This is a genomic window from Salinisphaera orenii subsp. halophila YIM 95161 (genome assembly GCF_003732545.1).
Lineage (GTDB): Bacteria > Pseudomonadota > Gammaproteobacteria > Nevskiales > Salinisphaeraceae > Salinisphaera > Salinisphaera orenii_A.
Genome location: NZ_AYKF01000143.1, coordinates 1 through 57,030, shown reverse-complemented (window position 1 = coordinate 57,030; position 57,030 = coordinate 1). Strand labels below are relative to the sequence as shown.

Genomic DNA, 57,030 nt, shown 5'->3' with positions numbered 1-57,030 from the left:
CGGGGGGCTGTACGCCATGATCAGCGTGGGGCTCACGCTGATATTCGGCATCACCCGCGTCATCAACTTCGCGCACGGCGAGTTCCTGATGGTGGGGATGTACATCGTCTATCTCATCACGACCCAGCTTGGCGTGCATCCGTATGCAAGCCTGCTGCTAGTGGTACCGGCGCTGTTCGTCATGGGCGCGCTGACACAGAAGCTCGTGATCGAGCGGCTTCGCAATTCGGACGAACATGTCCAGATCTTCGCGACCGTCGGTCTGTCGATCGCGCTGATCAATCTGGCGCTGCTAATTTTCGGCGCGGATATCGCCAACACGCCGTCGTCAGGGCTGCGCCACAGCGTCGGGGTCGGCACGGTCGGCGTGCTCACCGGGCAGCTGGTGATCTTCTTCAGCTCCATCGTGCTCGTGGTCGGGCTGCATCTGCTGCTGACGCGCACCCGTCCGGGGCGGGCGATTCGTGCGACCGCCCAGAACCGTGCCGCGGCCCGGCTCATGGGCATCAACGTCTCGCGGGTCTATGTGCTGACCTTCGGTCTCGGCGCGGCCTGCGTGGGCGTGGCGGCGACGCTGGTGGCGCCCCTGTACCCGGCTTCGCCGACCATCGGGACCTACTTCGTGCTGATCGCCTTCGTGGTGGTCGTCATGGGCGGCCTCGGCAGCATCACCGGCGCGTTCATCGCGGCGCTGGTGATCGGGCTGGTCGACGCCTTCGCCGGCTACTACCTCGGCTCGGATCTCAAGGAAGTCGCGGTCTTCGGCATCTTTTTGCTGGTACTGATCTTCCGGCCGTCCGGACTGTTCGGCGCCCGGCGCAATCTTTCCCACGTCTCCCCGTGAGTGGCCGATCATGAGTACTCGTACGTTGTCTCTGCCTCGTAACCGTGACGGATGGCGTGCGCCGGCCGCGCTCGCCGGCGTGCTCGCCGCACTGTTCGTGCTGCCGGTCGTCATCGACGACGCATTCGTCTATCACATCTTCATCACGATCTGCATTTTCGCGGGTCTGTCCACGGCCTGGAACATCGTCGGCGGTTACGCCGGCCAGCTGTCGCTGGGCCACGCGGCCTTCTACGGCATCGGGGCCTACGTCGGCATGATGCTGGTCAACGCCGGCGTCACGCCGTGGCTGGGCATGTTCGCCGGGGGCGGTGTCGCGGCGGTGGTCGCCGTGGCGATCAGCTACCCCTGTTTCCGGCTGCACGGGCCGTTCTTCGCGCTGGCCTCGATCGCCTTTCTCGAGGTGTTCCGCGTGCTCGCGCTTCATTTCAGCGACGTGACCGGCGGTGCCACCGGCATGATGGTGCCGCTGGAGACCGGCTGGATGTGGATGATCTTCCAGGATCGCCTGCCGTCACTGATCATCGCCTTCGGACTGATGCTGCTCACGCTGCTGGTGGCCTGGGGGCTGCGCCAGCACCGCTGGGGCTTCTATCTGGTGGCCACGCGCGAGCGCGAGTCGGCCGCCCGCAGCGCCGGTATCGGGACGGTAAAGATGCGGCTGCTCGCGGTGGCCATATCGGCGGCGCTGACGGCCATGCTGGGCACGTTCCACGCGATGTATCTGACCTTCATCGAGCCGGGCTCGGTGTTCTCGCTGACGTTCTCGATCCAGATCGCGATGTTCGCGCTCATCGGCGGGATCGGCACCGTTTTCGGGCCGTTGGTCGGCACGATCCTGCTGGTCCCGGTCACCGAGTTGGCCCGCGGCTGGCTGGGTGCGGAAGCGGTGGGACTGCACGGTTTTGTCTACGGCAGCGTGCTCGTGATCGCCGTGCTGTTCATGCCCGACGGGCTGATGAGCGTGCTCTCACGTTTCTTCGGCGCTGGGAAGACGGCTCGTGACGAGGATGCGGCAGGGACGCCACCGGCGCCGACCCGCACGCAGGCGCAGCGCGCGCCGATCGGCGATGTTGTCCTGCAGGCCGAACACCTGGACAAGCATTTCGGCGGGCTGCACGTGACCAACGATGTGTCGCTGACGCTCCGGAAAGGCGAGGTGCTCGGCGTGATCGGGCCGAACGGGGCCGGCAAGACGACCGTGTTCAACATGCTGTCGGGCTTTCTCAAGCCGGATAGCGGCCGGGTGTCGATCCGCGGCGCCGACGGGCATTTTCATTCGCCGGCCAGCCCCGGGGATTTCGCCCGCCTTCAGCTCGGGCGGACCTTCCAGATCGTCCAGCCCTTCGCCGCGATGACGGTGGAGGAAAACATCATGGTCGGCGCGTTCCACCGGCATCCCGCGGTGGCGGATGCGCGCCGGTCGGCGCGCGAGATCGCCCACCGCATGGGTCTGGCTCGCTACCTCGACGACGAGGCCCGCGGTCTGCCGATCGGCGGACTCAAGCGGCTGGAGATCGCCCGCGTGATGGCCATGGAGCCGCGCGTGCTGCTGCTCGACGAGGTGATGGCCGGCATCAATCGCGCCGATCTCCAGGAGGCGATCGAACTCGTTCGGACCATTCGCGACAGCGGCGTGAGCATTATCGCGATCGAGCATGTGATGCAGGCGATCATGTCGCTGTCCGACCGCGTGATCGTGATCAATTCCGGCGAAGTCATTGCCGAGGGCGCGCCGGAGGACGTCGTGCGCCAGGAGGCGGTGATCGAAGCCTATCTCGGAAAGGAGTCGATCGATGCTGCAGCTCAATAGCGTGAGCGCCGGGTACGGCGCCATCAATGTACTCGAGGACGTCGATCTCTCGGTCGAGGCGGGCGAGGTCGTCACGATCGTGGGCGGCAACGGGGCCGGCAAGACCACGACCCTGCGCACGATCTCCGGACTGGTCACGCCGAGCCGGGGCGAGATCCGCTTCGAGGGGAAGAACATCGCCGGCATGGCGTCGCACGACATCGTGGACTTCGGCATCACCATGATCCCCGAGGCGCGACAGCTGTTTCCGGACATGACCGTTCGCGAGAACCTGCAGATGGGGGCGTACCGGTCCGGGGCCCAGGCGGGCCTGAAGCAGCGTCTGGACGAGGTCGTCGCCATGTTTCCCCGTATCGGCGAACGCCTCGACCAGCGCGCCGAGTCCTTGTCCGGGGGCGAGCAACAGATGGTCGCGATCGGCCGCGGCATGATGGCGCGGCCGCGCCTGCTGATGTTCGACGAACCGTCGCTCGGCCTGGCGCCGATCATCGTCTCGCAGGTGTTCGAAGTGATCGGGCAGATCGCACGTACCGGCACCACGGTGCTCATCGTCGAACAGAACGTCTATCAGACGCTCAAGGCGGCGGATCGCGGTTATGTGCTGGAAAACGGCCGCGTCACCATGGCCGATACGGCCGAGTCACTGCTCGGCAACGACCACGTCCGGCGGGCCTATCTGGGGATCTAGCATGGCGAAGACACGACAGACGGATCCAACGAAGATGCCGGAAGGCAGCCACGCGGGGCGTTCCATCCTCGTGACGGGTGCCGGCGCCGGGATCGGACGCGCCATCGCCATCGGCCTGGCCGATCGCGGTGCGCGGGTCGGCGTGGCCGACTGGTCCGGCGAGAACGCGCGGCGGGTCGCCGCCGAAATCGAGGAACGCGGCGGCGCCGCGACGCCGCTGGCGGTGGATGTGTCCGACTACGAGGCGCTGGCCGCGAGCGTGGCGGAGGCCGAGAGGGCGCTCGGGGCCTTCGACAGCGTGGTCAACAACGCGGGCATCTCGCCCAAGCACGACGGCCGCGCGCACAAGCCGTGGGAGATGGCGCCCGAGGAGTGGCGCGCGGTGCTGGACGTCAACCTCACGGGCACGTTCAACACGGTGCGCCTGCTCAGCCCCGGCATGCGCGAACGCGGCTTCGGCTGCATCGTCAACATGTCCTCGGTGGCCGGGCGTGCCTACTCGCCCATCGTCGGCTGCCACTACGCCGCCACCAAGGCCGCCATCATCGGTTTCACCCGTCATGTCGCCGCCGAACTCGGCCCGTTCAACATCCGGGTGAACGCCATGGCGCCGGGACGGATCGAAACACCGATGGTGCTCGGCGTGGACGCGTCGATCAACGACGAACAGATCGAGATGACGCCACTCGGGCGGCTCGGCCGGCCCGACGAGGTCGCGGACCTCGCCGCCTATCTGACCTCCGAGCAGGCGAGTTTCGTCACCGGTCAGACGATCGATGTGGCCGGTGGCCTCTACATGACCTGAAACCGAAAGATTCGTTCAAGAACGCAACAGGAGACAGCGATGTCGGATGATCGCGATCGCAGCGCGGTGGCCTATCAACTGCCGCAGCCCACGGGCATGGTGCCGGACGTCTATATGGGCGGGGCGCTCGAGCTGCCGCAGTCCATCGGCACGGAGGATCCGGACTGGGTCGTCCAGGACGAGAACGTCTGGTTCAAGCCCCTCGTCCTTTCCGTGAGCCAGGGCTTCTACGTCAATATTCTCTGGGTGCACAAGGCGGGCGTGCTCTCGCGTCATCGCCACACCGGCCCGGTCCACGCCTTCACCCTCCGCGGTGCCTGGCATTACCTGGAGCATGACTGGGTCGCGCGGGCGAACGACTACGCCTTCGAGCCGCCGGGCGAGACGCACACGCTGGTGGTGCCCGAGGAGGCCGCGGAGATGGTGACGCTCTTCCACGTGACCGGCGGCTATACCTACGTCGACCCCTATGGCAAGGCGCTGGGATACGAGGACGTCTTCACCAAGCTGGCGAACGTGCGCGCCCATTACGAACGCCTGGGCATGGATCCGGCCGAGGCGGACAAGTTCGTCCGCTGACGTGCGGCTCGCGATGCGTGGGCGGCGCTGCTGCTGAATCGGCGTCCGGTCTTTGCTAACTTGCCGATAGACAAGGCTTGTATGAACGACGGCACGAACGGGATCGTTATGCTCGATGAGGCGCCGACACACCTTGTGGATCTGCGTCATGCGCTGCACCGGAACCCCGAACTCGGGTTCGAGGAGCGGGCGACCGCCGACCGGGTGGTTCGTCATCTGCAGCAGCTGGGCGTGACGTGCGAGTGCGGCATCGGGGTCACCGGCATCGTCGCCTGGGTGTGCGGCGATCGGGGCGAGGGCCGCCGGATCGGCCTGCGCGCCGACCTGGATGCGCTGCCCATCCACGAGACCAGCGGCGTCGCCCACGCTTCCGAGGTGGCCGGCCGCATGCACGCCTGCGGGCACGACGGCCACACGAGCATGCTCCTCGGCGCGGTCGAGCACTTCGCGGCGAACCGCGATTTCGCCGGGACCGTGTACTTCATCTTTCAGCCGGCGGAGGAGGGCGTGGGCGGTGCGCGCGCGATGATCGCGGACGGGCTGTTCGAGCGTTTCCCGATGGACGCGGTGTATGCGCTGCACAACTGGCCGGCGTTGCCCGTCGGGCAGTTCGGTCTCATCGAAGGCCCGATCATGGCCGGGGGCGACCGCGTCGATATCGCCATCCACGGTCGGGGTGGCCACGGCGGGCTGAATCCGCACGGCTGTATCGATCCGGTGCGCATTGCCGGCGAGTTGATCACCCAGGCGCACACCATCGTGGGCCGCGATATCGACCCGCTGGCGCCCGCGGTGCTGAGCCTGTGCTCGGTCCACGCCGGAGACCTCGCCGGTTTCGCCGTGATTCCGGACACCGCGCGGCTCTCCGGTACGCTGCGGGCGCTCGACGAGACCACCCGCAATACGCTGCGCGAGCGCCTGCGCGCCCTGTGCCACGGTCTCGAAACCATCCACGGGGCCCGCATCGATCTGTCGATCGAGGACAAGTTCAGCATCACTTACAACCACCCGGGCCCGACCGCGACCGCCCGCGCCGTGATCGCATCCGGTTTCGGCGAGGCCGCGCTGGCACCGGATTATCCGCCGTGCATGGGCGGTGAGGATTTCTCCTACATGCTGGACGTCTGCCCGGGCGCCTATATCCACGTGGGCTCGGGCGACGCCGAGCACACCCACGGGTTGCACCATCCGGCCTACGATTTCAACGACCGGATCATGGCGCCGGGCATCACGCTGTTCGTGCAGCTGGCGCGCCGGGCGCTGGCCGAGTCCGCCTGAACGCATCCAGCCACCACCGGGGGTCGAGATGAAACCATCCCACGGGCGCCGGAACGCCACCCGCGCCTATATCGTTTTCCTGATCGCGGCGCTGACGCTGATGACGGTGCCGGTGTTCACCTTCGCCGACCGGGTCGAGCCGCTGGTGCTCGGCCTGCCGTTCAACCTGTTCTGGATCGTGCTGGTCGAGGCGGGCGCCTTTCTCGCCGTGCTGGCCTTCTATCTGTTCGAACACGGGCGCGGGGGTGATTCATGAGCAACTGGATGTTCGCGCTCGGCGCGATGCTGGTCTATCTGGCGCTGGCTTTCGCGCTGGGGCTGCTCGCCGGTCGCAAACGGTCGTTCTGGTCGGTATCGGAGTACGCGGTCGCCGATCGTGGTCTGGGCTTCATCGTGGTCTGGTTCATGATGGGCGGCACGGTGTTCAGCGCCTTCGCCTTTCTCGGCGGGCCCGGCATGGCGTTCTCCGAGGGCGCGGCGGCCTATTTCGTGCCGGCCTATCTCGCGCTCGGCATCCTGCCCTGGTACGTGCTGGGGCCCAAGGTCGGGCGTATCGGCGCGCGCAAGAACTTCGTCACCCTCGGCGAGTTCGTGGGCGATCGCTATCGTTCGCGGGCGCTCACGGTACTGATCGGCGTGATCTCGGTGCTCGCTTTCATCCAGTACCTCACACTCCAGATCAAGGGCATGGCCTTCATCTTCAGCATCCTCACCGAAGGTGCGATCCCGTACTGGTTCGGCGCGCTGTTGGCCTACGGCATCGTGGTCGCCTACGTCGCCAGTTCGGGCGTGCGCGGCGCGGCCTGGAGCGACGTGCTGCAGGGCGCGCTGATGCTGATCGTGGCGTGGGCGGTCGGTTTCTATCTCGTGTACACGCTGCACGGCGGGCCTTCGGACATGTTCAGCGCCATCGCGAGCGAGCGGCCCGATTTCCTGACAATCGGCCGCGACGGTTCGCCGATGTCGTCGATGGCGTTCTTCACCGTCATCGCGGTCTCGGCGCTCGGTTTTCTCATGTGGCCGCATCTGTTCACCAAGTCGTATACCACGACGGAGAAACGCATCAAGCTGACGACGCTCGCGTTTCCGCTTTTCGGTATCTTTCTGGTGCCCGTGCTGTTCGTCGGTTTCGCCGGCATCGGCGTGGTCGCGCCGGACGCGCTCGGAAGTTCGGACGAGCTGCTGCCCTATCTGATCACCAACGAGCTCGGCGCGAGCGGTTGGCTCTACGGCCTGATCGGCGCCGGCTCGCTGGCAGCCGCAATGTCTTCCTCCGATGCGATAACCCACGGCGGCTCGGTCTCGTTCGGCCGCGATATCTGCCGGGCGCTGATGCCCGGGCTGTCCGAGCGCGCCCAGATCTGGATCATGCGTCTGGCGGTGGTGGGCATCGGCGCGGCGGCCTACTGGCTGTCCATCTTCGGCGCCGCCGGGATCATCGCGCTGCTGGTCGGCGCCTACGGCTCGATCGCCCAGTTCGTGCCCGCGGTCTACGGCGCGCTGATCTGGAAGCGCGGCACGGCCGCCGGCGCGATCAGCGGGCTGGTCGTGGGCATCGGCTTGAACTACTACTACCAGATCGTGGCCGACGCCACGCCCTGGGACATGAACGCCGGCTTCATCGGCCTGCTGTGCAACATCGCGGTGTTCGTGCTCGTGAGCCGGTTCACGTCGCCCGTCGACGACGCTCTGGCGGAGGAGTATCGCCGGGCGTGATTCGGACGTTGGCGGCGTCCCCGTAGCGGTGTCGGCGGGGCCCGGCGTCGGCAGGCCATGCCGGCTTGGCGGGGTGACCGTCGCGGCCGGGCGAGCCCGGCATGGCCGGTATGCCCGGCGAGCGGCGGCCGGCTATCGCGCCGCAGGGTCTTTGCGCGGGTCCAGCCAGGGGGCGGCCAGCAGGGGGACCGCCAGCGCGCAGGCGGCGAACAGCAGGCCGAGGCCGCCCGCGCCCAGCCCGAGCGAGAGCACGCCGGCGACGGTGATCGGGGCGAGCGCGCTGCGCACCGGGGTCGAGGGCATGCTCAACGAGACTAGCCTGCGAAAGACGTATCGCCGGACGTATGAAACTGGCTGCGGCTCGGTGCCGCCCGCGTCGAAATCGCGCGGCTCGGCGAATGTGCCTGACTCGCAGCCCAATCAAAGCCATTCGATAACTGTGGCCCCCGGTGGATCATGCTTGGCGGGCTGTGCGGCGTTCGAAGATCCCCATTCAGGACATCGCAACTCTGGTCTGCCATGTCGTTCCCCGTCTTGTACAACAAGCGCATGCAGCGGACCGCCGAAGGACGGCGCGCTGATGCTAGGTGTTCTACGACTGGCTGGGGGCGCCCGAATGTTCCGCACGGCCAGCCGCGGCCGGCTCGAGTACGCTGACGTCTTCCCGCTGATCTATCTCAAGCTCAAGCTGGAGTCGGTGCGCTCGCCGTACCGGCGCGTCAAGCACCTGCTGGTCGACGAGATGCAGGATTACACGCCGGTGCAGTACCCCGTTCTGGAGAAACTGTTCAACTGCAAGAAGACGGTGCTCGGCGATGTGACCCATTCGATCAACCCCTACAGCGCATCGAAGGCCGAGGAGATCAAGTAGGCGTTCAGTCAGGCGGTCGTCGTGACGCTAACAAGAGCTATCGCTCCAGCTACGAGATCACCCGATTCGCCCGGGCGATTTCGCCGAATCCCGATCTCGAAGCGATCGAGCGCTACGGCGAAGCGCCGCGCGTGATCGAACTTCGACGGGCGGCCGACGAGCGTGCTGGACTGGTGGACATGGCACGCACGTTCAAGACCTCGGCCCGCAACACCCTGGGTATCGTCTGCAAGACGCAGAAGCAGGCGCGTCGCGTGTTCGACACGCTGGCGGCTGCGGAGATCACCGCCCAGCTGCTCACCGAAGAGACCGAGTCCTTCGGCCTCGGCATCGTGGTCTGCACCGCGCACATGGCCAAGGGGCTGGAGTTCGACGAGGTCATCGTCCCCGGCGCCGGCGAACGCAGCTACCACACCGCCATGGATCGGAATCTGCTCTATGTCGCATGCACGCGTGCGATGCACCGGCTGACGGTAACGAGCGTGGGCCCGGCAACACCGTTCGTGCCTCGGGAGAACTGCTAGCGCGGCGGCCGCTCCGCGGATGCGGTGGCGGCCGGTGCCGTGCGTGACGCGCCGCCGCGCTCGGCAGGACGAAAGACGGCACCCGCCCGCCGCGCCCGGGCCGACGCCACGGATTGCGCCCGTCCAGGCCGTCGAGCGTGGCGAGCTTTCGCCTGCCGGCCGGCAGGCCTGCGCATCTTCGGCGGTCGTCGGTCGCAGCCGGCCGGCCGCGCGGATTCGTCAGGCCGCGACGGCCGTCCGGCCATCCGGGCCGGTCAGATCACCCACTGGCGCGCCTCTTCGCGTGCGGTGAAGCGAAAGGTCTCGCATTCCATGCGCGGCGCGAGCTTGTCCATCACCGTCGTCGCGGTGCGGACGCCTTCCACGTCGGTGACCACGGCGAGCTTGTCGAAACGGTCCCAGCGCTTGATCGCGTCCTTGAGTTCATTGAACAGCGTGGAGGCCGACATGCCACCCAGCGAGTGGATCTCGATGTAGAGCCGCAGCGTGTCGTGGTCTTCGAGACGCTGTTCGACAACGGATAGGACGTTGGCGAAATCCTGCGAGGTGACCTCGCCTTCGAGTTCCATCGGGATCACGTGCTCGGCGTCGGATTTGAACGGGGCAATGCGAAGCATCGTGGGCTCCGGTCTGAAAAATGAGCGCCCGACCGTAGCAGAGCGATGCCATAGGTAAATCCGGAATAGCGCGGAGGCGCGGAAACGACCGCCGCCGTCACGGCAATGGAAGGCGGCCGTGCGCATCGTGGTCAAGCTGCTGGGTCGGCGATTGCCGCGTGAACGCGCGGCAGGGCGTGCATGATCGGTGTTGCGGCGGGTCGATGTCATCGAAAAACGGTCGTTTCAGCGGACGTAGGCGAACTTCACCCGTTGGCCCTGCTGCGGGTTCCCTCCCGTGGCATGGGCTTTCATGGGGTGACGTCCGTCGGAACTGCATCTTGGCAACCGGGTGATTCGAATCGATCGTCCACGCCCCATTCTTTCCGACTAAACGAGAATTTTGGGCGGATGGTGTTGCAGCGGCCTGAAGCACGGGCACTTCAGGGTCTATTTCTCGCCGGTGTCCATGCGGATATCGTGGGCTTTAGATGTCGACGGCCACGCCGGTCGACGATTCGTGCGTCAACCGCCGCGCAGTTCCTGTACGCGAAAGCGTCGGCCCTTGATACGTCCATCGCGAATCCGTACCAGCGCGCTGGGCGCCTGGCCACGGGCGATAGCGACATAGCTGCGGGTCGGCTGAATGCTGATCTGGCCGATCGCGTCGGCATCGAGGCCAGCCTCGCCGGTGAGCGCACCCAGAATGTCGCCGGGGCGCAGCTTGTCCTTGCGTCCGCCGCCGATGATGAGCGTGCGGTTGGGCGCGGTGAGCGGCGTGACGGGCTCGAGCTTCGGCGGTGACTGCCAGCTCAGCGGTGTTTTCAGTTCTTCGGCCAGCCGCTCCGCACGGTAGGCCTCGCCCGGCGTGCACAGCGTTGCAGCCGTGCCCGACGCGCCCGCTCGGCCGGTGCGGCCGATACGGTGGACATGGGTATCGACGTCGCGAGCGATGTCGTAACTGATGACCTGCGGCAACGCCGCGATGTCCAGGCCGCGGGCGGCCACGTCGGTGGCCACCAGCACCGCGCAGCTGTGGTTGATGAAGCGCAGCAGGACCTCGTCGCGATCGCGCTGGTCGCGCTCGCCGTGCAGCGCGAGCGCGTCGAAGCCGCGGGCGCTCAGCAATTGCGCCACGCGGGCGACCTCGGCGCGGGTGTGCAGAACACCAGCGCGCGGGGGTCATCGTCAGGCGCAGTCGCGCCTTGCGAGAGCAGCGCGCACAGGACTTCCGACTTGTCGTTTGCGCCGGCCTTGTAGAATGATTGCGCGATCGCCGGCCGGTCCTGCGCTGCGGCGACCGTCACCTCGACCGGCTCGCGCTGGAGCCGGCGCGAAACTCCGCGGATCGCGTCCGGCCAAGTGGCGGAGAACAGCAGGGTCTGGCGTTCGCTGGGCAGACGCCAGACGATGGCGTCGATATCCTCGCCAAAGCCCATGTCGAGCATGCGATCGGCCTCATCGAGCACGAGCGTGCGTAGCTGGCTGCAGTCGAGGCTCGCGCGTTTGAGATGCGCGAGCACGCGCCCGGGCGTGCCGACGACGATATGCGGCGCATGCGCGAGCGAGGCCCGCTGCGGGCGCATGGGCACGCCGCCACCCAGGGTCAGCAGCTTGATGTTGGGCACGTGTGTCGCCAGCACGCGGATCGCCTGGCCGACCTGATCGGCCAGCTCGCGGGTGGGGCAGAGCACGAGCGTCTGCACCGCCGCGGTCTCGATCGTGAGCGCCTGCAGCACGCCGAGGCCGAACGCCGCGGTCTTGCCGCTGCCGGTGGCCGCCTGGGCGATCACGTCGTGGCCGGCCAGGATCGGCGGCAGGCTCTGGGCCTGCACCGGCGTCATGGTGCCGAAGCCTTGCGCGGCGACGCTTTTGAGCAGGGCGGGTGCGAGGTTCAAGGTGGAGAATGCAGCCATGGGCAATGATCGCACGGCGTGGGGCGGGCCGTATGCGTTCGCGCCGATCGTTCGCCACGCGGCGGGGAGCTGTCGCTTGCGCGGGTGCAGGCGCGCCCTGGCCAAACGCCAGCCTCGCGCGGCGGGTGTTACAGCTCATCCGCAGGTTGCTTTGCTTCGATCACCGACCGGCGCGCGGGGGCGAGCCGGGATTGGGTTGCAGGTAGGCGGGAAGAGCCACGCGCATGCCTGCGGCGCCGGCGGTCCGGTCGGGCAGGGGCGACGACCGTCGCGTTGCCGCGCGACACGGCAAGCGGTGTCGCGCGGCGGGCTCGGACGCGGTTCGCGCTGGCAAGAATCACGTCTCGGAAGGTCTCGGCGCACCGATTTGGCATGCTCGACAGCCGAGCGCAGCCGGCTTCGGTGCAGCGTGCCCGCGAGCGCTTGTTCGCCACGAGCGGGCGGGCGAGGCCGGGGCGAAGTCTCCGGGCCGTTCGGGGCGTTGCGGTCGACTGCATTCCGCGCGGCGGTTGGGGGCGAACCCGCCACTTTGACGATGTGGCGCGTGGTACGCGATTCGCGGGTCGCATCTATCGCACCGCGGGTAGCGCCGACCCGCGTCCGAGACCGTTCAAGGCGGTTCGGTCACGCTGGGCCACCGCCGGTCGAGACCTTGATCGCCGCGGCTGCCGGCGCCTTCGTCGTGCAGCGGACGCCCTCGCACACGCCCGTATCGGCAAGTGCGCTAGAAGGTACGCGGCGTCACCGCACTCACGACGACGCATTCGTCCTCGGATACGTTTTCCATGCGGTGCGGCAAGGTGCTGTCGAAGTAGTAGGCGTCGCCGGGGCCGAGGATTTCGGTGACGTCGCCGACGGTGATCTCGAGGCGGCCCTGAATGACCACGCCGCCTTCCTCGGCCTGATGACTGTAGCCGTCGTCGCCGGTGCTGGCGCCGGGGGCGTAGCGCTCGTGCAGCAGCATCATCTGGGCGTTGCGCAGGTTGGCGCCGACCTGGCGGTAGGACACCTGATCGCCGTCGGCCAGTTCGACCAGGTCATCGGCCCGATAGAAGGCGACGCGGTCGAGCGAATCCCGGTCGGAGAAGAAGTCGCTCAGGGTGACGTCGAGCACCGACAGGATCTTTTTCAGTGAACTGACCGAAGGACTGGTCTCGTTGCGTTCGACCATCGCGATGAAGGGGTGCGTGAGCCCGCTCTGCTTGGCGAGACCGCGGATCGAGAGGCCCTTCTGCAGACGCAGGGCCTTGATGCGCTCGCCCTGATGATCGGCTTTGTCGGCAGAGGCTGCGGGTGTGGCCAAGAGATGTCCTTTCGGGTCATAGCGAACCCGAAAGATTATACGCGGGCCGGGGCGTCGGCCCATCCCGGAAAGACCGCGACACGATGGTGCACGGGCGATGATCCACGCGCTGCCCGCAGGGCGCGCCTGCAGCCCCCGTGCCGGGGTCTCCGGTCGGGCGACGACGGTCGGTGCGAGCGGCGGTCGGTGCGAGCGGCGTCGCCATGCGAGGTGTCGGTCGGCGATGCCTGCCGCCCTGCCGTTTCGGCGCCGAGGAACGCTCGCCCGTGCGCGGGGCCGATCACGCGTTGGCCATGGAGCGTATCCGGCACCGGCCGCCGTGCGTGTCGTGCGCCCGTGACTTCGGCCGGCTTGCACGCGTCGAGACGATCGGGCAGTGTGATGGTAAATATATATTCCAACCGGGCTGCCCGGTTATCACAAGCAACAGGTGTACCAGGTCAATGACGCAGACGAGCGGTTTCTCCCGGCCCGACGGCATTCGCTATGTAAAGGCCCCGCAGGCAGCGGACACGAGCGAGCAGAGCAGCATCAGCGACAGCGTAGCGACGATCATCGAGGCTGTCGCCACCGAGGGCGACGCGGCCGTGCGCCGTTTCGGCCTGCAGTTCGACAAGGCCGACCTGGAAACCACCGAGGTCACCGAGCAGGAGATCGAGCAGGCCTTCGCCCAGTTCGACCCGCAGTCGCTGGCCGACAGCCGCTTCGCGATCGAGCAGGTCACGAACTTCGCCGAGCAGCAGCTCGCGACCATGAAGCCGCTCGAGATCGAGACCCTGCCGGGCGTGCATCTTGGGCATCGCATCCTGCCGATCCGGACAGTCGGCTGCTACGTGCCGGGCGGGCGCTACCCGCTGTACTCGGCGCCGATCATGTCGATCGTGCCGGCGGTGGTCGCCGGCTGCGACGAGATCGTGGCCTGCCTGCCGCCGAACACGCATGAAACCATGTTCGCGCTATGCCGCCTGGCCGGCGCGCATCGCATCTTCAAGATCGGCGGCGCGCAGGCGATCGCGGCGATGGCGCACGGCACCGAGAGCGTGCCCCGGGTCGACAAGATCGTGGGCCCCGGCAATGCCTTCGTGAACGAGGCCAAGCGCCAGGTCTTCGGCAGTGTCGGCATCGACCAGCTCGCCGGGCCGAGCGAGATTTTCACGATCGCCGACGAGACGGCCGATCCGCGCGTGATCGCCGCCGACCTGCTGGCCCAGGCGGAGCACGACGTACATACCCGCGTGGGCCTGGCCACGACCTCGGCCGAGATCGCCGAACAGACGCTGGCCGCGATCGAGGCGCAGCTGGAGAGCCTGTCCACCCGCGACACGGCCGGCCAGGCCTGGGCGCGCCAGGGCGAGATCGTGGTCTGCGCGGACCGGCGCACGCTCATCGACTACGCCGACCACATGGCGACCGAACATCTGCAGATCCATGCCGCCGACGCACACGAGCTGGCGGGCGAGATCCGCAACTACGGCTCGCTGTTCATCGGCGAGGCCGCGAGCGTGGTCTATTCCGACAAGTGCTGCGGCACCAACCACACGCTGCCGACGATGGCCGCGGCGCGCTATACCGGCGGGCTGTGGGTCGGTACCTACGTCAAGGTCTGCACGCATCAGTGGATGGAGCCCGCCGGCGTGGCCGAAGTCGCGCCGCGCGCGGTGCGCCAGAGCCAGGCCGAGGGCATGGAAGGCCATGCGCGCGCCGCCGCGCTGCGCCTGTATCCCGACGATCACGACCGCATCCTGACGGGCGATATTCCGAAGACCTGACGCTCGGCGCCGCAAGCCGGACCGCGTTGCCAGAGCAATCACCAAAGAGGGCAAGAAGATGAAGCATCAGACAAGGGGAAATCAGGGCCGCAGCGCACGGCAGCGGCTTGCGGCCGCGCTGTGCGGCGTCGCCGTGACGCTGGCGCTGCCGGGGGTGGCAAGCGCGGCGGACTACAATCTCAAGATCGGCACGATCGAGTCGCCGTCCGGTTCCAATACCCGTGGCTGGAAGACGTTCGAGCAGTACGTCGAGAGCAACAGCGGCGGGCGAATCGCCATCGACGTGATGTCGTCCGGCCAGCTGGGCGACACCCAGAAGCTGCTCGAGGGGCTGCAGCTGGGTATCCACAAGATGGCGCAGGGCGATGAAACGATCACCAGCGCCTACAAGCCGATGATGGCCTGGTTCAGCCCGTATCTGTTTCGCGACGAGCTGTCGATGAAGGCGTTCTTCGAAAGCGATACCTTCGCCGATCTCAACGATGCCATGGCCGACGACATGGGCGTGCGCGCGCTGGCGGTCGCACCCTATGGCTTCTACGACTTCATCAACAAGAAGCGTGCGATCAAGACCGTCGACGACATGCAGGGTCTGAAGCTGCGCACGCTGCCCAACAGCCAGATCACGATCAAGACCTGGGACGCGCTCGACGCCTCGGCCACGCCGGTGTCCTGGGCCGAGATCTATACCTCGATCCGTACCGGCGTGATCGACGGCCTGGGCCATACGCCCAGCATCATGGTCGATCAGAAGTACTACGAGGTCGCCAAGCACGTCACGCTCGACCAGAGCATGGGCGTGGCCAACATGTATCTCGTCAACGAGGACTTCTACCAGTCGCTGCCCAACGACCTGCAGCAGGTGGTCAAGCAGGGCGCACAGCTGGCGGCCAACGTGGAGTTCGGCATCGCCAGCTATCGCAATCGGGTGGAGGCGCTCGATACGCTGCGTGAAGAAGGCGTCGAGATTTATGCGCTCCCGGCCGAGGAACGGGCGAAGTTCAAGGCCAAGGCGCAGGAGCAGGTCACGCCCTGGCTCAAGGAGACCTCGGGCGAGGACAACGTCGATGCCGTGTTCGACGCGGTCGAGCGCATCGAGTCGGACTGACCGAACGGAGGTGACCGGGCCGCTGGCCTTCGATGCTAGGCATCGGGCGCCAGCGGCGTGGCGGTTCGCTCGCAACACGCGCGGCGTCGGCTCGGCGTCGCGCGAGTGCCGTGTTCGATCCCGCCCGGCCGGGCGGAGCGGCATGGTTCAACCGTACGTTTCAAGGGGGTGGCCGTGGCCGCGCGTGTACTTAGAGGGCTCGACCGTGCAATCAAGGCACTGGTGGCGCTGAGCATGCTCGCGATCCTGATCGTGATCTGCGTGCAGGTGTGGTTTCGCTTCGTGCTCGACAACGCGCTGCCGTGGCCCGAGGAAGCCGCGCGCTTTCTGATGATCTGGGGCCTGATGATCGGCGGCGCGTTCGCTTTTCGCAATAACGAACACACCGGTATTCAGATCCTGTCGGACCGGTTCTCCGGGCGCTGGGCGCAGGCGAACACGTTGTTCATGCAGTTGCTCATCCTCGGCTTTCTGGGCTGTCTGGTATACGGCGGCTGGCAGGAGATGTCGCTGCTGGCGCGTTTCGATACCGGCGCCCTGGGTATCTCGAAGGCCATTCCCTACGGTGCGATTCCGATCAGCGCGCTGCTGTATGCGTTGTTTTCGCTCGTGCTCGTGGTGCGCTGCTTAGCGCGGGAGCGTGCGGCATGATCGTCGCCGCGCTGCTCGGGTCGTTCGCCATACTGCTGGTGCTCGGCATGCCGGTGGCGTTCGCCATCGGCGTGGCGTCGATGCTCGCCATTCTCCTTTCCGGGGAGTCGGTGGTGGTCGCTTCGCACTACATGTTCGCGGGTGTTAACTCCTATCTGCTGGTCGCCATTCCGATGTTCGTTCTGGCCGGCGATCTCATGCTGCATTCGGGCATGACCAAGTCGCTGACCAACTTCGCCGATCTGTTCGTCGGGCGCATGCGCGGCGGCCTCGGCCATACCAATATCGGCGGCAGCATCTTCTTTTCCGGCATCACCGGCTCGGCGACCGCGGATACCACGGCCATCGGCTCGGTGATGATCCCGGCCATGTCCGAGAACGGCTACGGACGCGCCTACTCGACCGCCGTCACCGTGGCCTCGTCGGCGATCGGCCCCATCATCCCGCCCAGTCTGACGTTTGTGATCTACGCGTTGGCGGTGGGCAACATCTCCATCGGCGGGCTGTTCATCGCCGGGCTGGTGCCGGGGCTGCTGACCGCGGCCGCGCTGATGGTGATGAATCACGTCATCAGTACGCGCCGCAACTATCCCAAGCGCGAATTTTCGTACAGCGCGCGTCAGGCGTTCACGATCACGCGCAAGAGCTTGATCGTGCTGGTGATGCCGGCGCTGATCGCCTTCGGCGTCGTTACCGGCGTCTATACGGCGACCGAGGCCGCGGCGGTGGCGGCCGCCTATGCGCTGTTGATCAGCCTGGGCATGCGCACGCTAAAGCTGCGCGTGCTGCCAAGGCTGTTCTTCAATGCCTCCAAGACCAGCTCGATCATGTTCCTGCTGCTGGCCACCAGCAGCCTGTTCTCCTACGTGCTGTCGACCCAGGGCGTGCCGGCGGACATTGCCGCGTTGTTTCAGGGGCTCACCGACAATCCGCTGGTGTTCCTGCTGATCCTGAACATCACGCTGCTGGCGATCGGGCTCGTCATCGATCTGTATCCGGCGATTCTCATCTTCGGGCCGATCTTCGCGCCCATCGCCCACAGCTACGGCATCGATCCGATCCACTTCGGCGTCGTGTTCTGCGTGAACCTGATCATGGGCATGAACACGCCGCCGGTGGGCTCGGGCCTGTTCATCGGTGCAGCCATCGGGCGCGTGAAGATCGAGGAGCTCATTCGCGAGATCACGCCCTTCATCCTCATGCAGCTCGTCGTGCTCGCGCTGATCACCTATGTGCCGATTCTGACGACCGGGTTGCCGCGCCTGTTCGGTTACTGATCGCCGCCCGCGGCGGCAAGCGCGATTGGGGGATTCCGCCGTCTAGGGCCTGCGGCTCCGGCCGTTGAAAACGGGCTGGCTTCGCGCTCGAGACGAGCCGGAGGATGCGCTCGATGGCGTGATCCGGTGCGGGCAGGCGCGGTGCGGTGCGTCGCGCCGATTGAACGCTCCGCCTTCGTACGTTGACGGATACCGGCGCTCCGGATGCCCGTGCAACAATCATCGGCCCTGGATCGACCGCCGTTCACGCCGGAGTGAATCGCCCATGGCAGGCACGTTGCACGCCCATGTCGACTGGCACTACCTGATGTACGAGTTCCGCCAGATGTACCGGTTCGGCTCGGCCGGGGGCAGCAAGCCGATTCGCAGCCACCTCAAGGCGGTTCGCAACCAGTTGAACGCGGAGATGGCGCTTGACCCGGCGGTGTCGCTGCCCGAGCCCGCTCGGCTGCCGGTCGTCGACTGGCTCGGGCGCGCGCTCGATCGGGGGCGCCAGACGCCGACCGCGTCCCTGGTGGACACCATCGATCGGGTGCAGCATCAGCTCGCCTGGCGCTATGGCTACGATCGGGTGCCGCGCAGCCTGCAGGGCAAGTATGCCTTCGCGGAGCTGATGGGGCCGAAAGGCCCGGTGGTCAGCGAACGTCTGATTCTCGGTCTGGTGCTGCTCACGCCCGGCTGTACCTATCCCTCGCACGCCCACGACGGCATCACCGAGTCCTATATCTGCCTCAGCGGCACGCTCTCGGAGAACGATGTCGGCGTTTATGCCCCCGGGTCGCTTTTGTATAACCCGCCGAATCATCGGCATCGCCTCACCACCGGCGACCACGAGCCGGTGCTGCTCGCCTACGCGTGGAGCGGGGCGCCGGAGCGGCTGGCGAACCAGAAGATGACGTTCAAGAAAAGCTGATGGCCGCGCGGCGCCGGCCGGCGTCAATGGCAGCGAGTGCATCGCAAGGGCACCGGCCGCAGATCGGCGCGGCCATGCGCCCGGTCATTGGCTATAACAACGTCGGTGATTCGGTCGATCCGCGGCGGCGCGTGTGCTCGGCATGCGGTCATCGCCGCGTGGCGCGAGGAGAGATGGTAATGCCGTGGGCCGTTGTTCGGCCTACGCACGATGCGCTGGCGGTCTACCGCCCGTCGTCAGTCGCCCACGGGCTTGTCGAATGGAAGCCGGGTGGATGCTCCAGCCGGCCCGTGTCGGTTTTCCAGCGCGCCGAAAGGATACGGCGGCCGTCTTGCACCGAAGAGACGACGACATGTCGGCGTAATGGTTCTGGTTCGGGGGCGCCGTCGCCGTTCAATGGATCGCGGGCTTGATCGCGCCCGCATCGGCTGCGGCCAATGCCGGTGGCCACGGCCACGGCCACGGCCACGGCCACGGCTACGGCTACGGCTATGGCTACGGCTATGGCTACGGCTATGGCTACGGCTATGGCTACGGCTATGGCTACGCTGCGGGCGCGGCGCGATGGTCACTTCGGCGAGGTCGCGTCGTCGTGGGGGTGAATCGACGGCGTCGTTTCGCTCGGCACGGCCGTCGTGGTGTTGGCGACCACGCGATTGCGGCCGGCGCGTTTGGCGCGATAGAGGCAGTGGTCGGCGCGGCGCAGCAGGTCGGCGAACGTCTCTTCCGGCAGGGACAGCGTCGCCACGCCGAGGCTGGCCGTGAGGCGGATCATATGCGCCTCGTGCCGGCAGCCGTGTGATGCGATGGCATGGCGCAATCCCTCCGCGACCATCAGCCCCTGATGGACGTCGGTGTCGGACAGCAGAATGGCGAACTCCTCGCCGCCGAGCCGGCCGACGGTGTCGTGCTCGCGAAGGTTGTCGCGCATGACGCCGGCTATATCGCGCAGGGCGGCATCTCCGGCGTCGTGCCCGTGACGATCATTGACCTGCTTGAAGAAATCGAGATCGACCATGAGCAGCGACAAGGGCGTCCCCGAGGTCACATGCCACTGCTTTTCGTCTTCGAACAGCTGCTCCAGATACGCCCGATTGGGCAGGCCGGTCAGCGAATCCGTCATCGCCATGTCCGAAAGCCTACGTTCGGCCTGCTCGCGGCTGGCCTCGTAGAAATGCGAGAGCGCGAACACGGTCGCGGTGGCCATGGCAATGTTGGCGATAGAGCCGGGGGCCTGCACGATCGCGTCGCCGCCGAAGCGATACAGGAAAAGCACGCCGGCCACCCCGACGAAGAACACCGAGACCGCCGCGCCGAGGCGGCGTCCCAGCAGAAGGTGCGCGAGCAGCGGTATCACCAGGACCCAGCCGAAGACCGTGATTTCGGTCTCCGGACTGTAGAACCCGTACATCATCACCGAATAGAAGGGGATGATGAAGACGATCGTCCAGGCCTTGAGATGGCGGGTGCCGCGGATGACGAACAAAAGCGTGCAGGCAAACACCGTCATCAACAGTTCGATCACCATCAGCACGTACTGTTCGGCGCGCAGGTTGATCACCACGTACGCGGCACCGCAGACGGCGGTGAGCACGAGCAGCACCTGCAGCACCGCGCGACGATGATGTGCTTCAAAGCCTTCGTGTGCCTTGTGACTGGCTCTCGGCATCCCTCGGGGCCCCCGACCCGTTCGTAGGGTTACCATACCGCGCTTGGGATGGCGCCGCGCGGAAGACGAGTGGGTCGTTCCGCGCTGGTTGCGGGCATGTGGCCCGAGGGCGGCGGCGCGTTGGGCTCGCGGATTACGTTTGCAGTCGGCCGGACGGGGCAGTGAAGGGCGCCTCACTGAAGCATTGTCGTGCCGGCGTTCAATGCGCGCCAGGCCGCCGCCGACCATAGCGGCGTAGCCGGTGGTCGTCGACGTCGGCCGCGAGCGCTCGTGCGTAAGCCATCCTATCGCCGCCGATAGAGGTATGGCCGGTCTCGATTGGGCGGTCTGCTCCGCCGAGCGCCGAGCTGCGCCAAGACCTTGTGCGTCGACAAGCGCCGGCCCGCGACCGGCCCGCGCCCCGGCTCAGGAGCCGGCGGCGACGCGACGCTGCAGCTCGTGCATCGGTTCGGCGATGGCGCCCGGATCGGCGGCAGCGACGGGGTCGAACAGCGTTCGATCCCGTCCGCGGGTCTTGGCGGTATAGAGCGCCTCGTCGGCCCGCTCCATCCAGCGGATCGTCGTGTCCGCGGAGGAAAAGGCCACGCCGCCGCTGACGCGGATCACGCCGTGCGCCAGCGGCTGGGCCGCGCAGCGGGCGCGGAGCGCGTCGTCCATGGCCTGGACCGTGGACGAGGAGGCCGGGCGAAGCAGCACCGCGAACTCCTCGCCGCCACAGCGTCCGGCGGTGGCGCCGAACGTCCGGGCGGTATCCTCCAGAAGACGCGCGAACCGGCGCAGCGTCTCGTCGCCATAGAGATGGCCGCGGCTGTCGTTGATCCGCTTGAAGTGATCGAGATCGTACAAGACCAGGGCGCAGTGGTGTCTCGGCTGCTGCTCGCCCGAGATCGCCGCGTCCAGCGCCGAATAGAAGGCGCCGTGGTTGAGCAGCCCGGTGAGGCTGTCCAGCCGGGAGGTCTCGCGCAGCTGCTCGGCGTATTCCTGAATCAGGCGCTGCTCGCTGCGAAAGCGTCGAAAGAAGCCGCTGATCAGCGCGAACTGCAGCGCGACACAGATGTAGTAGGTCACCGCGGCGTCGATCGCCTGGAGTTCGCGCGAGGCGTAGGTCGGCGTCCAGCCCGGCCAGAGATAATCGGCGCCGATGAGAGCGCTCGGCACGATCACGAAGCACGCCATCAGCAGGACGCGCTGCCAGGGGCGGATTACCAGGGCACCGAAGGCATAGCCGGCCACCACGACCAGAATCATCAGGCTCGGCCCGTCCAGGCCCTGATTGAAGATCCAGTTCAACGGCAGGATCGCGAACACCGCGCCCGCGCAGAAGATCACGGCGATGCGCTGCGCCTGTTCGTAGCGACGCGCATGCCACCACATGGCCAGCACCACCAGGCCGAAGATCGTCAGTATGGCGACGTAGAGCAGATGGGTGATGGCGCCGAAGTAATTGAGGGCCGCGCCGGCGAAGCAGCCGATGGCCACCGCGAACAGGAACACCAGATGCATGCGATGGGCCGGGGTCTCGGCGTGCCCCACGAGCATGAAGCGAGACCAATGGCAGACTCGGTCGGCGAATGTCTTCATCGCGATAGTCGTCCATCCCGCCAGGTCGGCGCGCGCTCTTCGCGCCTCGTTGATGTGCGCTGTAGAGCCGTTGAATATCTCGCCTATCCGCCACGCACCCAGGGCCGCTGCGCCGCCCATGCCGTGCGCTGCGCCTCGCTGGTGGGCGGTCGCGGTCCCATACCCTAACCAGAGCATACCGCGAGCGCACGTTGAATGCGCGCCCGCCTTCGCAACAGGCGCACGCACGACGCGCCCGCAGTGCGGCCTGCCGTGTCGCTCGCCAGTCGGCACCGGTCTGCCCGACGTACCGGGCGCGTGACCTCGCCGCACACGGGATGTTCGATCAGCGCCCACGAATCAGTGAGGCCTTTGCCTGCCCGCTCGGCGCCGGGGCTCGGGCGCGGTTTTCGGCTAGTGATCTCGCGGCGGGACGGGCGTGGCGTCGCGTTCATGAACAGGCGCATGCGTGGCACATTCGATCTGCCAGATGACATACCGTGGCAACACGAATACCGCGGACCGGTCATGTCGGCGGCCGAAGCGCCGATACATTGTTGAGCGCCAGGGTTGAAAGGCCGCCCCTGAATATGAAAGAAACGCCGCTTCCGTAGTTCTACCGAGGCACCGTATCCTGAAACCGGCTCGATCATGAGTACGTCACACGCTTCCACGCGCGAAGCGGAGCGGCTGAACGCGCTTCACCGCCTCGATCTGATTCACGCGCCGCGCGATCCGGTACTGGATCGCGCCACCGGCCTGGCCGCGCGCCTGCTGGATATGCCCGTCAGCCTGGTCACCCTGGTCGATGCGAGCCGGCAGTGGTTCAAGGCGGGTGTGGGCGTCGAGCTGCTCGGTACGCCGCGCGCCCACTCGTTCTGCGCCCACGCGATCGAGGCCGATGAGGTCATGGTCGTCCCCGACCTCGTTGCCGACGATCGGTTCGCGGACAATCCCTTCGTGGCGCAGCCGCCGCATGTCCGTTTCTATGCGGGGGCGCCCATTCGCACGATCGACGGTTACAGCCTGGGCACGCTGTGCGTGATGAGCCGGGAGCCGCAACCCGACTTCGGCGTCGAGCAGACGCAGACGCTCGTGGATCTGGCCGCGCTCGTGAGCGGCTGGGTCCGCATGCGCGAATCGGCGGGTTATCTGGATGCCGCCACCGGGATCTTCACGCGCCAGCGGCTGCTGGAGACGCTCGGCACCGCGTTGCGGCGGTCCCCCACAGCGGGCGACTCCCACGCGTCGCTGCTGGGCGTGGTCGATGTCGCGATGCCGCGGCAGATGCACGACCTGATCCAGGTGCTGGGTTACCAGCACACCGAGCGGTTCATCGCGGAATGCATCGAGCGGCTGGCGGACGCGCTCGGCCACGCGCACCCGATCTATCGCATCGGGCTGTTCCGCTTCGGTGTGCTGCTGCGCGAGCAGCCCGACGAACGCACTCGGGACTATCTGTATCGGTTGATGAAGACCCTGCGTCAGCCTTTCGACTCGGAGATCGGTATCCTTCTCGCGCCCGATACGGTCATGGGCGTCACCCGGATCGATGCGGGCGACGAGGCCGACATCGATGCCGCCGAGATTCTGCGCCGGGCGTCGGCGGCGGCGGACGACGCCTGGGAAAGCGATTGCTGCTGGTGCTACTACGAGCCGGCGGGCGAGGCCCGTCGCCAGCGCCGGGTTCGCCTGCTGACCGATCTGCGGGGCGCGCTGGAGGCGGGCGACGAGCTGTATCTGGAATATCAGCCCAAGGTCGATGTCGCCCGTGGTGACTGCGTCGGCGTCGAGGCGCTGCTGCGGTGGCAGCATCCGGTGCTCGGCTTCGTTTCACCGGCGGAGCTCATCGATGCCGCCGAGCGCACCGCGCTGATGCGGCCGCTCACCGATTGGGTGCTCGATACCGCGCTGGCGCAGAATGCCGCATGGCGTCGGCGCGGGCTCACGCTGCCGGTCGCGGTCAATCTTTCGGCCCACGATATCGCCGACGAGGCGATCGTCGAACGCGTTGACGCGCATCTGCGCAGGCATGCGCTGCCGGGTGACAGTCTCGAGGTCGAGTTCACCGAGAGCACGCTCATCGACGACCTCGATGCCGCCGTGCCCAGACTCGAACAACTACATGCGATCGGTGTCACGACCGCGATCGACGACTTCGGTACCGGCTACTGCAATTTGGCCTATCTGCAGAAACTCAATGCCGGCAAGATCAAGATCGACCGGCGCTTCGTGCAGACGCTCGATCGCGACGAACGCGGGCAGGTGCTCACGCGGGCGATCGTTCGCCTCGCACACGATCTGGATTACCGCATCGTCGCGGAGGGCGTCGAGAACCAAGCGACCCTGAGGCTGCTTCTCGACTGGGGCTGCGAACAGGCCCAGGGCTACTTATTCGCCCGGCCGTTGACCGCCGATGCGCTCCACGACTGGGTCCGTTCCAGTGAGCCGGTCGCATTGAGCTGACGCGGACGCGCCGTTTCCAGCGCGTCGCATGGCACAGGCCGCGGGTGCCGCGGCCTGGATCAGTGCCGTTCGGGACGGCCGGGCCCGATCAGTCGAGCAGCCCCTTCGGCCCCTTGCCCCGAGCGTCGGCCTTGGCGGCACGCTTTTCCTTGAGCGTGCGTGTGGGCTTTTTCTTCTCGCCTTTCTTGCGGTCCATGCCTTTGCTCATGACAGATCCTCCGTCGTGGCGGACGCGTGCCGCGCATTCTGTCGGCGCTCGTGCCGCTTGTTGCGCTTTTCTTCCTGCTGACGGCTCTTGTTGGCCGCCCGCTGCTGCTTTTCGAACGTGTAGTTCACTCGGGCCATGACCACCTCCTGTGGTTTTAATCGATTCTATGCCGATTCATGGCGGCATGATCGCGTCGATGAAAAATAAATTCGGGGCGACGGGCTACGACGATGCGATTCGAGTTCCGCCGTGGCTGCGATCGGGCGGTACATGGCGGGCCGGTTGCACTTCGTGTGTGAGGCAGGGCGCGCTTTGGGGTTCCGTGACCTCGACTGACGTGTGGGGAATTGTCGGGACCGTGGATTCCGAGATGGCGGGCCGTGAAAGCCATCGCCAGGCGGGCGGCGGGTGATCGTCACGGCCCGCCGCCCGCTGCGACCGGCCTAGAGCTGCTCGACGCTGGGCGGCTTGCCGACGGTGATCTCGCTGAGATCCTCCTGCGACAGCCCGCGCATGAGCGCGAACATCATGCCGAAGACCAGAATGAAGATCGGCAGCCCGATGACGGTGATCACCTGCTGAAGCGCGGTGAGGCCTGCCTCGCCGGCGAGCACGATCAGCATCGCCGCCAGCACGCCTTCGGAGATGCCCCAGAACATGCGCTGGTGCACGGGCCCGGCGTCGGGTTCACCGGTGCAGAGCATGTCCACGACCAGCGAGGCGGAGTCCGACGAGGTGGCGAAGAATATCGCCACGATCACCACGGCCAGGCCCTGGATCAGCGTCGTGAACGGGAAATTCTCGAAGAAGGCGAACATCGCCAGCGGGATGCTGTTGGCCACCGCGTCCGATATCTGGCCCGCCTGCGCCCCTAGAGCAGCACGGGCGTCCGCACCGATGCCGTCGATCTCCATCGCCGACCAGCCGAATATGGCGAACCACACCAGCGTGAAGACGGACGGCGCGAACAGCACCCCCAGCACGAACTCGCGGATCGTGCGGCCGCGGGAAATGCGCGCCACGAAGATGCCGATGAACGGCGACCAGGTCACCGTCCAGGCCCAGTAGAAGACGGTCCAGCCGCCCTGCCAGCCCCAGCCGCCTTCCTCGTGCGTGTATTCAGCCAGCGCGTCGTTCCAGAACGCCATCGGCAGTATGTTGGTGATGTAGATCCCGAAGGTCTCGACGATGGCGCGCAGCAGGAACACGGTCGAGCCTGTCACCAGCACAAAGATCATCAGGCCGACCGCCATGCCGATGTTGATGTTCGACAGCAGCTTCACGCCGGAATCCAGCCCCGCGACGATCGAGCAGGTCGCCACCGCGGTGAGGGCCGCGATGATCAGCACCTTGGTGGTGACGCTGTCGGGCACGCCCATCAGTTCGGTCAGGCCGGCGTTGATCTGCTGGGTGCCCAGACCGATCGACACGGCGACACCGAACAGGGTGCCAAGCACGGCAAAGATATCCAGCGTCTTGCCGATCGGGCCGTAGATGCGATCACCGATCAGCGAGTAGAAGACCGAGCTGAAACGCATCGGCAGCTTGTAGCGGTAGATGAAGTACGCGAAGGCCAGGCCGGGCAGGGTGAAGATCGCCCAGGTGTGCAGACCCAGATGGTAGATCGCGAAACCCATCGCATCGTCCGCGGCCTGCACCGAGAACGGCTCGACGTCCGGTCGTGGCGGGGTCGCGAAGTGCGACATCGGTTCGGCCACGCCCCAGAACATCAGTACCGTGCCGATGCCGCCGGCGAACAGCATGGTGAACCAGGAGATGTTGCCGTAGTCCGGCCTGGCGTCGTTGCCGCCGAGCCGGATCGCGCCGTAGCGGCTCAGTGCGACCCAGAGCAGGAAGGCGACCCAGCTGGTCACGCCCAGGATGAAGAACCAGCCGAGATTGGTGACGATCCAGGTCCGGCCGGCGCCGAAGGCGTCGCCGATGGGCCCGGGGGCCACGAGCAGGGCAGCAAGAAATACCACCATGATGCCGGCGGAGGCGAAGAAGATCGTCGGATCGGTCTTCAGCCCCAGCTTCCGCGCGAGTGTATGCATTCTTGTTCTCCCTTGTGGCGGTAATTCAACATACGCCGGGCCGAGCAAGCGCGTAAAGGCGCTCGTGCCGGGCGCAGCGCGCCTCATGGCCTGATACCGACCGGCGTCGGCCTCGTGATCTGTAACAAGCGGGTTTCGTGCCAGGCTCGTCGCCGACGAGGGAAAACGGCGGTCGAATGCCGGCAGTGCTTGGCTGTAGCTGAGTGCGGCAAAGAGCGGGGCCGCCAAGCCAGGGCCGCCGCGGCCCGGATCGAGTGTGCCGATTCGTTATCCGGGCCGAAGTGCACCCGCATGGATGAGCCATTCGACCGGCCGTGCGGACTGGGCCGTCGGCATGCTATTAGCGCTGGCGGAATGGGCGGGACGGCGATTGGCCGGGCCCGTGTCGACTGCGTTTCTCGAGACGAGCGGTGCGCCGCCGATCAGCACGTCGCCGGGTCGTCCATCGGACCGATATGCCGCCGCCGCTATGGCGCGCTGGGGGCGATCGCCCGGCGGCGCGCCGAGGGTCTCGGTCTCTCGTGGAAACGGACGTCGGAACCGGGGCTCAATCTGTGCCATTCGCGCGGCGCGTTCTGCCAGTATCCGCGCCGGCGCGACGCCAAAGGGCGCGTTTGCGGCCGCTGGTCCGACCGGATGCGGATGGCGCAAGATCGAGCGCCGATGCGGAGCGGCCGGCTGCGGGCAAACGCGCCGACCGCGCGGGCCCTAAGGGTTGTCGCCGGCTTGCGGCGTCTCGTCCTCGCGCTCGTCGTGCGTGACAGGCGATTGGCCCTTGTAACCCCCGGCCTCGTCCTTCTTGACCGGCGACTGCACCCGATAGCCCTCCTCGTGGGCGGCGTAACCGCCCGCCGCACCCGCGCCGGCGGCGGCCAGCACACAACCCTGCAACCCGAGACCGCTCGCGGCCACGGCCACGAGTGCGACAAGAGCGGTGAGAACACGCATGAACAACCCCTCCAACGTTAATCGGAACATGAGTATGCGCCGATTTGGTGAGTCGTGGTTGAACGGTTCACCATCGGATCGGCGCCAGCACGAGGGCCGGGGTGGGTGCGCTCGACCGTTCCGTGTGCTGTCTCGGCGCGAGAGCCTGGGCTGGAATCGTTACCAGCGCGGGCGTTGAAGTTGACACCCACCGAGACGTCGCGGGAACGCGATCGAATCAGGAAGCGAATCGTATGTCGGCGCCGGTCACGAAGCCGGCGCGGCGGGAATGCGCTAGCATTCGCCTGGCTCTGCCCGATCCGGCACGCGGCACGGGCGACGACGTGCCGGCCCACCAGCGACCGTCGCAAGGCGGCAAGCCGCCGCCCATCCCGTTCCGGCGTGAGTACTTCGAAAATGAAAGAAAAGATGTTGGAGATGATCCCTCCAAGAGCGTACATGGAGCTCAAATGGTGGGATTACCGCATACGGAACCGCCGAAGTTATCGCACCATGCAGGCGCGGCGCGCTCGGGTCACGGATGCCGACTATTCATACAAGCCGTTCGACGACACGCGGTCATTATTCATCCATATACCGAAATGCGCCGGCGTGTCGGTCTGCCGGGCACTGTACGGCAATCTGGCGGGCGGGCACACGACTCTCGACCAGTATCTCGAAGCCTTCGAGCCGCGGCTGATCGAGCGATACTTCAAGTTCACGATCGTGCGCAATCCATGGGATCGCCTGGTTTCGGCTTATTTCTTTCTGCAGGCGGGCGGCTTCGGGGATCGGGACGCGCAGTGGTTCGACCGCGAGCTGCGCGGCTATGCCGACTTCGACGACTTCGTGAAACGGTGGCTGAGCCCGGCCAACATCTGGAAGTGGCACCACTTCAAGCCGCAGCACCACTTCATGCGGGACAAGCGGCGAAAGATCGATCTCGACTTCATCGGCCTGTTCGAGAACCTCGCCGAGGATTTCGCCCATATCGCCCGCCGCGTGGGCGTACCCGCGACCCTGCGCAGCACCAATCCGAGCCGTCATCGCGACTACCGGGACTACTATTCCGACGAGACCCGCGAGATCGTCGCGATGGTCTACGCCGAGGATATCGCGCTGCTCGGCTACGATTTCGATAACGCGAATCTGGCGGGCCAGCTGGCCGCACGTTGAGCGAGCGTCGACCGGCCGGCACCGGCGTCCTAACCCCGGTGTGACGGCTAGCACTCCTGGTTCATGGTGTCACGGGCCGACCGGTTGCGAACGCTGCGTTGGTCGGGGCGCGATGCCCGACGTCATTCCGCTCGGGCGGTGGTCCGTTCCAGCGTCCTGATGTTCTCGCGGGCCTGGTACATCTGGCCCAGGCATTCGCAGAGCCGGAGCTGGCGGTCGAAGCGGTCCTCGCGCCGCAACAGACAGGCGGTGCCGTAGAGCCGGAGTTCCCGGGTCAGCATCTGCAGCCAGAGCCAGCGCGGGACCCCGAGAAACGTGCGGCCGGCCGTGAAATCGCCGTCGGCCAGGCGGCGTCGGAAGATCGTCCGACCGTAGTCGAAGCGATGCCGCCGCCAGTGGTGCCGGGAAAGCCGGTCGGGATCCAGATAGTGATGCTGGACGAGCGCCGGCACGTAGACGATGCGGTGACCGCCTCTGCGCATGCGGGCCTGGAGTTCGGTCTCCTCATCCGACAGCAGTGTGGTGCCGACACGCCCGAGGCGGACGTCGAATCCGCCCAGCGAGGCTAGCAGGGCCTTCGGGATGACCATGTTCCCGCCTCGCAGCACGTCATCGTGTTCGCTCAGCGCCCGTGTCTCCCCGCCCAGGTCGAACTGGCCGACGTGTTCGAGAAGCGGCGGCAGCCATTCGGGCAGCCCGGTCGCGTTGTAGTAGCGCACGGGGCCCCCGATGCAGTCGGCGCCGGTTGCCGTGAACGCCGGTTCGATATGGGCGAGATAGCGCTCGTGGATCATTTGATCGTCATCCATGAACACGAGATAGAAGCCGGCGGCTTCTGCCGCGCCTCGGTTACGTGCATGGGACAGCCCCTGACGCGTCTCCAGCACGTAGCGCAGTGGAAACGGATAGGGCGCGGCTCGAATCTCGTCGACCACGGCCCGAGTGTCGTCGACGCTGTTGTTGTCGATCACCAGCACTTCGACCCGGTCGGCTTCGACATCCCGGGATGCGGCTACGCTCTGCAGCGCGCTGCGCAGCAGATCGGCCCGGTTGTAGGTGGGTATGACGACCGAGATGAGGATGTTTTCCATGCCACTAATTCCTAATGAAATCATGAACGCTGCAGCCCCCGGTGCGCCTGGCGCGCGTAGAGCTTACCGCCATTGCGCGCGAGGCGCCGCAGTCGTCCGGTGCGGACTGGTGCCCGCCGAGGCGGTGCGCGTTCGAAAATCGTGATGGACGACCAGGGTTTCCCAATGTCGGGCACGTCCGTGCGATCCGCGCCGAAAACACGACCGAACGAGGCGAAGGCGCCTGCCTTCGCTCGCGGTCACAGCGGGTCCGGAAATGCGGATCGGGCGGGCGCTGCCGGTGCTGCGGATTCCCGGCTGCGTCGCTCGCAGCCGATCGACCGTGGCGCGAGCGCTCATTCACGAAATGGATGACGCCAATGCATGCCGATGCATCACGTCCGCGCCGGGCTGGGCCCGCGAGCCCCGAATCGGAATGCGCCGAACATGGCGGAGACGGCCAGGGCGTACAGGCTCCAGATACCCGCGGTGGGCACGGTGACCGTCTCCGGCCGAGTCGACTCATTCAGTAGCCAGAATCCCGTCCCGCCGGTACACGCGGGATCGATGTTGCAGCCGTCCTCGAAAAAATCGCTGGCGACGGCGGTGACCGTCCACGACCGTCCGGCCCCATGCGAGCTGAAGCGATCGCCCGGCGTGGCAACGTCGAAACGACCGCTCAACGTCTTGTCGTCGTTGAATATCAGCGCCGCGACCAGCGCGTTCCCGAAGTTGCTGTCGTCGAAACCCGGCCGCGTCGGGTCGACGAAAACGGGAATCGGGCCGCTGGTCGCCGTCTTGTCGTTCGGCAGGGTGTAGTTGTAGTTCAGAATCAGTCCCGATTCCGACAGCGGGCTGTCCAGGCTGCCGTCGGGGTTGCCCGATACGGCGCGGGTGTCGAAATCGACAGCGCCCGCCCGGTAGTGGGCATCGTCCACCCGTAAAGTCCCGGCTACGGCCGAGACACGCGTCCCCGAAGTCGTGTTGTGCCAGTTATAGACTACCGTGGCGTGGGCGTTGGCGGAGGCCGCCAGACAGACCAGGGCACCGGCGATGATTCGATCTGTACAGCGCATCGTTCTGCCTGGGCGGTTGTGGCCGTGGTTACATCGCAACCAAGAAACGTGCCTGCGAATCATTCGTTTTTAAAACAAAAGGTTATGATCCTTGGGCGCGCTCTCTAGCGCGTTGTGTAAGGCACAGCGACACCACGGCAACGCGGCGCTGTCGCGGAATCTCGGGCTGGAAGTCCGACGCTCTCTGGCATCGGCGGGTCGTTTCGGACACGGGTGGCGAGGGTTATCGGTCGTTGCGCGCCAAGCCGGTTACGCCCTCGGTTCTCGTGATCCGGGACGTGCTCAATCGTGAGTTGCGATCCGACCGTCGATGTCCCGACCGATGCAATGGGCGGCGCGGTCCGGCCGGGTCGAGGCTGGCGATGTGACGGCGCTTTCGCGCCGGGCGTCGGTCGGGTTTGCAAAGTCGGGCGTCGAACGGCCCCATCGGCGCGGAAAGTTGACCGCGCTCGGCCCGTGGCGAACCGCGCGAGTTCGAGCCGATGGTGCGCGTCGCCGGGGTTTGTCATCGTGGGCTGATAATATCGCAGGCTCATCGATCGGAGCAGCCGAGCCATGACGGACACCGACCATTTCGCAGGCTCGAAAGCCGAGGCGTTGCTGGACGCTCATGTCGCCTGGGTGATCGCTCGTCTGCAGGGCGATGCGCTGCAGGCCGAGCTCGAGCGCCGTCTCGACTGGCTGCTGGCGGACGCCGCCCGGCTGCGGTTGGGCGAGGTCATCAGCGTCGAGTCGGTCCAGCGTACCGCCGTCGACTACGCCGCCGATATGAAGGTGGGCGGGGCGATCCCGGCGCTCGTGGGCGATATCGCGGTGGCGATCCACGAACACCCCGTGCACGAACAGACCACGCTGGTGGAGCTGCTGCCCGACCGCGAGTTCGAGGAACTGCTCGACAAGCTGCTGGAGATGCAGCGACTGCGCGACGAGGTCATCCACCAGTCCGTGTCCAATCCGGTCTTCTCGGATCTGGTCGCCCAGCTGTTGTATTCCGGCCTCCGTGGTTACGTGGCCGAGAGCAAGCTGCGTGCCGCACGGGTGCCCGGCGCGCGCACGGCGATGAGGATCGGCCGCGCCGTCGCCGATCGCGCCCCGCCGCAGATCGGCGAGGCGCTCGAGCGCGGCATCCGGCGCTACGTCGAGCGCAATACCGAAGCCGGGATGCGCGCCAGTGAAGCCTGGCTGCACGACGCCTTCGAGTCGGACGAACTGCGCCGGGCCGTGCTCGATTTCTGGGACGATCACAAGCACCGCTCCGTCGCCTCCGTGCGCGATCTCGCCGGTCAGCTGGATGTCCAGGAGCTGTTCGTCATCGGCTATGAATACTGGCAGCGCCTGCGCCGCACACCGATCTACCGCCGGCTGATCGAGAGCGGTGTCGAGGTCTTCTTCGAGACCTACAGGGACGCGACCCTCACCGAGCTGCTCGACGATATCGGCGTCACCCGCGACATGATGGTGCGCGACGGCATGCGGTTTCTGCCGCAGGTCGTTGATGCACTCCGGGAACGGGGCATGCTGGCGCCGGCCATTCGTCGCCAGCTCGAGGACTTCTATCGCTCCGATGCGGTCGCCGAGATCCTGCGGTGAGATTCGGCGGGCCCACCCGGCGGCATCCCTTGCGCCGTGTGGGGGCGGCGATCGCGGGCAGAGCGTGCCGGCGGGGCCGCCCGCTTCGTTTCCTTGGCTACAGGCGCGCCGTCTTCGTGTCGGCCGAACCCCAGTCGGGCGTCGTCGCCGGGGACGCCGAGTCCGCGATCATCCTGCACGAACGACGCGGGCTGCTGGAAATCTGCGCCCATTACCCCTAGCGTGCGTGTCATTCCATGCACCGCCTCACCGCACGACCCCGAGACCCATGAGCGAAGACGACCTGATCGAAGCCAGCCCCTGCAAACTCCGTAACGGCAACTGGGGCTGCCGGACCACCGACCCCGTCGAGGTCGGCGACACGGTGCGCATCGTCACGCGTGCGAACAAGCAGTGGCGCGCCCGGATCACACAGATCGTGTGGACGGGCGATCAGGTCTGGCTCTGCGAAACCGAGAGCGAGAACGCCGGCAAGCCGGGCAAGGCGCAGTCGTCATCGGCCGGTTCGGCGGCGGGCAGTAGCAGTGCCCCGGCCTCCGGCCCATCGACGGGCCCGTCAACGGGCCCATCAACGGGCCCATCAACGGCGGCGAGCCCGCCCGATTCCGCGCCGCCGCGCACCGAGGCAGCCCCCAGCGACGATCTCGACGCCATGGCCGACGCCGCCGCCGAGCGCGACGACGCGTTCGACGACCTCATGAGCGCCGTGCACGAGTTCGAACGGGACGAGGGCGGCTCGCAAAAGGGCTGATTCCGGCCGGTATCGTACGCAGGGCGCACACCGAGGACCGGGCGCCTTGCGGTACGAGACCAACGCCGAACGATGGCGTCGGAGCAGACCCAGGGCTGCTACCGGTTTCGTCCGACGATTACTAGGCGCCCGGCAGCCGCGGCGATCACTGGAATCCGCGTCGCGGATGGCTGGTCGCGCCTACCAGCGGCATATCCGCAATCAGCGCTCTCACCTGCGTCGAAACCGGTCTCACAAGGCGATCGCGACGGCGATGCGCGCTGTTCTGAGCCGGGACGGGGGCCGGTTAAGTCGCGCCCTCGCCGCGGCGCCTAGTGGACGAGGGCGCACGATGCCGCGGCGGGCTGCGCGAAGCTTGCGCGCGGGCGGTGCGTGACCGGATCGCGGCCTGCCGGCGCCCGGCCGGATGCGCCGCACCCGCGCGGCCGTTCATGGCGCGTTTCGTTTCGGCTTGCCTTTGCTCTTTGTCTGAGCCTTCTTTTTCTTGGCCGATTTCTTGTGGCGCGGCTTGTCCTTGGCCGCAGCCGGCTTGCCACGCGGGCCGGGCGCCGGCGCACCGAAGCTGTTCTTGACGCGGCTGATCGCGAGCTGGCGGTTGGCCACCCAGACCGTCTTCAGATGGGCGAAGATCTCCTCCGGCATGCCCTTGGGCAGATCGACCAGGCTGAAATCGTCGTTGATCGCGATCCGGCCGATGTCCTTGCTGTCCATGCCGGCCTCGTTGGCGAGCGCACCCACGATGTTGCGCGGCTCCACCCCGTGCTGCCGGCCGACCTCGATGCGGTAAGTCTCCATGCTCATCGCGCCGGTCGCCGATTTCTTCTTGCGGTTCGGCTTGTCGTCGCCGCTCGACGTTTCGTGGAATGCCTGCCCGGCGGACTTGTCGACCGGCGCGGCGTCCAGCGTGATCGGTTCACCGCCCTGGGCGAGGCGGGCCAGGGCAGCGGCCAGCAGGGTCGGCTCGACGTTGTGTTCGGCGCGATACGTCTCCACCAGATCCGTGAACTGCTCGAGACCGCCGGCTTCCAGGGTGTCGGTAATGCGCTGCTTGAAGCGTTCGACGCGCTGAGCGTTCACGTCGGCCATGCTCGGCACGTCCATCGGTTCGATCGCCTGGCGCGTGGCACGCTCGATGTTCTTGAACAGGCGTTTCTCGCGCATGGTCACGAACAGGATCGCGTCGCCCTGCCGGCCGGCGCGCCCGGTCCGGCCGATGCGATGCACGTAGGACTCGGTATCGTGCGGGATATCGAAATTGATCACGTGGCTGATGCGCTCCACGTCCAGCCCCCGGGCAGCGACGTCGGTGGCCACGATGATGTCGAGCTGGCCGTTCTTGAGCTGGGCGATCGTGCGCTCGCGCTGGGCCTGGACGATGTCGCCGTTCAAGGACGCGCAGGCATAGCCGCGCGCCGAGATCTTCTCGGCCAGTTCGTCGGTGGCCTTCTTGGTGCGGGCGAAGACCAGCATCGCGTCGAAGGGCTCGGCCTCGAGCAGCCGTGTGAGTGCTTCGAGCTTGCTGATGCCCCCGCCCACGATCCAGTAGCGCTGGCGGATGTTGTCGGCCGTGGTGGTGCGCGTCTCGATGGTGACTTCCTGCGGATCCCGCAGGTGGGTCTTGGCGATCCGGCGGATCGCGCCCGGCATGGTTGCCGAGAACAAGGCGACCTGACGTTCGGGCGGCGTGTTCTCGAACACCCACTCGACGTCGTCGATGAAGCCCATGCGCAGCATTTCGTCGGCTTCGTCCAGCACCAGCCATTCCAGACTGTCGAGCTTGAGCGTGCCGCGCTTGAGATGATCGATCACGCGCCCCGGCGTGCCCACCACCACATCCACACCGCGTTTGAGCGCGGCCAGCTGCGGCCCGTAGCCCTGGCCGCCGTAGATCGGCAGCACGTGGAAGCCCGGCATGTGCGAGGCATAGCGCTGGAAGGCCTCGGCCACCTGGATGGCCAGCTCGCGCGTGGGTGCCAGCACCAGCGCGCGGGGCTCTTTGCCCGCGTCTTTGCCGAAGCGCATGGTCGACAGGATCGGCAGCGCGAACGCGGCCGTCTTGCCCGTGCCGGTCTGGGCCTGGCCGAGTACGTCGCGCCCGGCCAGCAGCGGGCCGATCGTGGCTTCCTGAATCGGCGACGGGGTTTCATAACCGACGTCGGTCAACGCCGTCATGACGGCGTCGGACAGACCCATCGCCGCGAACGGCGTCCGGTCGTTTTCGGGGGTATTCGGGGAGGACATTCAATGCCTGTGGAATCGGGCGCCGTGTCGCGCCGGGAACAGCCGTGCCAAGGCGGCGCGGAACTGCATAGTTTAACCGCTGCGTTGAGTTGGTGTGCGGTAGCGCGTGGCTCGAGCAACGCTCAATTGCAGGGGCGTGCACGAAAGCTGAGCCGGGGGGCGTCGAGCGCGTATCCTGGTTCGGCGTACGGGCTGGTCCGGGCCATTGTCTTGCGCACCGTGATTGGTGTGCCAATACTGCCGCTGCGCGGCTAACAGGAAGAACAATGTCTGCTGCAGTCACGGTCGCGGACGCGCCGCTTTCCGGTCGGCCGAATTGATGCCATCGCCGCGACCGTCGTCGGTACTGATGATCGCCAGCGGGATGCTGGTGACGCTCGTGACCGTCGCGCTCGCGCGCCTGTCGTTCGGGCTGATCCTGCCGCCGATGCGCGAGTCGCTCGGCCTGAGTTACGAGCAGGCGGGCAATCTCGGCACGGCCACCGCACTGGGCTATCTGTCGCTGGTGATGGTCGCGGGCGCACTGGCCTCCCGGCATGGCGGCCGGGTTTCCGTGCTGCTCGGGCTGGCGTGCGTGATCGCGGGCTTCACCGGTTTGAGTCAGGCCAGCGCCTACGGCCCGCTGATCGCGCTGATGGCATTGCTGGGCATCGGGACCGCGTTCGCCTATACACCGCTGATCTCGCTCATCGCCACCTGGTTTCCGCAGCGGCGCGGGCTGGCGATCGGCCTGCTCAACAGTGGGGTGGGTACGGGCATGATGAGTGCGGGTTGGCTGGTGCCGTATCTCAGCCAGGCGTACGGCGACGAGGGCTGGCGGTGGGTCTGGGCCCTGTTCGCCGCGGCGGGTGTGCTCGCGTTCGTCGGGGCCGTGCTGTTTCTGCACGATCCGCCGCGACCGGAAGGCACAGACCCCGCCCGCAGCCCCACGGCCGCGGATCGCCGGGCGCGGCGCCGGGCCGTGTTCCGCAATCCCTACGTGGTGACCGTGGCGCTCGTCTACGGCATCGTCGGCATGACCTATATCGTGCAGGCCATATTCATGTTCAGCTTTGCACTCGATGCCGGAGTGGACGCGACGACGGCCGGCAGGATCGCCTCCCTCATGGGGTTTCTGGGCATCGTATGCGGTCCGGTCTGGGGCACTGTGTCAGACCGGCTCGGCCGCGGTCGGAGCCTCGTGCTGGCCATGGGTCTGGCGTTCGTGAGCACGGCCATTCCCGTGCTGTCGCCGACCCTGGCGGGTTTCAGCGCCCACTACGTGATTCTCGGCGTCTGTGTCACCGGTATGTTCACTTCCGCCCTCGCGGCGTCGACGGAGCGCGTGTCGCCGCACGAAGCGCCGCTGGCCGTCAGCTACGTGACCGTGTTCTTCGCGGCCGGCCAGCTGCTGGGACCGGCAGCCGCCGGCTGGCTGATCGGCTGGACCGGCGGTTTTCGGACCACCTTCGGCCTGAGTGCGGTCTTCATATTGATCGGTGTAGTGCTGAGCTGGCGGCTGACGCGAGCCCTGCGGCCGCCCGAGCGGGCGTCGGCGGCCGAGCCGCGCCCCTGTTCATGATGGCGAATGAAATCCGGGCTATGAACAGCATCCCGATCGTGTATCGAGTGGCGCAGCGCGCCGGAACCGACACGCCGACCAACGCAGCCACAGCCCCGTGTCGTAGCCGCAGGTCGCCGGCAGGCCATCCGATCCGCGCGAACGATGAATACTGCGACCGGCAGCAGCTCTTATCCCGTACACCGTCGTCTGGTTGAACAACGCGAGGAACTTGGGCGCGGCCAGCCGACGGCGCACCGATCGCACCCAGCGATATCAGTGCGGCGATGGCGGGAATCTCCCAGCCCTCAATTTCGGCCGCCGGAAACATGACGGTGACGACCGGCAGAATCACCATCAGCCCTTTCGGGTTCAAGAACTGCAGCAGATAACCGCGACCCAGGTGAAGATCCGGCCGGCCACCGGTCTCGGTCTCCAGCCGCGGATCGTCCCGGAACAGGCACCAGGCGAGATAGGCGATATAGGCTGCACCGACGCCCGCCAGCCACGGCATCAGCCGGTCGCGCACTAAGACACTGCCGGCCAGTCCGAGCAGTGCGAAACAGGTGAACATCGCCAGCCCGACGCCAAGGCAGTACTCGGCGACACGCCAATCCGGGCCGCGCAGTCCCGCCTTCAGCGCCAGCAGATTCACCGGGCCCGGCGAATACAGGACAGAGACAGCATAGATGGCGATCTCCAATGGACGGCCGTGCGATAGAGCCCTGGCGGCATATCGTGCGTTGATCCATTCGGGGGGCGTCTTGAACGATCCTGCAGGCCGACGCAGGGGCACCGCGCCATCTGCGATCCTATGAGGACAAGCAGGCCCACGAGCGACGGTACGCGTGTGGATCGGCGGCAAACGCGGGCCCGGTTATCCGCCGCCCCGGGCCGCGTCACTCGAAACCGAGTCGGCACGGCCGAGACCGGTCAGCAGCACCAGCGCCAGAAGCACCGCCACACAGGCCACCAGATACGCGTCCGAAAATGCGGCCGTGGCCTCGCCGCCGGCATACAGCGGGTTGAACGCCGCGTCGCCGAGGCGCTGGCGCGCCGAGAGCACCGTGCCGAACACGGCAGCGCCGGTGCCCGCGCCCATGAAGAAAAACAGCTGGTAGATGCCGAAGCCCACACCCGCGATCTCGGCCGACAGGGCCTTCGACGCCGCATTGGCCGCGGGCGACGTCACGCCCGCGTAGCCGGTGCTGGCGATCACCAGCGCCACCGCCACTAGCCAGGGCGCCGCACCGACCGCGAACGACGACATGAACAGCAGTCCGGTCAGCAGACACGACAGGCTGATGCCGAGTACCGCCCGCGGCCCGAACTTGTCCGACAGCCGCCCGATCGTCGGTGCGAGCAGGGCCACGGCGAAGGCGCCGGGCGCGATCACCAGGCCGGTCTGGAACGCCGACAGCCCCAGCTCGTTGATCAGCAGCAGCGGCGTCAGGAACAGCCCGCCGCCGATGAAGGCACCCTGCGACAACAGCGCGATGCCCGAGGCCGAGAGAAACTGGCGATTGGCGAACAGCGCCGGCGGCACGAACGGATACGCCGCGGTGCGGATGCGCAGGGCGAACCCGGCCAGCATCGCCGCCGCAAGGATCAATGTGCCCCAGGCGCGCGGCGCGGCCAGCCCGACGTGGTTCGCCGCGGTCACGCCGTAGAGCAGGGCGGCCGCGCCCAGCGCGAGCATCAGCCCGCCCGGCAGATCCAGCCGCACGAAGCGATGCGGTTGAGGTTCGCGCTGCGCGTTCAAGTCCGGCAGGAAACGCCAGGCCGCGATGAACAGAATGCCGATCACTGCCAGCGTGCCGTAGAACAGCACGCGCCAGCCGAACGCGCTCACGCCCAGGCCGCCGACCAGCGGTCCGGCCGCTGCACCGAGCCCGACGGCCGAAGACAGCGTGCCGAACACCACGCCGCGGCGACCGGGCGGGAACAGCCGCGCGACAGAGCCGAACGCCAGCGACGGAATGGCGGCGGCGCCGGCCGCTTGTATGGCACGCCCGGCCACGAGATAGCTGAACGTCGGCGCCAGTGCGCAGGTCAGCGAGCCGGCGCCGAAGATCACGAGGGCGGCGAGAAAGGTGCCGCGAAAACTGTAGCTGTCCGACACCCGCCCATACAGCGCCACGCCCGTCGCGAACACGATCGAGAACGCCGTGATCACCCAGCCGGCCAGGCTGGGCGAAACCTCGAGATGGCGGCTGATGGTCGGGATCGCCACGTTGACCATGCTGTTGTTCAACACGCTCGTGAAGGCGGCCAGCACCATCACGAGCAGCAGCGGATTGGTCAGCGGCGAGGCCGATGCCGTGCCGGAGAACCGGTTCATCGAATGCGTCGAATGCGGGGACGGCGATCACTGTGCCACGCGGCCACCGCGGCGGCGAGACGTGGCGCGGTTCGGCCGTTCGGGCCGGCTCGACGGGCGCGCGAGCCGATGGATCGTCAAGGCCGAGGGAGCGGCCGCGACCGCCGCTCGTGGCCTCGCGCCGCCGACCGGCTCCCATCTGGCCCGGAGCTGGCGCTTCGAAGGCTTGGCCCAACGGCAACAACAGACGTTCATGGCCGCCGGTAAACCAGGGATTTACCGGATGTCCGATCGAGCGGTCGGCTGGCAGGCTGGCGCTTTGTTCAACCGGAGCATTTCATGGCCCGTCCCGACCACGCGAGCGCATCGGAGATCCAGACCTATCTCACCGGAATCGACTATCCCGCCTCGAAGCAACAGCTGGCGGACCACGCCGAACGGCAGGGTGCGCCGCTGGGCGTGCGTACGGTGCTCGACGCGTTGCCGGACGACGAATACAGCGGTCCGGCCGCCGTCAGCCGGGCGGTCGGCGCGGTCGAGTGATCGGCTGCGCGTCGTAGCGGCGTCGGCTCGATGGCCCGACCGGCCGGCCGGGCTGTCTACATGACGGCAGCGGCGGCCGGCGGGCGCATCGGTTGCCCGGGCGTGTAAACGCGGGTCGCGCGGCCCCGTTGCGAGGCTTGTGCGCTAACCTTGCGCCGCTCGTTCTCCAGAATCGGTGACGTCATGTCGGAAGCTCGTATCGCCGAACAGCTCGGTTTTCTTGCGGAAATCGACGCGCTGAAATCCGTGGTGCGCCAGTCCCCGCTCGTCGACCGCAGCCGGCGCGAGAACTCGGCCGAACACTCCTGGCACCTGGCCATGTTCGCGCTGGTGTTGTCGGACGACGAAGCGGTGGATACCGCCCACGTCATCAAGCTCCTGCTGGTTCACGACATCGTCGAAATCGACGCCGGCGACGTCCCGATCCACGGCAACCACGACCGTCAGGCGGTCGAAGCGCGGGAAAACGCCGCGGCCGAGCGATTGTTCGGCCTGCTCCCCGACGACCAGGCGGCGACGTTCGCCGGCCTGTGGCGGGAATTCGAGGCGGCGGAAACGCTGGAAGCCCGTTTCGCGAAGACGCTCGACCGTCTGCAGCCGCTGCTGCTCAATACGCTCACGAACGGCGGGACATGGACCGAGCATCGGGTCACCGAGCGGGAGGTGCATGGACGCTACGGCCCGACGATCGAGCGCGGCTCCCCCGCCTTGTGGCGCCACGCAAAAGCCCTGGTGCGGCGCCATTTCGCCGATAGCGGCGGGCAGCGATAGGCGGCAGGGCCAACGACGCCTCGTTCGAGCCCGCTCTGTCCCGCGCGGCCGCCTGTTCGATAAAAAGTCGGGTCGTCATCCCGCGCCCGGTATGGCCGAGCGCCGGGTCGAGCCGGCGCGATGCCGCCGGATTTGGCCGGACGTCTGCCGCCCGGCTCCGACATGTCGGGCTGCCCCCGGGTAGCGCCGCCATTTGGCGGCCGTCGGCCGACGGCGCGGGTCGACTGATCGCATCGACGAGGCCAGCACGCACGTGACGTCACACTCGATTGACGAGCCGCCCGGCGGCGCGCCGATGCGCCTTACGTCGATCATCAAATGCGGCCTCCATTCCGGCCCGACGGCTGGGTCCGCGGCGTGGCCGACGGCATCCGGGTCGGGGTGGCGGACGTTCGTGGGGACACGCTGAAAACAGCGCGAGTGGCTGCATGAGGGGCGGCCGGAAGGGCGCCATCCGCTGTCGGGATATCCGTGTCGGGCGCGGCCCCGTTTCTCGGGTCGGCCCGACCGCCGCGCAGCGCCGGATAGACGAAACGTTCCCGAACGCGGATGCCCCATAACCGTGTTGTTCGCCGCGCACGACCTGTCGCGCCTGGCCGGCGGCGCTGCGTTCATTCATGGCCGGCGGGCGCGGCCGATACAAATGCATCGGCCCGGCATGCGGCCTCGGCAGAAAACAGGGGGATGAATGAACCGCGCCTCACCGGACCAGGGCATGCCCCTGTCGCACCAGCATCGACGCCAGCTTCTGCGTCTGCTGTTGGCCTTCACGGCTTTCTTCGGCGCGATCTTCGTCGTCGTCAACTTCTTCGCCGAGCGTTACTGGCTGATGACGATCGAGGCTGCGTTGGTTCTGCTGGTGCTGTTGATGCTGCCCATCGTGCAGGGCACCTACCATCTTCGGCGCTGGTGTCTGTTCTATCTCGTATCGCTCTATGCGGCCACGATCTATGCGCTGGCCTCGCCGACGACCTCGATCACCGTATTCAGCTGGGTCATGGTCATGCCGATCACGGCTCATCTCCTGTTGGGGCGCCGGTGGGGCGGCCTGTTCTCCGCGTTCTATCTCGCGGTGGCCGGCGGACTGTTTCTCTGGCGTTTCGGCACCGCTCTGGTCGTGAGCTCGCCGGGTGCCACGGCCAACGTGCTGGCCGTGACCGCCTGGGGCTATATGTTCTCGCACTTCTACGAGGCCCGGCGCGAGAGCGCCGAACGCGAGCTCTCGCAGCAGGCGCTCACCGATCCCCTGACCGGCCTGCCCAACCGCGCCCAGCTCGAGCAGGCCTTCCAGCGTGCGGCAGGCGAAGGCGCGTTGCCGCTGTCGCTGCTGATGCTCGATCTCGACTACTTCAAACGCATCAACGACGCGCACGGCCACGCGACCGGCGACGCGGTGCTGCGGCGGATCGCCGAGACCCTGCGCGAGCAGACCCGCCAGCAGGACGTCGCCTGTCGCCTGGGCGGCGAGGAATTCTGCGTGCTGTTACCTCGCACCGATGTCAGCCAGGCGCGTCATCTCGCCGAGCGCCTGCGGGTCGTGATCGAAGCCCTGCGCTGTCACCACAACGACGCCGTGCTCGCGCTCACGGCCAGCATCGGTGTGGCCTGCGCCACCACGCCGGGCGAACAGCTCGACCCCATGCTGCACACCGCCGATAAAAAGCTCTACGAGGCGAAGTTCGGCGGCCGCAACCGCGTGGTGTACTAGGGCCTGATCGGCTGCGGGCGGGCGCGGCCAATGGCGCCTGCGCCGTTTCGATGGTTGCCGGCGCTCAGGCCGCGCAGCATTTCTTGAACTTGCGCCCGCTGCCACAGGGGCAGGGATCGTTACGACCGGGTTTGAGCGCCGTGACCGCGTGGTCGCCGTCGACATAGAACCACTGGCCCTGTTCGCGTACGAAGCGTGAGCGTTCCTCCAGGACCGCAAAGTCGCCATCGTCGCGGCAGGTCGCGCGAAAATGCACCCGGCCGGTATCGCCATCTTCACCGCTGTCCAGCACGGCGAGGCCCAGCCAGTGGTCGCCGCTCGGGAGATCGAGCGTGGCCGGTCGCGTGTCGGGGTGCCAGCTCGACTGCACGTACGCCGCGTCGCCCAGCGCATACGCGCTGTAGCGCGCACGCATCAGCGCTTCGGGCGCCGGCGCCGGTTCGCCGCGGTGGCAGGGCCCGCAGCATTGGTCGTAAGGGCGGCCGGACTGGCAGGGGCACGTCATGGCGAACGTTACGATGCGGGAACGATTGCGCCATCATGTAGCGGGGCGGGCCGCGTCTCAACGTGCCGGGGCGATGCGTCGTCTCGTGCCGAGAGCCGAACGGCCGGTCAGCATGGCCTCTACCGAATGGGGAATCGGCAGGCGCGCATGTGGCGGCTTCAAGCAAAGGGAACAGGACGATGAACGACCGGGGGATGCAGAACAATCTGCTGCAGCGGATGCTCAACGGGGTCGAGCGGACAGGCAATCGTCTGCCCCATCCCGTCACGCTCTTCGCATTGCTGGCAGGGCTCGTGGCCGTGGTGTCGGCGCTGCTGTCGCTCACCGGGATCTCGGTCGAGCCGCCCGGCGGGGGCGAAGCGGTCACGGTCAACAACCTGCTGTCCGGCGAGGGCATCCGGTATATCTTCGGCTCGCTGGTCGACAACTTCATCGGCTTCGCGCCGCTGGGCGTGGTGCTGGCCACGATGATCGGCATCGGGATGGCCGAGCGCACCGGGCTGATCAGCGTACTGCTGCGCAGCTTCATCCTGTCCATTCCCAAGTCGCTGATCACTTTCGGCCTGGTGTTCGCCGGAATCCTCTCGAGCCTGGCCTCCGACGCCGGTTATGTCGTGCTGCCGCCGCTCGGCGCGATGATCTTCGCCGCCCTCGGACGCCACCCGATCGCCGGCCTGGCGGCGGCTTTCGCCGGCGTGTCGGCCGGCTATAGCGCCAATCTGCTGCTCTCGGCGGTCGACGTGGTCCTCGGCCAGCTCACGATCGAGGCGGCCGCCACCATCGACCCGGCCTATGCCGAATCGATGAACCTGGCGATGAACTATTTCTTCATCATCGCCTCGACCTTCTTCTTGGCGCTCGTCGGCACGCTCGTCAGCCAGTTCGTGGTCGAGCCGCGCCTGGGCCGTTACCAGGGGGGTTACGAAGACGAGTCCCGCGACGACGAGACTACGACCATCACCGCGCAGGACAGGCGCGGCATGAAGTGGGCCGGCGTGGCGTTCCTCGTGACGGTCGCCCTGATGGCGCTGCTGGTCGTGCCGCCGGGCGCGCCGCTGCGCGGCGAGGGCGGGGCGATTGTGCAATCGCCGTTCATGGAGTCGCTGGCGGTCGTGCTGCTGATCATCTTCTTCGTGCCCGGGCTGGTCTACGGTGTCGTCACCGGGGCCGTCAAGAACGACAGCGACGTCGCCCACAAGCTGTCGGACACCATGGCCGGCATGGGCATGTTCATCATGCTGGCCTTCACCGCCGGCCAGTTCGTCGCCTGGTTCGCCGAGTCCAATCTCGGCATCTTCATGGCGGTCTACGGCGCCGAATTCCTGCAGGCCATCAGCCTGGGCGGTGTCCCGCTGCTGATTCTGTTCGTCGTGATCGTGGGCTTCATCAACCTGTTCATCGGCAGCGCCTCGGCCAAATGGGCGATTCTGGCGCCGGTGTTCGTGCCGATCATGATGCAGCTCGGCTACTCACCCGAGCTGACCCAGATGGCCTACCGCGTCGCGGACTCCTCGACCAATATCATCACGCCGCTGATGCCGTATTTCGCGTTGATCATTGCCTACGCCCAGCAGTACGACAAGAATCTGCGCATCGGCTCGCTGATCTCGATCATGCTGCCGTTCTCGCTGGCCTTCCTGCTGTTCTGGACGCTGCTGCTGATCGTCTGGATGCTGCTCGGCCTGCCGCTGGGGCCCGGCGCCTCGACGTATTACGGCGGCTGAGGCGCGCGCACGTCGATGAACCTGCTTGAGTCGAGCCGCGGTCCGGGCCGAGGGCCCGGCGCCCGCGCCCGGCGCGCTATTCGTCGCGATAGGGTGCGCAGGCGGCGCCCCGTCTCGGATAGATGAGTTCGGCCGTATCGAAATCCATCGCGGCCGCCTGCGCCACGAGCGCGCTGCGTTCGGCCGCGGGCAGCGCCGGCTCGCGGGCCAGAATCCAGAGATAATCCCGATTCGGGCCGCCGACGATAGCCGTCGTATAGTCCTCGTCGAGAGCCAGCACGTTATAGCCGCCATAGAACGGGCCGAAGAAGCTGACCTTGAAGCGGCCCGTGTCTTCGCCCGCCACGAAATACGCCTTGCCGACCGCCTCGCTCGCTTCCCCCTCGGAAAGATCCACGCCGCGGTTGACCACGCGCACACCGCCGTCGTCGCGCAGGCTATAGGTGGCCGTCACGCAGTCCAGGCCCTCCTCGAAACCATGATCCAGACGCGCGATCTCGTACCAGCGGCCGAGATAGCGATCGAGCGCGAACGGCTCGACGGCCGTCGTGCCTTCGTGCCTTCGGGCAGGCTCACGCACCCGCCGAGTAGACTGGCGGCGACTGTCAGGGCGATAAAGGCGGGCGCTAAGCGGTACTTCATCGGTGCGGCTTCAGTCTTATAGGCGCGTGTCTCGTGAGTTTGCGTGCCCGCCTGCATCCGGCGTCCAGACTTTTCCTTGCAGGCGGCCGAACCGCGGCAGCGAGACTGTACTGCGGTCAACGCGGTCCAAAAGAAACGATCTGATTCGATCCCGGGATCTCCGCCAATACTTTCATCGTGCCATCACTTTTTGCGAGGACGCAGCGAGGATCCCGCCGAGGCACGTCGTCTATGACATCGGTCGTCGCTGGGGCATGGCCGGCCAATGCCACAAAAGACCACAGATCACGAGCGCGGCCGCAACGGCGAGCCAGAGGCCTTGTAGGCCGAACATCAGGTAAGCGGCGCTGCCGGCCATCGTGCCGGCGAGAAGCGCAAGCCAAAGCAGGAAATACCAAACCCAGGCCAGGCGGTTACCGCCGAGCACCACGCCAGTCAATCGCTGCCCTAGCTTGACCAGCGCACCCGTCATGTAAGTGACGCCAAGGCTGACCTCCCCGTTGCGTTGGAAGACCGTGTTCACGGCGCCCATAGCCAACGCCATGCACAACACCGCGGGCCAGCGGCCGTCGGCTTCGGCGGCCAGCGCGGCACTCAGGAGCAACAACGTGACGAGCGCCATCACCGCCACGCGCTGTCGTCTGCCGATCGCGTGGTGGATCAGCGTGCCCAGCATGACCCCGACGACAAACAACGCAATGATCGCCGCAGGCAATAGCGCGGTGGCGATGTCGCGCACGCCGCCGACGCCCAGTCGGGTGGTGTTGCCGCTCATAAAGGCGATGAAATAACCGCCCAGCGTCATGAAGCCGAGTGCGTCCACGTAGCCGGCCAGACCGGCCAGCCCGATCGCGATCGTGCGCTCACGGCGATTATGGCTGAGCACCTGGCTGCCTCCTCGAGTTTGATATCCCCTAGCGGAATGGGGCTGGAACGAAAGCCGCGCATTATATGGCGTTGCGGCGGGAGTTCGGCGTTAGATGCTCTCTTGGGGTTCAGGCACGACTATCGATATGTCTGTTCGAACACGGCTGACCTGACGTGGTCCGTTCATTAATCCCACGCGCATGCTCGCGCCTACGCTCGCCTTGGATGCGAAGCCCATGGTCACCGTCGCTTCGCCCTGGCGATGATCAGGGGCGGCAGCCTTTTGATCGGTGGCGGTCTTCGTGGCGCAGGTTATTGCCGGGCCGTACATCGCCACCACCTGGCCCGCATCGTCTCCCAGGCGCGCACTTTTGCCCACGAGGTGCGAACGCTGGGCCAGCATCGGGCTGACGAATCGTGAGCGCTCGCCAGTTCGGCGTGGCGACTAGCTGTACCCCTCCAGACCTTGTCGCTCGGTTATCCAACGCGCCACCTGGACAACGCTTATGTCATCGCATGCTCAAGAGGCGCTCCAAGAGCGCCGCTGTGTTGTAGTGGAGAGCGGAACGCACCGCTCTGCATGGCCCATGCAAGGCGGGATCTAAAATACCGGTTGACCCGCCTGGGGCGGTCCACGACCGCTTAGGCGTTGCGCTGGCCCGGGCGTTGGCAACGAAAAAGCCTTGGGCGAGTGTGGCAGGAGAGCGCTAGGGGGGGGGCAGGCGCCGAATCCCGCGCCTAAGCGCACGATGGCCGCCTACCTGCGCGTATGACGACCGGCTCGCCCTGCACCGGACTTTCGATCGCCACCGGGCCCGCCCGCGCCGGATATACGCGCAGCGCGATCGGTCCCGGCGTCGGGCGAGGGGCCGGATTCTAGATCGCCTCCCCGACCACGGGCGGCGCCGGCGGCTGGCCCGCCAGCATGCGATAGCCCACGCCCGCGGCGAGTGCACCCGCAATCGGGGCGAGCCAGAACAGCCACAGTTGTTGCAGCGCGAACCCGCCGACGATCAGCGCCGGGCCGGTACTGCGGGCCGGATTCACCGAAGTATTGGTGATTGGAATGCTAATCAGGTGGATGAGCGTGAGCGCCATGCCGATCGCCAGCGGCGCGAAACCCGACGGCGAGCGGGTATCGGTTGCGCCGAGAATCACCATCAGGAAACCGAAGGTGAGCACGATCTCCACGATCATGCAGGCCATGACGTCGTAGCGGCCGGGCGACAGATTGCCGTAGCCGTTGGCGGCCAGGCCGTTCACGCCCAGCACGAAATCCGGGCTGCCGCCGGCCACTACGAGCAGCACCAGCGAAGCCAGCACCGCGCCGGCCACCTGCGCCGCGGCGTAGGGGGCGATATCCCGGCCGGGAAAGCGCCCGCCGGCCCACAGGCCGACTGTCACCGCGGGGTTCAGATGACATCCTGAGATATGACCAATCGAATAGGCCATCGTCAACAACGTCAGGCCGAACGCTAGGCTCACGCCCAGCAAGCCGATCCCCACATCCGGAAAAGAAGCCGCGAGCACGGCGCTGCCGCACCCGCCGAACACCAACCAGAACGTACCGAACGATTCCGCGAACAGCCGTTGGGGCAAGGTGACCATGGTTAGACCTCTGAATGAACGTGATCCAGCGCCGAGCCGGCCGATCACGGGCGCGTTGATGCCGAAAGCTATGAGCGACTGCACCTCCGTATTCAGTGTCAAAAGGCTGACTGATTAGAATACGCTCGTAGCGCCTCCGAAAGTAATCTGTATTTCTCGCCCCTTGATCGGGCGCGCGGGTCGAGCGGGCGTCGTGTAGTGCGAAGTCAGAACCGGAACAGCTGAGGGCGCTACAAGGCGTAGTCCGTCTCTTGTTCGTCTGAAACACGGGATCGCACCGTCATGTCGCAACCCCGAACGCTTGCAAACAAATGCTTTAGCCGGGGATAGCCAGATGCCTGCGCACCGCGGCGGCGATCCGGTCCATCATCTCCCCGGTCGCCGCCAGCCAGGCTTGCATCTCGATGAAGCCGTGAATCACGCCCGGGTAGTGAGCATGATCGACGTCCACGCCGTCATCGGCCAGGCGCGCGGCATAGAGCACGCCTTCATCCATGAGCACATCGGCGCCGGCGGTGATCACGAGCGCGGGTGCCGTGCCTTCCAGCGTTTCCGCCAGAATCGGCGACACCCGCCAGTCGAGCGGGTCGGTATTCACATCCACGCTGCGCTGGCCGAACCAGGCCATGAGTTCGGCCGTGAGCGGCGGCACGTTCGCGTTGCGCCCCTTCGACGGATACTTGCGCGCGGCCTCGCGCAAGTCGGTGGCGGGGTAGACCAACACCTGCAAGGCCAGCGGCCAGCCGGCGTCGCGCGCGGCCAGCGCGACCACCGCCGACAGATGCCCGCCCGCGCTGTCGCCGCCTACCGCGAGTTTTTGCGCGTCGATATCGAACTCGGCCGCGTGTTCCACGAGATACCCGTAGGCCGCGATCGCGTCGTCCGAAGAGGTCGGCAGACAATGCTCCGGCGCCAGGCGATAATCCACCGCCACAAGCTGACAGCCGGCGCGCTGGGCCAGTTGTCGACACACGCGGTCGTGCGATTCCAGATCGCCCAGAACCCAACCACCGCCGTGAAAATAGACCAGCGTCGGCGCGGTGCCCTCGGCCAACCCTTCGGGGCGATAGCGCCGTGCATTCAGGCTGCGACCGTTGAGCGTTAGCTCGTGCTCCACGATCTCGCCCATGGGCACCGGCTCGCCGCCGCTTGCCGCCAGGGTGTCGATATAGAACTGGCGCGCCTCGGCCAGGCCGAGGTCGGCGAAGGATATGTCGGCTTCGCGCATCCTGGCGACAACGCCGGCGACTTCGGGGGTGAGGGACATGAGCGATCCTTGTAAAGCCTGTTGCGTACAGCGGGCTTGATAGCACGATTGTTCGAGCGGATGCACACGGCAAGGGGTCTACTTCGGCATGTCGCCGCCTGTTCGTGCTGCGTCATTCCGGTCAGGGTTGAATGCGCCCGACTCGATGCACGATGCCGTACCCGGCTCCGAACGTCCGCGGCTCGCCATTGAACGGTGCGGTCACGGCCCGCAACGTCGTGCTAATAACTTCATTGAGCCAACGCTGGCGACGTCGATCGCCGCGGAGCATCGCCCATGACCGACACCGCAACCGCCGAGCCGCTCGCGCTCGACAATACCTACGCCCGCCTGCCGGGCGAATTCCATGCCCGCGCGACGCCGACCGCTGTCTCGGCGCCGCGTCTGCTTCGGCTCAACCGGCCCTTGGCCGAGCAGCTCGGCCTCGACGCGCAGGCGCTCGAAAGCCCGGCGGGTGTCGAGATTCTGGCCGGCAATCGCGTCCCGGAAGGCGCGGAACCGCTGGCGATGGCCTATGCCGGGCATCAGTTCGGCAACTTCGCGCCCACGCTGGGCGACGGTCGGGCCGTGCTGTTGGGCGAAATCACCGATCGCCACGGCGCCCGTCGCGATATTCAGCTCAAGGGCGCGGGCCCGACGCCCTTTTCCAGCCGGGGCGACGGCCGCGCCGCGCTCGGGCCGGTGATACGCGAATACGTCGTCAGCGAAGGCATGGCGGGCCTGGGTATTCCAACCACCCGTGCGCTGGCGATGGTCACGACCGGCGAATCGGTATTCCGCATGCGGGCCGAGCCGGGCGGCGTGCTCACCCGCGTCGCCGCCAGCCATGTGCGTGTCGGGACCTTCGAGTACTTTGCCCGGCGCGGCAACCAGGACGCGGTACGCGCGCTCGCCGACTACGTCATCGAGCGCCATTACCCGCACGTCGCCGATGCGGCCAACCCGTATCTCGCCCTGCTGGAGGAAGTCGCCGAACATACCGCCGACCTGATCGCGCAATGGCTGCTGGTCGGCTTCATCCACGGCGTCATGAACACCGACAACGTCTCCATCGCCGGCGAAACGCTCGACTACGGCCCCTGTGCGTTCATGGACGCCTACAATCCGGCCACCGTGTACAGCTCCATCGATCAGGGCGGGCGTTATGCCTACAACCAGCAGCCGGCGATCGGCCAGTGGAATCTGGCGCGCTTCGCCGAGTGCCTGGTGCCGCTACTCGCCGACGACAAGCAGGAGGCGATAACCCAGGCCGAGGCGGTGCTGGAACGCTATATCGAGCGCTTCGAAACGACGTATCACGACGGCCTGGCGGCCAAGATCGGCCTGCAGGAACGCCGCGAAGGCGACGCCGACCTCGTCTACGATCTGCTTGAGTGCATGACCGAGCAGGGCGCGGACTTCACGCTCACCTTCCGGCGCCTGGCCGATTTGGGCGCAGACGCCGACGAGCGTGACCAGGCCGTACAGACGCTATTCAACGACCCGGCCGGCTTCGACCGCTGGGCGGCGCGCTGGCGCGAGCGCCTGGCCGCCGAAACCCGCGACGACGCGACACGCCGAGCCGCCATGCGCGCGGTCAACCCGGCGTATATCCCGCGCAATCACCGTATCCAGCAGGCGATCGACGCCGCCGAGGCAGGCGATTACCAACCGCTGGACGAACTGCTCACGGTGGTCGCCAGCCCGTTCGACGACCATCCCGAGCTCGCCGACTACGCACGGCCCCCGAAGCCGGACGAAGTCGTACAGCGCACCTTCTGTGGTACCTGAAGCCCGCGGTCGCGGGCGCCACGCCCGTGCGTAAAGCCGTCTCATCGTGATCGCGGCGGCCGGCGTTCATGCCGGTCTGTCGACGACTCGGGCAGGACGCGTGCATCCGCTCGGTTGGTTTTTCCGTTATGTGGATCAGGCCGTTGCCACTGATCGGCCGGTGGCTCGTGGCCATCGCGCCTGGTGGCCGAATCGCTTACCGCCTCGACCGGGTGTGCCACGATCGAACGTCGCATCCGCCGGTCTTTAGTTCACGCTCAACTCATTCAATCGCACTCCAAGGATCACACGACTATGTCTAGCCCCGAACACAAGCAAAAGATCTGGAACCTGATCAAAGATATCCAGGTCGGCATGCTAGTCACGCTCGACGACGATGTGCCGCGTGCCCGTCCCATGCACCTGGTGCAGAACGAATACGACGGCACGATCTGGTTTTACACCCGCCGCAGCACGGAGAAAGTGCTCGAAGCAAAAGGCGATAGCGACGTTTGCCTGACATTCTCCGATCAGGAAGAGGGTGTGTATGTGTCGATGTCGGGCAAGGCGCGTATTACCGACGACCAGAACATAATCGATAAATATTGGAACCCGGGCGTCGCCGCCTGGCTGCCGGAAAAAGAAGATCCGGACGTCGTCATGCTCGAAATCGATATCAAGATGGGTGAGCACTGGGCGGCCAAGGAAAGCAAGGTCTTTCAGCTGTATGAAATGGCCAAGGCCAATGTCAAAAGCGACAAGACGCCGGACATCGGCGAGAACGAGAAATTCGGCGGCTGATTGATCGGCCGTGCGGATTGACTAGAGAAACGCCCGGTTCGCCGGGCGTTTTTTTGCAGATCACGAGTGCCTCAAAGCGTCTGCCGGAAGGTGCTGAGGAGAAACCTGCGAAAGACGCTGACTGAAAGAAACGGCGAGCGGGGTATATCGTCCGGGCCTCAGTCCACGATGGCCTTAATGTGGCAATGCGAGATCGACCCTAAAGCGTCTGGCCGGCCTACGGTAGCGCTCGGGCCACCACACTTGTGGTAGATTGATTGTTAGCGACTGGCGCATGGCAATGGCCGTCGTATGATCTGCGACAGTGCGGGAGGTTGGTCATGGCTACTGAAAGTGTTCGTCTATCACGGGCCATTCTCGGTCAGGCGCGAAAAGAGGCAGGCGTGATGTCTCGCACCCTTCAAGCGCAGCTGGAGCACTGGGCACGCGTTGGCCAGGCGATCGAGAACGCTCCGGGATATGATCGCAGTAAGGTGCAGGACGCACTCCGCGGGCATATCTCTCCCGACGAACTGGACCCTTATGAGCGTTCCGTATACGACATCGAGCATGAGGCCATGATGGAGAAGGCCGGCGACGAAGAAAGGGCTTTTTTCAAACAGCTCGCCGAGAAACAACGTGCCGAAGGAATCGACCCGGAATCCCTAGGCAGCTGAGTTGGAGCCGAGGCCGACGATGTATGTGCTCGCCGGTCCGAACGGGGCGGGCAAGTCGACGCTCTACGAGCAACGGATTCGCCCGATCACCGCCGTACCGTTCGTGAATGCGGATGAGCTGCGGAAGGAAAGGCAAGCTCACGGCGAAGCGCTGGATGCCTACGAGGCCGCGCGAGGGGCGGCGGAGCAGCGCGAAGATTATCTGGACGAGAAGCGCTCGTTCGTCACCGAGACCGTTTTCTCGCATCAGAGCAAGCTTGAGCTGATCCGGAACGCCCAGGCCCGCGGGTTTCGTGTCGTGGTCTTCCACGTCAACGTTCAGAGTGCCGACATAGCCGTGGCCCGTGTGCGGTTTCGCGTCACTCAGGGTGGGCATGACGTGCCCGAGCATAAAATCCGCGAGCGATACGAACGCAACAAGCAGCATATTCACGGGGCCGTCGCATTGGCCGATCTCGCCGAGATTTTCGACAGCTCGAAGGCGAATGCACCAGCGCGACACATTCTAACCTTCAAGAAAGGCCAGCTCGATAAAGCCGTTAGCCATATCCCGGGATGGGCGAAGGGTATCTACGGTCTGTAAACGAGCGTCTAATCAGCCGACGATAGGCTGACATGTGGCAAGGCAAGACCTGCCCCGAGCTGGCTGGAACAGGCAGTCACGTTGACGCTTCAGAAGGGCCTCGTCATTCTCGGCCACTTCATCTGGTTTGCGATTTGAGTCAAGCCGAGAACCACTGCTGGAGACTCGTCATGGACACTGCTGCTCTTTTTTCGCTGGAAGGCCGCTGCGCGCTCGTCACCGGTGGTTCTCGCGGCATCGGCCGCATGATCGCGGAAGGGCTGTTGCGCCAGGGCGCCCGTGTTTATATCAGCGCCCGCAAGGCCGAAGCCTGCGACGAAACGGCCAAGGAACTGTCCGAAATAGGACCGTGCGTCTCTTTGCCGGCGGACGTCTCCACCATGGACGGAATCCACAGTCTGGTCGCCGCGTATGGCGAGCACGAAAAGACGTTGGACATCCTCGTGAACAACGCCGGCGCCGCCTGGGGCGCGGCGTTCGACGAGTTCCCCGAAAGCGGGTGGGATAAGGCGGTGGATCTCAACATGAAAGCGCCGTTCTTCCTGGCACAGGCGTTCAAGCCCATGCTCCTAGAAGCGCGTGCGGCTGGGCCGCTCGCGAAAATCATCAACATCGCCTCGGTCGACGGCCTGTCGCTCAACCCGCAGGAAACCTATTTCTATCACGCCTCCAAGGCCGGCCTGGTCCACCTGACCAAGCGCATGGCCGTGCGTCTGGCACCCGACGGCATCGTGGTGAGCGCGATTGCCCCGGGCGCCTTCGCCTCGAACATGAACAAGGTCGCCCGCGACCACGGCGACGAGATCAAGGACCGAATTCCCTCCCGGCGCATCGGCGAGCCCGAGGATATGGCGGGCGCGGCGATCTACCTCGCGTCCCGGGCCGGCGATTATGTCGTGGGCTCGACGCTGGTCGTCGATGGCGGCGTGAATATCGCTCGCTGAGCCGCAGGGGAGGCAGATAGCGAATCGGCTGGGGACGACCTTAAGGTTGACCGAGCAACGGTTCCACTATATCTGCCGGGCACACAAAATCACACCTGACCGCGGGCTCCGAGGCTTATCCGGCTTCACGCGGGCTAGGCGGGTTCGCGACGGCCTGAATGTGGCAATGCGAGACCTAGCCCAGCGCTCGCTTGACCCGCGCTCGATGCCGGGCGTTTTCTATGCTTAGCGGGTGATCAGGCTCGTCGACAAGCCAGGGATCAAGACGAGCCGCGAACGCCGATGTGGCAATGCAAGACCTCGATCTCTCTGCGACCTGACTCCGAGCTCTCTGCCCGCATCGCGCGGATTGGGTCTTTAGCCCGCCCGACTGAGTATGGGCGCGCTCCACATAAGCTTGCCGGCGGGCGCAGAGCGCGTTTGGTCGGACGTGCCCGCGTCTTCCATGGACACCATGAGCTTCGCCGGCGGCGCCATGCGCTTTACGGTCGCTTCACTGAGCGCCATGTTATAGCCGCCCTTGGTGTGCGGCCATGTGCCCAGCGGCATCGGCTCACCGCTCTCAGGCTTGAGCCAGGCACGTAACACCTTGCCTTCGGGCACCTCGTAATCCCCCAAGGCCACGACCTGCATCTCGTCATCACCCGCCCAGGCGGTTACAAGCCAGCCGGTGCCCGTCGGGTCGTCGTAGACAATACTCGTATACGCATGGGGTGGGTCGGGTTCGCCGAAACCATGGTGATACGTGGGCTCGGAAAGCAGAATGCCGCCAAGCACCAACGCCACTAAAGTAGCGGCGATCGCAGCGCCACGCCAGAATCGTGAATCATTGGCGGCCGGCGCCTGCGAACGCGGCGTCGCAGCCGTGCGGGTATCGCCTAGCGACAACGTCTTGGACACCCGGTCCCAGACCGACGACGGCGGCTGTACGGGGGCAAGGCCAAGGCCCAGGCTGCCGAGCCGACGTTCCCAATAGGCGAGTTCACGGCGCGCTGCCGGGTCTGTTTTCAGGCGCTGTTCGAAGGCGTCGCGTTCGTCGGGCTCGGCCGTACCGAGCACATACTCGCCCGCCGCAAGTACGACATCGTCGTCATGCTCTTGAGATGTCACGACGCACGCTCCGACAGGCATTCGCGCAACCGCATCAGGCCGCGCCGAATCCAGCTCTTGACCGTGCCCAGGGGCGCGTCCAGCCGCTGCGAAAGCTCTTGATGCGTCAGGCCGTCATAGTAGGCAAGCAGCACGCTATCCCGCTGTTGCGGCTGCAGCGTATTCAAACACGCCCTGATCGCGTCAAGGGACTGCTGGTTTTCATTTTCTTCCAACGGCGAAAGCGCCTGCTCATCCTCGAGCAGTGTAGCCATCATGTCCGGCTCCTCCGGCATCGCAACTTCGGGACGCTTACGCCTGAGTACGTCAAGTGCACGATAGCGAGCAATAGACAATAGCCACGTCAAAGGCGCCCCCCGTTCCGGAGTATAGGTGTCCGCCTTCTGCCATACCTTGACATAGGCGTCCTGCAACGCATCCTGCGCTCGCTCCGGGCTACGCAGAATACGCAGCAACAGCGCATAGAGTTGCGAAGAAGTAGCCGCATAGAGCTGCTGGAACGCGCGCTCGTCGCCTTGTGCCGTGGCCGTCAGCCACGCCGCCAGTTGTTCACGTTCAGCCATGATTAGTGACCGGGCTCGTCAGGTCGCACCGGGGCGAGACGTGAAGCGCTAAAGAAACGCTGGTTTGTTATCAAAGCTTTACCTTCGCGCAAGCGCCGGGGCGCATAAGCGTTATGCGCGGCTATTCAATCCATGATTTACGTAGTCTGGCTGGAAAGCGCCGAAGACACAATCGCCTCGCGGTCTCCGGGTTATGAATCGGTATTTTCAAGGTCGCCAGCCGCTGCGGTCATGGGCTGAAAGCTCTAGTGATGATGGCCAGTCGCGGTTTCCGGTGGATCAGATTGGTATGAACGCGTTCGCTCAGGTTTGTCGCCGCCGCCAGTGAATGCTCAGCAAGGCGGGTTCATTAGCGTGAATGTGGCGATGCGAGACCTGACTGCGAGCTTCCCTGGTGAGCGTCCAGTCCGCCGAAGAAAAACTGACATGTGGCAACGCAAGGTCTAGACCCGATCTCCTTGCGAGGACCGTTAGCCCAACTCCATTACCCGCGCATAGATAAAGTCGAAGGAGAAGCTTTTACTTCGGGTGCGTTTTTCCAGGATGTCGGCGAGCCGGTCAAGGCGCGCGGGCACGGCCATCAGCTTGTCCTGGGCTTCGCGGCCTTCGGCGTCGTCAGGGGTGAGCTGGCTGATCTGCCACGCGTCCAGACATTCGTCCACGACCTTGCGGTAGTGGCGGGGACCATAGATCTGGGCCCGGCCGACCACTTCGGCCATTTCCATGTAGCCCGGAATGGTATGGCCGGGCATGGCCAGCCGCGGCACGACCTTCAGGGCGGCCTGCAGCGCGCGGGTACAGTCGATGTCGAGGATGCCGCGGAAGATATCGCGATAAAAGCGAAAATGCCGCGACTCGTCGTTTGCCACATGGGCAAGCAGGCGCTGGATAATCGGCTCGTGACGGCCCGCCACCCGCGCGGTGTTGGCATGCGCGGCTTGAGTGGCCCGTTCCTGCAGCGTGGTATAGGCGATCACCTGGTAGGGGTCGCCACTCGAATCCGGGTCGAAGCCGGCCTCGATATACTGATACTGAAGCACCTCGAAGGCGCGCATGTCGAACAGCCGGGCGTCGCGCACGTAGTCATGCAAGGCGCAGCCGTGGCGATCCTCCTCTGCGGTCCACATATAGTTCCAGCGCGACCAGGCGTTGTCGCTGCCCAGGGTCACGGCCAGCAGCCGGTGAAAATGCGGCAGGCCCTCCTCGGTGAGCAGGTTGAGCGCCAACGCCACGCGCACGGCATCGGGCATGCCGCGGGCGCGGTCCGGCAACTCGGCCATATCGCGCGCCTGCTCATCGGTCATTTGCTCGTTGGCAGGCAGGAAATCGCCCGGGAACCACAGCCGGCGATTCTCTTTATGCCGGGCCATCAGCTGTTCGGCCAACGGCTCCAGACTGGCGAGGGCCTCTGTCTTGATCTTCAGGGCGTGGGCATCACTGGCTGACTTGGACATTGGGAACCGCCGTCATTCGTTAAGCCGCAATCAACGTGTCGTTCGTAATACTCTCCAGCGCCGATAGTATGAATTTTGCGAAGCGCCACCGTCATCCTAACGCAATCGTATACAAGATTCGGCCAACACAATTTCGGTGTTCGCGGATTCGCGTGGCGACCGGGTGGGTTCTCACCCGTTAATGCGGACACTTCAAAGAAGGCTCATCATGGGCCGGCAAAAGGAGTGTTATGCCA

At 66.2% G+C, this 57,030-nt stretch carries 51 protein-coding genes and 1 pseudogene (1 of these 52 only partly in view); 29 read left to right on the top strand and 23 right to left on the bottom strand.

Annotation, left to right across the window (positions count from 1 at the left end; translation table 11 throughout):
* The 8 genes from SAHL_RS16910 to SAHL_RS16875 form a co-directional block, all read left to right on the top strand.
* Positions 1-844: the 3' portion of a branched-chain amino acid ABC transporter permease gene (locus SAHL_RS16910; protein ID WP_123592586.1), read on the top strand. 41 nt of this gene lie to the left of the window's left edge; the window shows 844 of its 885 coding nt (coding positions 42-885); its start codon lies off the left edge, out of view; it ends in the stop codon at positions 842-844.
* Between the two features lie 10 nt (positions 845-854).
* Positions 855-2,657, top strand: coding sequence for a branched-chain amino acid ABC transporter ATP-binding protein/permease (locus SAHL_RS16905; RefSeq protein WP_123592585.1), 1,803 nt, complete (start codon positions 855-857; stop codon positions 2,655-2,657).
* Positions 2,641-3,345, top strand: a complete 705-nt coding sequence (locus SAHL_RS16900; RefSeq protein WP_123592584.1) for an ABC transporter ATP-binding protein — start codon at positions 2,641-2,643, stop codon at positions 3,343-3,345. Before SAHL_RS16905 ends, SAHL_RS16900 begins: the two co-directional genes overlap by 17 nt.
* Position 3,346: 1 nt before the next feature.
* Complete coding sequence (fabG, locus tag SAHL_RS16895; protein ID WP_123592583.1) at positions 3,347-4,150, top strand: 3-oxoacyl-ACP reductase FabG; 804 nt, start codon at positions 3,347-3,349, stop codon at positions 4,148-4,150.
* A 39-nt stretch (positions 4,151-4,189) separates the two neighbouring features.
* Positions 4,190-4,729 (top strand): 2,4'-dihydroxyacetophenone dioxygenase family protein, encoded by a 540-nt coding sequence (locus SAHL_RS16890; RefSeq protein WP_221178022.1) that lies wholly within the window; start codon positions 4,190-4,192, stop codon positions 4,727-4,729.
* Positions 4,730-4,837: 108 nt separating this feature from the next.
* Positions 4,838-6,007: an amidohydrolase gene (locus SAHL_RS16885; protein WP_245968585.1), complete on the top strand. Its 1,170-nt coding sequence runs from the start codon at positions 4,838-4,840 to the stop codon at positions 6,005-6,007.
* Between the two features lie 28 nt (positions 6,008-6,035).
* Positions 6,036-6,263, top strand: coding sequence for a hypothetical protein (locus SAHL_RS16880; RefSeq protein WP_123592582.1), 228 nt, complete (start codon positions 6,036-6,038; stop codon positions 6,261-6,263).
* Positions 6,260-7,723 (top strand): sodium:solute symporter family protein, encoded by a 1,464-nt coding sequence (locus SAHL_RS16875; protein ID WP_123592581.1) that lies wholly within the window; start codon positions 6,260-6,262, stop codon positions 7,721-7,723. Before SAHL_RS16880 ends, SAHL_RS16875 begins: the two co-directional genes overlap by 4 nt.
* A 132-nt stretch (positions 7,724-7,855) precedes the next feature.
* Here SAHL_RS16875 and SAHL_RS18475 read toward each other — a convergent pair whose 3' ends face one another.
* Positions 7,856-8,032 carry a hypothetical protein gene (locus tag SAHL_RS18475; RefSeq protein WP_184947810.1) on the bottom strand — a complete coding sequence of 59 codons (177 nt, stop codon included), beginning with the start codon at positions 8,030-8,032 and terminating at the stop codon, positions 7,856-7,858.
* A 307-nt stretch (positions 8,033-8,339) separates the two neighbouring features.
* On the opposite strand from SAHL_RS18475, the gene SAHL_RS18470 reads away from it, so the two are divergent.
* Both SAHL_RS18470 and SAHL_RS18060 read left to right on the top strand, forming a co-directional pair.
* Positions 8,340-8,594, top strand: coding sequence for a UvrD-helicase domain-containing protein (locus SAHL_RS18470; RefSeq protein WP_342782276.1), 255 nt, complete (start codon positions 8,340-8,342; stop codon positions 8,592-8,594).
* A gap of 179 nt (positions 8,595-8,773) precedes the next feature.
* Positions 8,774-9,118, top strand: a complete 345-nt coding sequence (locus SAHL_RS18060; RefSeq protein WP_221178020.1) for a 3'-5' exonuclease — start codon at positions 8,774-8,776, stop codon at positions 9,116-9,118.
* Between the two features lie 254 nt (positions 9,119-9,372).
* Here SAHL_RS18060 and SAHL_RS17930 read toward each other — a convergent pair whose 3' ends face one another.
* The 3 genes and pseudogenes from SAHL_RS17930 to SAHL_RS16855 form a co-directional block, all read right to left on the bottom strand.
* Positions 9,373-9,735, bottom strand: coding sequence for a SpoIIAA family protein (locus SAHL_RS17930; RefSeq protein ID WP_184947808.1), 363 nt, complete (start codon positions 9,733-9,735; stop codon positions 9,373-9,375).
* 504 nt (positions 9,736-10,239) lie between these two features.
* Positions 10,240-11,630: pseudogene (gene dbpA, locus SAHL_RS18465) on the bottom strand (ATP-dependent RNA helicase DbpA).
* A 724-nt stretch (positions 11,631-12,354) separates the two neighbouring features.
* On the bottom strand, positions 12,355-12,933 hold the full coding sequence (locus tag SAHL_RS16855; RefSeq protein WP_221178017.1) for a cupin domain-containing protein: 579 nt from the start codon (positions 12,931-12,933) through the stop codon (positions 12,355-12,357).
* A gap of 443 nt (positions 12,934-13,376) precedes the next feature.
* Here SAHL_RS16855 and hisD point away from each other — a divergent pair, with 443 nt between their 5' ends.
* The 5 genes from hisD to SAHL_RS16830 all read left to right on the top strand — a co-directional run bounded on the left by hisD (position 13,377) and on the right by SAHL_RS16830 (position 18,651).
* A complete protein-coding gene (gene hisD, locus SAHL_RS16850) occupies positions 13,377-14,702 on the top strand; it encodes a histidinol dehydrogenase (RefSeq protein ID WP_123592578.1) in 1,326 nt (441 codons plus the stop codon).
* A 58-nt stretch (positions 14,703-14,760) separates the two neighbouring features.
* Complete coding sequence (locus SAHL_RS16845; protein WP_123592577.1) at positions 14,761-15,810, top strand: TRAP transporter substrate-binding protein; 1,050 nt, start codon at positions 14,761-14,763, stop codon at positions 15,808-15,810.
* A gap of 174 nt (positions 15,811-15,984) precedes the next feature.
* Complete coding sequence (locus SAHL_RS16840; protein WP_148045600.1) at positions 15,985-16,461, top strand: TRAP transporter small permease; 477 nt, start codon at positions 15,985-15,987, stop codon at positions 16,459-16,461.
* Positions 16,458-17,738, top strand: a complete 1,281-nt coding sequence (locus SAHL_RS16835) for a TRAP transporter large permease (protein WP_123592575.1) — start codon at positions 16,458-16,460, stop codon at positions 17,736-17,738. The genes SAHL_RS16840 and SAHL_RS16835 overlap by 4 nt, the downstream gene beginning before the upstream one ends.
* 265 nt (positions 17,739-18,003) lie before the next feature.
* The gene (locus SAHL_RS16830; RefSeq protein WP_123592574.1) at positions 18,004-18,651 is read left to right on the top strand and encodes a dimethylsulfonioproprionate lyase family protein; all 648 of its coding nucleotides are present in this window, start codon (positions 18,004-18,006) and stop codon (positions 18,649-18,651) included.
* 568 nt (positions 18,652-19,219) lie between these two features.
* Here the strand turns inward: SAHL_RS16830 and SAHL_RS16825 are convergent.
* Both SAHL_RS16825 and SAHL_RS16820 read right to left on the bottom strand, forming a co-directional pair.
* Entirely contained in the window at positions 19,220-20,548 is a 1,329-nt protein-coding gene (locus SAHL_RS16825; protein WP_123592573.1) for a GGDEF domain-containing protein, read from the bottom strand.
* Between the two features lie 177 nt (positions 20,549-20,725).
* Positions 20,726-21,901 carry a GGDEF domain-containing protein gene (locus tag SAHL_RS16820; protein WP_184947805.1) on the bottom strand — a complete coding sequence of 392 codons (1,176 nt, stop codon included), beginning with the start codon at positions 21,899-21,901 and terminating at the stop codon, positions 20,726-20,728.
* 630 nt (positions 21,902-22,531) lie between these two features.
* On the opposite strand from SAHL_RS16820, the gene SAHL_RS16815 reads away from it, so the two are divergent.
* Positions 22,532-24,346, top strand: a complete 1,815-nt coding sequence (locus SAHL_RS16815) for a putative bifunctional diguanylate cyclase/phosphodiesterase (protein ID WP_123592571.1) — start codon at positions 22,532-22,534, stop codon at positions 24,344-24,346.
* Between the two features lie 204 nt (positions 24,347-24,550).
* Here the strand turns inward: SAHL_RS16815 and SAHL_RS17925 are convergent, their stop codons facing one another.
* From SAHL_RS17925 to SAHL_RS16805, 3 genes are all read right to left on the bottom strand, one after another.
* Positions 24,551-24,691 (bottom strand): hypothetical protein, encoded by a 141-nt coding sequence (locus tag SAHL_RS17925; RefSeq protein ID WP_184947803.1) that lies wholly within the window; start codon positions 24,689-24,691, stop codon positions 24,551-24,553.
* 306 nt (positions 24,692-24,997) lie between these two features.
* Positions 24,998-26,608 (bottom strand): BCCT family transporter, encoded by a 1,611-nt coding sequence (locus SAHL_RS16810; RefSeq protein ID WP_123592570.1) that lies wholly within the window; start codon positions 26,606-26,608, stop codon positions 24,998-25,000.
* Between the two features lie 708 nt (positions 26,609-27,316).
* Positions 27,317-27,556 (bottom strand): hypothetical protein, encoded by a 240-nt coding sequence (locus tag SAHL_RS16805; RefSeq protein WP_148045599.1) that lies wholly within the window; start codon positions 27,554-27,556, stop codon positions 27,317-27,319.
* Between the two features lie 492 nt (positions 27,557-28,048).
* On the opposite strand from SAHL_RS16805, the gene SAHL_RS16800 reads away from it, so the two are divergent.
* Complete coding sequence (locus SAHL_RS16800) at positions 28,049-28,711, top strand: sulfotransferase family 2 domain-containing protein (protein WP_221178016.1); 663 nt, start codon at positions 28,049-28,051, stop codon at positions 28,709-28,711.
* 122 nt (positions 28,712-28,833) lie between these two features.
* On the opposite strand, the gene SAHL_RS16795 is transcribed toward SAHL_RS16800, so the two are convergent.
* Together SAHL_RS16795 and SAHL_RS16790 are read right to left on the bottom strand one after the other, a co-directional pair.
* Positions 28,834-29,802, bottom strand: a complete 969-nt coding sequence (locus SAHL_RS16795; protein WP_184947801.1) for a glycosyltransferase family 2 protein — start codon at positions 29,800-29,802, stop codon at positions 28,834-28,836.
* Positions 29,803-30,176: 374 nt separating this feature from the next.
* A complete protein-coding gene (locus SAHL_RS16790; RefSeq protein WP_184947799.1) occupies positions 30,177-30,920 on the bottom strand; it encodes a hypothetical protein in 744 nt (247 codons plus the stop codon).
* A gap of 492 nt (positions 30,921-31,412) precedes the next feature.
* Between SAHL_RS16790 and SAHL_RS16785 the strand changes: the two genes are divergently transcribed.
* Both SAHL_RS16785 and SAHL_RS16780 read left to right on the top strand, forming a co-directional pair.
* Positions 31,413-32,447, top strand: a complete 1,035-nt coding sequence (locus tag SAHL_RS16785) for a hypothetical protein (protein ID WP_123592565.1) — start codon at positions 31,413-31,415, stop codon at positions 32,445-32,447.
* Between the two features lie 268 nt (positions 32,448-32,715).
* Positions 32,716-33,198, top strand: coding sequence for a hypothetical protein (locus SAHL_RS16780; RefSeq protein WP_123592564.1), 483 nt, complete (start codon positions 32,716-32,718; stop codon positions 33,196-33,198).
* A gap of 429 nt (positions 33,199-33,627) precedes the next feature.
* Here the strand turns inward: SAHL_RS16780 and SAHL_RS16775 are convergent, their stop codons facing one another.
* On the bottom strand, positions 33,628-35,439 hold the full coding sequence (locus tag SAHL_RS16775) for a DEAD/DEAH box helicase (RefSeq protein ID WP_123592563.1): 1,812 nt from the start codon (positions 35,437-35,439) through the stop codon (positions 33,628-33,630).
* A 319-nt stretch (positions 35,440-35,758) separates the two neighbouring features.
* On the opposite strand from SAHL_RS16775, the gene SAHL_RS16770 reads away from it, so the two are divergent.
* Positions 35,759-37,000 carry an MFS transporter gene (locus SAHL_RS16770; protein WP_123592562.1) on the top strand — a complete coding sequence of 414 codons (1,242 nt, stop codon included), beginning with the start codon at positions 35,759-35,761 and terminating at the stop codon, positions 36,998-37,000.
* Here SAHL_RS16770 and SAHL_RS16765 read toward each other — a convergent pair.
* Both SAHL_RS16765 and SAHL_RS16760 read right to left on the bottom strand, forming a co-directional pair.
* Entirely contained in the window at positions 36,906-37,682 is a 777-nt protein-coding gene (locus SAHL_RS16765; protein WP_184947797.1) for a LysE family translocator, read from the bottom strand. The genes SAHL_RS16770 and SAHL_RS16765 overlap by 95 nt on opposite strands.
* Before the next feature lie 174 nt (positions 37,683-37,856).
* Positions 37,857-39,320, bottom strand: coding sequence for an MFS transporter (locus tag SAHL_RS16760; RefSeq protein WP_123592560.1), 1,464 nt, complete (start codon positions 39,318-39,320; stop codon positions 37,857-37,859).
* A gap of 318 nt (positions 39,321-39,638) precedes the next feature.
* Between SAHL_RS16760 and SAHL_RS16755 the strand changes: the two genes are divergently transcribed.
* From SAHL_RS16755 to SAHL_RS16745, 3 genes are all read left to right on the top strand, one after another.
* The gene (locus SAHL_RS16755) at positions 39,639-39,842 is read left to right on the top strand and encodes a DUF2795 domain-containing protein (RefSeq protein WP_123592559.1); all 204 of its coding nucleotides are present in this window, start codon (positions 39,639-39,641) and stop codon (positions 39,840-39,842) included.
* Between the two features lie 183 nt (positions 39,843-40,025).
* A complete protein-coding gene (locus SAHL_RS16750) occupies positions 40,026-40,613 on the top strand; it encodes an HD domain-containing protein (RefSeq protein WP_184947814.1) in 588 nt (195 codons plus the stop codon).
* Positions 40,614-41,301: 688 nt separating this feature from the next.
* Positions 41,302-42,321, top strand: coding sequence for a GGDEF domain-containing protein (locus tag SAHL_RS16745; RefSeq protein WP_123592558.1), 1,020 nt, complete (start codon positions 41,302-41,304; stop codon positions 42,319-42,321).
* Between the two features lie 64 nt (positions 42,322-42,385).
* On the opposite strand, the gene SAHL_RS16740 is transcribed toward SAHL_RS16745, so the two are convergent.
* The gene (locus SAHL_RS16740; protein WP_123592557.1) at positions 42,386-42,826 is read right to left on the bottom strand and encodes a YchJ family protein; all 441 of its coding nucleotides are present in this window, start codon (positions 42,824-42,826) and stop codon (positions 42,386-42,388) included.
* A gap of 179 nt (positions 42,827-43,005) precedes the next feature.
* On the opposite strand from SAHL_RS16740, the gene SAHL_RS16735 reads away from it, so the two are divergent.
* Positions 43,006-44,550, top strand: coding sequence for an AbgT family transporter (locus tag SAHL_RS16735; RefSeq protein ID WP_123592556.1), 1,545 nt, complete (start codon positions 43,006-43,008; stop codon positions 44,548-44,550).
* Positions 44,551-44,626: 76 nt separating this feature from the next.
* Here the strand turns inward: SAHL_RS16735 and SAHL_RS16730 are convergent, their stop codons facing one another.
* From SAHL_RS16730 to SAHL_RS16710, 5 genes are all read right to left on the bottom strand, one after another.
* On the bottom strand, positions 44,627-45,130 hold the full coding sequence (locus SAHL_RS16730) for a lipocalin family protein (protein ID WP_123592555.1): 504 nt from the start codon (positions 45,128-45,130) through the stop codon (positions 44,627-44,629).
* A gap of 291 nt (positions 45,131-45,421) precedes the next feature.
* Positions 45,422-46,078 (bottom strand): YoaK family protein, encoded by a 657-nt coding sequence (locus SAHL_RS16725; RefSeq protein WP_123592554.1) that lies wholly within the window; start codon positions 46,076-46,078, stop codon positions 45,422-45,424.
* 90 nt (positions 46,079-46,168) lie between these two features.
* Positions 46,169-46,462 (bottom strand): hypothetical protein, encoded by a 294-nt coding sequence (locus SAHL_RS16720; protein WP_123592553.1) that lies wholly within the window; start codon positions 46,460-46,462, stop codon positions 46,169-46,171.
* Positions 46,463-46,935: 473 nt separating this feature from the next.
* A complete protein-coding gene (aqpZ, locus tag SAHL_RS16715; RefSeq protein WP_123592552.1) occupies positions 46,936-47,667 on the bottom strand; it encodes an aquaporin Z in 732 nt (243 codons plus the stop codon).
* A 316-nt stretch (positions 47,668-47,983) separates the two neighbouring features.
* A complete protein-coding gene (locus tag SAHL_RS16710) occupies positions 47,984-48,934 on the bottom strand; it encodes an alpha/beta hydrolase (protein ID WP_123592551.1) in 951 nt (316 codons plus the stop codon).
* Between the two features lie 276 nt (positions 48,935-49,210).
* Between SAHL_RS16710 and SAHL_RS16705 the strand changes: the two genes are divergently transcribed.
* The 5 genes from SAHL_RS16705 to SAHL_RS16685 all read left to right on the top strand — a co-directional run bounded on the left by SAHL_RS16705 (position 49,211) and on the right by SAHL_RS16685 (position 53,667).
* A complete protein-coding gene (locus SAHL_RS16705) occupies positions 49,211-50,704 on the top strand; it encodes a protein adenylyltransferase SelO (protein ID WP_123592550.1) in 1,494 nt (497 codons plus the stop codon).
* Between the two features lie 294 nt (positions 50,705-50,998).
* A complete protein-coding gene (locus tag SAHL_RS16700) occupies positions 50,999-51,484 on the top strand; it encodes a pyridoxamine 5'-phosphate oxidase family protein (RefSeq protein ID WP_123592549.1) in 486 nt (161 codons plus the stop codon).
* A gap of 320 nt (positions 51,485-51,804) precedes the next feature.
* Positions 51,805-52,140 (top strand): TA system antitoxin ParD family protein, encoded by a 336-nt coding sequence (locus SAHL_RS16695; RefSeq protein WP_123592548.1) that lies wholly within the window; start codon positions 51,805-51,807, stop codon positions 52,138-52,140.
* A 19-nt stretch (positions 52,141-52,159) separates the two neighbouring features.
* Positions 52,160-52,723, top strand: coding sequence for an AAA family ATPase (locus SAHL_RS16690; protein ID WP_123592633.1), 564 nt, complete (start codon positions 52,160-52,162; stop codon positions 52,721-52,723).
* A 170-nt stretch (positions 52,724-52,893) separates the two neighbouring features.
* The gene (locus tag SAHL_RS16685) at positions 52,894-53,667 is read left to right on the top strand and encodes an SDR family oxidoreductase (protein WP_123592547.1); all 774 of its coding nucleotides are present in this window, start codon (positions 52,894-52,896) and stop codon (positions 53,665-53,667) included.
* A gap of 357 nt (positions 53,668-54,024) precedes the next feature.
* On the opposite strand, the gene SAHL_RS16680 is transcribed toward SAHL_RS16685, so the two are convergent.
* From SAHL_RS16680 to SAHL_RS16670, 3 genes are all read right to left on the bottom strand, one after another.
* Positions 54,025-54,777, bottom strand: a complete 753-nt coding sequence (locus SAHL_RS16680; RefSeq protein WP_184947794.1) for an anti-sigma factor — start codon at positions 54,775-54,777, stop codon at positions 54,025-54,027.
* A complete protein-coding gene (locus tag SAHL_RS16675; RefSeq protein WP_123592545.1) occupies positions 54,774-55,340 on the bottom strand; it encodes a sigma-70 family RNA polymerase sigma factor in 567 nt (188 codons plus the stop codon). The genes SAHL_RS16680 and SAHL_RS16675 overlap by 4 nt, the downstream gene beginning before the upstream one ends.
* A 470-nt stretch (positions 55,341-55,810) precedes the next feature.
* On the bottom strand, positions 55,811-56,794 hold the full coding sequence (locus tag SAHL_RS16670; RefSeq protein ID WP_123592544.1) for an acyl-ACP desaturase: 984 nt from the start codon (positions 56,792-56,794) through the stop codon (positions 55,811-55,813).
* Positions 56,795-57,030: the final 236 nt, after the last annotated feature.

Excerpts from the sequence above, each read along its gene's own strand:
- SAHL_RS16905 (WP_123592585.1), top strand. The coding sequence starts at position 855 with ATGAGTACTCGTACGTTGTCTCTGCCTCGTAACCGTGACGGATGGCGT.
- SAHL_RS16900 (WP_123592584.1), top strand. The coding sequence starts at position 2,641 with ATGCTGCAGCTCAATAGCGTGAGCGCCGGGTACGGCGCCATCAATGTA.
- fabG (WP_123592583.1), top strand. The coding sequence starts at position 3,347 with ATGGCGAAGACACGACAGACGGATCCAACGAAGATGCCGGAAGGCAGC.
- SAHL_RS16890 (WP_221178022.1), top strand. The coding sequence starts at position 4,190 with ATGTCGGATGATCGCGATCGCAGCGCGGTGGCCTATCAACTGCCGCAG.
- SAHL_RS16885 (WP_245968585.1), top strand. The coding sequence starts at position 4,838 with ATGCTCGATGAGGCGCCGACACACCTTGTGGATCTGCGTCATGCGCTG.
- SAHL_RS16880 (WP_123592582.1), top strand. The coding sequence starts at position 6,036 with ATGAAACCATCCCACGGGCGCCGGAACGCCACCCGCGCCTATATCGTT.
- SAHL_RS16875 (WP_123592581.1), top strand. The coding sequence starts at position 6,260 with ATGAGCAACTGGATGTTCGCGCTCGGCGCGATGCTGGTCTATCTGGCG.
- SAHL_RS18470 (WP_342782276.1), top strand. The coding sequence starts at position 8,340 with ATGTTCCGCACGGCCAGCCGCGGCCGGCTCGAGTACGCTGACGTCTTC.
- SAHL_RS18060 (WP_221178020.1), top strand. The coding sequence starts at position 8,774 with ATGGCACGCACGTTCAAGACCTCGGCCCGCAACACCCTGGGTATCGTC.
- SAHL_RS17930 (WP_184947808.1), bottom strand. The coding sequence starts at position 9,735 with ATGCTTCGCATTGCCCCGTTCAAATCCGACGCCGAGCACGTGATCCCG.
- hisD (WP_123592578.1), top strand. The coding sequence starts at position 13,377 with ATGACGCAGACGAGCGGTTTCTCCCGGCCCGACGGCATTCGCTATGTA.
- SAHL_RS16845 (WP_123592577.1), top strand. The coding sequence starts at position 14,761 with ATGAAGCATCAGACAAGGGGAAATCAGGGCCGCAGCGCACGGCAGCGG.
- SAHL_RS16835 (WP_123592575.1), top strand. The coding sequence starts at position 16,458 with ATGATCGTCGCCGCGCTGCTCGGGTCGTTCGCCATACTGCTGGTGCTC.
- SAHL_RS16830 (WP_123592574.1), top strand. The coding sequence starts at position 18,004 with ATGGCAGGCACGTTGCACGCCCATGTCGACTGGCACTACCTGATGTAC.
- SAHL_RS16825 (WP_123592573.1), bottom strand. The coding sequence starts at position 20,548 with ATGGTCGGCGGCGGCCTGGCGCGCATTGAACGCCGGCACGACAATGCT.
- SAHL_RS16820 (WP_184947805.1), bottom strand. The coding sequence starts at position 21,901 with ATGAAGACATTCGCCGACCGAGTCTGCCATTGGTCTCGCTTCATGCTC.
- SAHL_RS16815 (WP_123592571.1), top strand. The coding sequence starts at position 22,532 with ATGAGTACGTCACACGCTTCCACGCGCGAAGCGGAGCGGCTGAACGCG.
- SAHL_RS17925 (WP_184947803.1), bottom strand. The coding sequence starts at position 24,691 with ATGGCCCGAGTGAACTACACGTTCGAAAAGCAGCAGCGGGCGGCCAAC.
- SAHL_RS16810 (WP_123592570.1), bottom strand. The coding sequence starts at position 26,608 with ATGCATACACTCGCGCGGAAGCTGGGGCTGAAGACCGATCCGACGATC.
- SAHL_RS16805 (WP_148045599.1), bottom strand. The coding sequence starts at position 27,556 with ATGCGTGTTCTCACCGCTCTTGTCGCACTCGTGGCCGTGGCCGCGAGC.
- SAHL_RS16800 (WP_221178016.1), top strand. The coding sequence starts at position 28,049 with ATGCAGGCGCGGCGCGCTCGGGTCACGGATGCCGACTATTCATACAAG.
- SAHL_RS16795 (WP_184947801.1), bottom strand. The coding sequence starts at position 29,802 with ATGGAAAACATCCTCATCTCGGTCGTCATACCCACCTACAACCGGGCC.
- SAHL_RS16790 (WP_184947799.1), bottom strand. The coding sequence starts at position 30,920 with ATGATTCGCAGGCACGTTTCTTGGTTGCGATGTAACCACGGCCACAAC.
- SAHL_RS16785 (WP_123592565.1), top strand. The coding sequence starts at position 31,413 with ATGACGGACACCGACCATTTCGCAGGCTCGAAAGCCGAGGCGTTGCTG.
- SAHL_RS16780 (WP_123592564.1), top strand. The coding sequence starts at position 32,716 with ATGAGCGAAGACGACCTGATCGAAGCCAGCCCCTGCAAACTCCGTAAC.
- SAHL_RS16775 (WP_123592563.1), bottom strand. The coding sequence starts at position 35,439 with ATGTCCTCCCCGAATACCCCCGAAAACGACCGGACGCCGTTCGCGGCG.
- SAHL_RS16770 (WP_123592562.1), top strand. The coding sequence starts at position 35,759 with ATGCCATCGCCGCGACCGTCGTCGGTACTGATGATCGCCAGCGGGATG.
- SAHL_RS16760 (WP_123592560.1), bottom strand. The coding sequence starts at position 39,320 with ATGAACCGGTTCTCCGGCACGGCATCGGCCTCGCCGCTGACCAATCCG.
- SAHL_RS16755 (WP_123592559.1), top strand. The coding sequence starts at position 39,639 with ATGGCCCGTCCCGACCACGCGAGCGCATCGGAGATCCAGACCTATCTC.
- SAHL_RS16750 (WP_184947814.1), top strand. The coding sequence starts at position 40,026 with ATGTCGGAAGCTCGTATCGCCGAACAGCTCGGTTTTCTTGCGGAAATC.
- SAHL_RS16745 (WP_123592558.1), top strand. The coding sequence starts at position 41,302 with ATGAACCGCGCCTCACCGGACCAGGGCATGCCCCTGTCGCACCAGCAT.
- SAHL_RS16740 (WP_123592557.1), bottom strand. The coding sequence starts at position 42,826 with ATGACGTGCCCCTGCCAGTCCGGCCGCCCTTACGACCAATGCTGCGGG.
- SAHL_RS16735 (WP_123592556.1), top strand. The coding sequence starts at position 43,006 with ATGAACGACCGGGGGATGCAGAACAATCTGCTGCAGCGGATGCTCAAC.
- SAHL_RS16720 (WP_123592553.1), bottom strand. The coding sequence starts at position 46,462 with ATGCTGGCCCAGCGTTCGCACCTCGTGGGCAAAAGTGCGCGCCTGGGA.
- aqpZ (WP_123592552.1), bottom strand. The coding sequence starts at position 47,667 with ATGGTCACCTTGCCCCAACGGCTGTTCGCGGAATCGTTCGGTACGTTC.
- SAHL_RS16710 (WP_123592551.1), bottom strand. The coding sequence starts at position 48,934 with ATGTCCCTCACCCCCGAAGTCGCCGGCGTTGTCGCCAGGATGCGCGAA.
- SAHL_RS16705 (WP_123592550.1), top strand. The coding sequence starts at position 49,211 with ATGACCGACACCGCAACCGCCGAGCCGCTCGCGCTCGACAATACCTAC.
- SAHL_RS16700 (WP_123592549.1), top strand. The coding sequence starts at position 50,999 with ATGTCTAGCCCCGAACACAAGCAAAAGATCTGGAACCTGATCAAAGAT.
- SAHL_RS16695 (WP_123592548.1), top strand. The coding sequence starts at position 51,805 with ATGGCTACTGAAAGTGTTCGTCTATCACGGGCCATTCTCGGTCAGGCG.
- SAHL_RS16690 (WP_123592633.1), top strand. The coding sequence starts at position 52,160 with ATGTATGTGCTCGCCGGTCCGAACGGGGCGGGCAAGTCGACGCTCTAC.
- SAHL_RS16685 (WP_123592547.1), top strand. The coding sequence starts at position 52,894 with ATGGACACTGCTGCTCTTTTTTCGCTGGAAGGCCGCTGCGCGCTCGTC.
- SAHL_RS16675 (WP_123592545.1), bottom strand. The coding sequence starts at position 55,340 with ATGGCTGAACGTGAACAACTGGCGGCGTGGCTGACGGCCACGGCACAA.
- SAHL_RS16670 (WP_123592544.1), bottom strand. The coding sequence starts at position 56,794 with ATGTCCAAGTCAGCCAGTGATGCCCACGCCCTGAAGATCAAGACAGAG.